Source organism: Erwinia sp. (genome assembly GCF_049696395.1).
In the GTDB taxonomy this organism is placed as follows: Bacteria; Pseudomonadota; Gammaproteobacteria; order Enterobacterales; family Enterobacteriaceae; genus Erwinia.
In genome coordinates, this window is the sequence record NZ_JBAVTT010000128.1 from 1 (window position 1) to 52991 (window position 52991).

Below are 52991 nucleotides of genomic sequence, written 5' to 3' on the forward strand. Positions count from 1 at the left end.
TACGACGGGAATCGAACCTGTGACCCCAGCATTATGAGTGCTGTGCTCTAACCAGCTGAGCTACGTAGCCATCTTTTTTTCGCGTTACCTTCATCGGCGTTGCGGGGCGCATTATGCGGAGTTGACCTGTTAGCGTCAACAATTTTTTTAGCGTTTTTTCCCTGAAACGTGTCGTTTGTCTGGCTTATAACCAGCCTGGCGAATAAAACAACAAAATATGAAGGTAATCAGCGAATTTATAAACAATGACGGGCCGCAAGCGGCCCGTTTTCTGACGCAAAGCAGTCGGTTATTTATAAGCAGACTGGTGAACGCCTACAGCGCGCCCAGACGGATCGTCCATGGTTTTGAACGCTTCGTCCCACTCAATGGCTTTTGCTGAAGAACAGGCCACAGAAGGGCCCCCAGGCACGCATTCTGCTGCGCTTGCCAGCGGGAACTGCTCTTCAAAGATTTCGCGGTACAAATAGCCTTCTTTTGAGCTCGGCGTGTTGTAAGGGAAACGGAAGTGAGCCGTCTGCAATTGCTGATCGGTTACCTGCTTCGCCGCCACTTCTTTCAGCGTATCAATCCAGCTGTAGCCAACCCCGTCAGAGAACTGCTCTTTCTGGCGCCAGGCAACGCTTTCTGGCAGATAAGAGGAGAAGCACTCACGCAGGATGTGTTTTTCCATCTTGCCATTGCTGCCACACAGTTTATCAGCCGGGTTGATGCGCATCGCCACATCGAGGAATTTTTTATCCAGGAAGGGAACGCGAGCTTCAACACCCCAGGCAGACATTGCTTTGTTGGCGCGCGCACAGTCAAACATGTGCAGCGCCAGCAATTTACGGACGTTTTCTTCGTGGAACTCTTTAGCGTTTGGCGCTTTATGGAAGTACAGGTAGCCGCCAAACACTTCATCTGCGCCTTCGCCAGACAGCACCATCTTGATGCCCATGGCTTTGATCTTACGGGACATCAGATACATTGGTGTAGAGGCACGAATGGTGGTCACGTCATAGGTTTCGATGTGATAGATAACATCGCGGATCGCATCCAGACCTTCCTGCACGGTGAAATGGATCTCGTGGTGCACGGTGCCAAGATGTTCAGCAACCGATTTTGCTGCTTTCAGATCCGGTGAACCTTCCAGACCTACGGCGAAGGAGTGCAGCTGTGGCCACCAGGCTTCGCTCTTGTCCTGATCCTCAACACGCTTAGCGGCGTATTTTTTGGTAACAGCAGAGATAATGGAAGAATCCAGACCGCCAGACAGCAGCACGCCGTAAGGGACGTCTGACATCAGGTGGCTTTTCACCGCTTCTTCCAGCGCGTCTTTCAGCTCAACAGCGTCAGTTTTGTTGTGTTCAACGGCTTCATAGCTGAACCAGTCGCGCTGCCAGTATCGGCGGATTTCACCGTCGGTGCTGGACATGTAGCTTCCAGGAGGGAACTCTTTGATCGATTTACACACCGGGACCAGCGCTTTCATTTCTGAAGCCACAAACAGGTTACCGTGCTCATCGTTACCCATATACAGCGGGATGATCCCGATATGGTCACGGCCAATCAGGTAGGAGTTTTTCACACTGTCATACAGGATGAAAGCGAACATGCCCTGCAGGTCATCAAGAAAATCAACGCCCTTTTCCTGATACAGCGCCAGAATCACTTCACAGTCAGATTCGGTCTGGAATTCGTAACGATCGCTCAGCTCTGCACGCAGCGCCTGATGGTTGTAGATTTCACCGTTCACTGCCAGAACATGGGTGTGGTCCGCGTTGTAAAGTGGCTGAGCACCGTTGTTCACGTCAACAATAGACAGACGTTCATGCGCCAGAATGGCGTGGTCGTTGGCATAGACGCCGGACCAGTCCGGGCCACGGTGACGCATCAGACGGGAAAGCTCCAGCGCTTTCTTACGCAGTTCAACCGGATCGCTTTTCAGATCCAACACACCAAAAATAGAACACATAGCTAACTCCCTTACGGCATCCCTGAACGGTGATGATGATTCGTGAATGAAGAATGGCGACATTTTTCGCCGATGTATAAGAAAATGCTCTATATCATCGATGTGAGCAAGTGTTTTAGCTTTTCTCTGAAAAATAGTCTGTTCACTGGCGTGAAATGTTGATGGATCCGCAATAAAAATCGTTATTTATTGTTGAATCGTTAATGTTTTTAGCGGGGTGGTCAAGGAGTGAGCAGGCGAGGGTAAAAAAAAGCCCGACACAGTGGCCGGGCTGATCGTCAGATAATGTCAATATCTGCCACCGAGGGATAAATCCAGCTCGGCCGGAAGGGCATCGCATCCACATCACTGAGAGTGGAAACGCCTGACAGCACCAGGATTGTCTCAAGTCCAGCCTGGAAGCCAGCCAGAATATCCGTACGCAGGTTGTCACCGACAATCACCGTTTCTTCCGAATGGGCCTGCATCTTGTTTAATGCCGCGCGGATAATCCACGGGCTTGGTTTGCCAACATAAAACGGCTGGCGACCAGAGATCTTCTCTATACCCGCGCAGAGCGCGCCACAGGCAGGCACAAAGCCGCGTGCATGAGTATCGGGATTCGTTGCAATAAACCGGGCGCCATTGGCAACATGGTAAGCCGCTTTATGCATCATGTCCCAGTTGAAGGAACGTGTTTCGCCGACGATAACGAAATCCGGATTCACGTCAGTGATGGTGAAACCGGCTTTATACAGCTCGTGGATCAGCGCACCTTCTCCAATAACGTAGGCTTTTTTCCCTTCCTGGCGGCGCAGAAAATCGGCCGTAGCCATCGCGGAAGTATAAAAGACGCTATCAGGCAGATCGATCCCGGCAGAGGCAAAGCGGTTAGCGAGATCGAGTGAGGTCTGGGAAGGGTAGTTGGTGAGTACCACCAGCGGCATCCCTTTTTCCATAATCCGTTGCAGGAACTCATTCGCACCCGGAACGGCGGTGTTGTCATGCATCAGTACGCCATCTATATCGCAGATGACATTTTTAATTGTGGCAGTTTCACTGTCCGACAGGGTCAAAGCGCTCATTAACCTTCCAGTAAATGTTGTAATAAGATGCCGTTAAGCATGGCCCGTTTTGCCAGCGCAAACGCGCCTATGGCAGAACGATGATCAATCTCTGAGCGTACCACTGGCAGATTCTTGCGGAAAGCTTTCAGAACCTGAGTATTAATACAGCCCTCGATGGCTGCCAACAGCACTTTGTCTGCTTCGGTTATTTCACCAGCGATCACCACTTTCTGCGGATTAAACAGATTGATGGCAATGGCAATCGCTTTACCCAGGTGCCGTCCAACGTAGTCAATCACTTCGACTGCCAGCGCATCGCCCCGGTTAGCCGCTTTGCAGATCTGCGGCATATGGCAATCATCCAGCGTCAGTGAGCTTGGATAGCCTTGAGTGAGTAAATGGCGAACCCGGTTTTCAATAGCGCCATTAGCAGCAATAGTTTCCAGACAGCCAAAGTTGCCACAGTGGCAACGTTCACCCAGCGCATCGACCTGAATATGCCCTATTTCACCCACGTTGCCGTTGCTGCCGAGGAAAATATGGCCATTGGCGATGATCCCGGCGCCCGTCCCACGATGGACACGCACCAGAATAGAGTCTGCGCAATCGCGTGATGCACCAAAATAGTGCTCCGCAAGCGCAAGACTGCGGATATCGTGACCGACGAAGCTGGTGACGTTGAAACGTTTTTGCAGATTTGTCACCAGCGGCCAGTGATGAACATGAATATGCGGCATGTATTTAATGATGCCGTTATTCGGGTCCACCAGGCCGGGCAGGATAACTGAGATAGCTATCAGTTCACGCACTTTGCGCTGGTGCTGCTCGCTGAAGCTGGCAATAGCATGAAAGAGGGCGTTTTCCAGCGTTTCCTGAGTGCGTTCCGGCAGCGCATAGTCTTCCTGCGCCAGAGATTTTCCGCTCAGATCAAACAGTGTCAGGGTCGCATCACTGCGGCCAAGGCGGACACCGATGGTGTGAAAACCCCGGGTTTCAGTAATGATGGAAATGGCGCGACGGCCTCCGGTAGAGGCCTGCTGATCAACTTCTTTAATCAGCCCGCGCTCAATAAGCTGGCGGGTGATTTTGGTGACGCTGGCGGGGGCTAGCTGGCTGTGTTCGGCAATCTGAATGCGCGAAATCGGCCCTTGCTGGTCGATTAGCCGGTAAACGGCCGCGCTATTAAGTTGCTTAACAAGATCGACATTTCCTATTTGAGCCTGGCCGCCAGTGGTCATTCAGTATCTACTCGCTTAAGACTTCGTCACCATTAACGATAGTCTGGATTATTTTGTAGTCACGGGTGAAAACCGTCAGGTTAGCCACTTTTCCGGCTTCAATCGATCCTAACTTTTTCTCAACACCCATAGCCCGTGCAGGGTACAACGTTGCCATTCGCAGCGTTTCGTCCAGTGAGATACCAACATGTTCAACGCTGTTCGCTACAGCTTCAATCATAGTCAGTGCGGAGCCACTGAGCGTGCCGTTCTCGTCAACGCAGAGTCCATCACGATAGTATATTGTTTTTCCTGCAAAAATGAACTGGTCAATGGTCGCACCAGCTGGCGCGGTGGCATCGGTCACCAGGATCAGTTTGTCACCTTTAATGCGTTTGGCATTACGGATGTTAGCGTAGTGAACATGTAAACCATCAGCAATGATACCGCAGTAGACATTCGGTGAATCAAACAGCGCACCGATTAGCCCAGGTTCACGGCCAGTGATGGTTGGCATGGCGTTATATAAGTGGGTGGCGAAACTGACGCCGGCACTGATACCCTCGCGTGCTTCATCATGGGTGGCATGGGAATGCCCGGCTGAAATGACGATACCGGCTTCGCGCAGCTGACGGATCACCGCGCTATCAACCTGCTCAGGCGCAAGGGTGATTTGGCCAATCACATCCGCATTGGCACAAAGAAAGTCCACCAGCGCCTGGTCGGGCTTACGGATCAATTCAGGCGGATGAGTGCCTGGTTTTTTTGGGCTCAGCCATGGGCCCTCAAGGTGCAAACCCAGCGCTTTATTGGCGTTTTGCGAAAGGTATGCGCGCATCACTTCCACCGCACGCTTCATCATTTCGTCGGTGCTGGTAATAAGTGTAGGCAGATAGCTGGTGCAGCCTGATCTTTCATTGGCCTGCTGCATGGTCGTCAGCGTTTCCACGCTCAGTGCGCTGAGATCATCATTGAACTGAACGCCACCACAGCCATTCAGCTGCAGATCGATAAAGCCGGGAGCAATTATCGCACCACCCACGTCACGCGTCGTCACGCCAGCAGGGACATCACTCAGGGCGCACACGCGCTCAATCAAGCCATCAGCAATGATAACAGCATGATTATCCAATATTTCGTGACCGGTAAAAATCCGGCCATGGGTTAAAGCGTACATAATATTCTCCCGGCTGTTTCCGTAGTGATTTACAGATTTATGACGTTTTCTGCTTCCATCTCGCGGAAATACTTAACAGTTTTCACTTTCAGTTCCATGGTGGCTGGTTCATCACAGACCACCACGGATTTGGCGTGCAGCTGCAGGCAGCTGATCGTCCACATATGATTTACATTGCCTTCTACGGCGGCCTGAAGAGCCTGCGCTTTCACATGACCAATCACCAGAATCATCACTTCTTCGGCATCTAAAAGTGTACCCACGCCCACAGTCAGCGCATATTTAGGCACCTGGTTTACATCACCATCGAAGAAACGAGAATTGGCTACGCGGGTATCATGGGTCAGGGTTTTGATACGGGTACGTGAAGCCAGCGATGAGGCTGGTTCATTGAAGGCAATATGACCGTCGTTGCCTACACCCCCCATAAACAGGTTAATTTTGCCGTAAGAACGGATCTTCTCCTCATACTGGCGACATTCTGCGTCAATATCTGGGGCATTGCCATTCAGAAGATTGATGTTTTCTGGTTGAATATCAACATGATCGAAAAAGTTGCGGTACATGAAGCTGTGATAGCTTTCCGGATGCTCCTTTGGCAGGCCAACATATTCATCCATGTTAAAGGTCACCACGTTTTTAAAGCTAACCTGGCCTGCTTTATGCATATCGATTAAATGCTTGTACGCTTCCAGTGGGGTGCCACCGGTTGGCAGACCGAGGACAAAAGGACGGTCCGCGGTAGGGTTGAAAGCATTAATGCGATTGACGATATGGCGAGCGGCCCATTTTCCAACCTGGGTCGGGGTAGCTAAAGGAATCAGTCTCATGTTTCACCTCATAGTAGCAAGCATGTTTAAGGGAGTCAGACGGTGTCCAGCGTGCAGGGCACTTAAGCGTAACGCGTCCTGTCCGGTCTCCGCGAGGAATAAATCCGTCTGGATAATTCGGATCATAAAATAAGTTTGCGGTGATAGCCAGCCTGATACGGATTTTCATCTGTTATTTGGTGATAAAAGTCACAAACAGAGCGAATTAATTTGCGAAGCGAATTAATTTCTTTTTACACTCCGTACCGTGGTTAACGTGTCATACAGAAACCAGCAAGCCGTGATAAAAATAGAAAACGGCTAGTTGCGCATAGCGGATCTCAAAGGGGGAAATGTGAATATACTCGGGTTCTTTCAAAGATTAGGGCGGTCGTTACAGCTGCCAATTGCGGTTTTGCCGGTTGCAGCATTGATGCTGCGCTTCGGCCAGCCAGATTTACTCAATATGCCGTTTATCGCTCAAGGTGGCGGCGCGATTTTTGACAACCTGGCGCTGATTTTCGCCATCGGTGTGGCCTCAACCTGGTCGAAAGACAATGCTGGTGCGGCTGCACTGGCTGGTGCGGTGGGCTACTTCATCCTGACCAAATCCATGGTCACCATCAACCCAGCAATCAATATGGGTGTACTGGCCGGTATCATTACCGGGCTGGTGGCCGGTGCTACTTATAACCGCTGGTCTGATATCAAACTGCCTGACTTCCTGAGCTTCTTTGGTGGCAAGCGCTTTGTTCCTATCGCAACTGGCTTCTTCTGTCTGATACTGGCCGCGATCTTCGGCTATATCTGGCCTCCGGTTCAGGCAGCTATTCACTCTGGTGGTGAATGGATTGTTTCGGAAGGGGCGTTCGGTGCCGGCGTCTTTGGTTTCGTTAACCGTCTGTTGATCCCGACCGGTCTGCATCAGGTGCTTAACACCATTGCCTGGTTCCAGATTGGTGAGTTCCACAATGCGGCCGGTGCGGTGTTCCACGGTGATATCAACCGCTTCTACGCTGGGGATGGCACCGCAGGCATGTTCATGTCTGGCTTCTTCCCAATCATGATGTTCGGTTTGCCTGGCGCAGCGTTAGCGATGTACCTGGCTGCACCGAAAGAGCGTCGTCCAATGGTTGGCGGTATGCTGCTTTCCGTGGCAATCACCGCGTTCCTGACCGGTGTGACTGAGCCGCTGGAATTCCTGTTCATGTTCCTGGCGCCGATGCTCTATCTGATCCATGCGCTGTTAACCGGAATCAGCCTGTACATTGCCACAGCTCTGGGCATCCACGCTGGCTTCTCCTTCTCAGCAGGTGCGATTGACTACACCTTGATGTACAACCTGCCAGCGGCCAGTAAAAACGTCTGGATGCTGTTGGTGATGGGCTTGGCGGCATTCGGCATCTACTTTGTGCTGTTCACAGCGGTGATCCGCATGTTTAACCTGAAAACACCTGGCCGTGAAGATGCGAGCGAGGAAGTGGTCGACAATGAAGCCAACAGCAACACCGAGGAAGGGCTGAACCAGCTTTCCCAGCAATATGTTGCGGCGATCGGCGGTTCCGATAACCTGCAAATTATTGATGCCTGTATTACCCGTCTGCGTCTGTCTGTGAAAGATTCAAGCCTGGTAAACGATGCTGCCTGTAAGCGCCTTGGTGCTTCCGGTATTGTGAAACTGAACAAGCAAACCGTTCAGGTGATTGTGGGTGCAAAAGCAGAATCCATCGCTGAAGTGATGAAAAAGCTGATTGCTAAAGGCCCGATTGCCGCCTGGTCTGCCTCTACAGCGCCTGCACCTCAGGCGGCTAAAGTGGCTCCTCAAGCGGTTCCAAACGCCCCTAAAGGCATCATTGCTACGCTGGTTGCGCCAGTCAGCGGTGAAGTGGTCGCGCTGGAGCAGGTTCCTGATGAAGCGTTCGCCAGCAAAGCGGTAGGTGAAGGCCTGGCTATCAAGCCAACCAGCAGCACCGTGGTTTCTCCTGCTGCGGGTACCGTGGTGAAAATCTTCAACACCAACCACGCCTTCTGTCTGGAAACAGAGAAGGGCGTAGAAGTGGTGGTGCATATGGGTCTGGACACCGTTGGGCTGGAAGGCAAAGGCTTTACCCGTCTGGTGGAAGAAGGGACTCAGGTTACGGCAGGTCAGCCGGTCCTCGAAATGGATCTGGCCTTCCTGAATGCCAATGCCCGCTCGATGATTAGCCCGGTTGTGGTCAGCAATATTGAAGATTACAGCGGCATTACGTTGCATGCCGGTCAAACCGTGGTAGCCGGTGAAAGTCGCCTGTTCGACATTAATGGCTAACTCTTCTTGAGTGACACTGAAGGGTGGGAAGTGATTCCCACCCTTTTTTTATCGTTTTACCGCAACAAACGGTTGTTTCCCTTCCCGGCTTTGTGGATCATACTCCGTTATTTCACGCACTTCTTATGCTAAGCATTACTGAGGAAATTAAGATGAGTGAGGCTGAAGCCCGCCCAACTAACTTTATTCGTCAGATCATCGACGAAGATCTGGCGACCGGTAAACATGCCAGCGTGCATACCCGCTTCCCGCCGGAGCCGAATGGTTATCTGCACATTGGCCATGCCAAGTCTATCTGTCTTAACTTTGGTATTGCGCAAGATTATCAAGGCCAGTGCAACCTGCGTTTTGATGACACCAACCCGGTCAAAGAAGACCTGGAGTTTGTTGAGTCAATCAAACAAGACGTGCAGTGGCTGGGTTTCGAGTGGACTGGCAATGTTCGCTACTCCTCTGACTATTTCGACCAACTGCATAATTACGCGGTTGAGTTGATCAACAAAGGCCTGGCCTATGTTGACGAACTGAGCCCTGAGCAGATCCGTGAATACCGCGGAACGCTGACAGCGCCAGGTAAAAATAGCCCGTACCGCGATCGCACTGTAGAAGAGAACCTGGCGCTGTTTGCAAAAATGCGCAACGGTGAATTTGCCGAGGGGACTGCCTGCCTGCGTGCGAAAATCGATATGGCTTCCAGCTTTATCGTGATGCGCGATCCGGTTCTGTACCGCATTAAGTTTGCCGAGCATCACCAGACCGGTAATAAGTGGTGCATCTATCCAATGTATGACTTCACCCACTGCATTTCCGATGCGCTGGAAGGGATCACGCATTCACTCTGTACGTTAGAGTTCCAGGATAACCGCCGCCTGTATGACTGGGTGCTGGATAACATCACTATTCCGATGCATCCGCGTCAGTACGAGTTCTCTCGCCTGAATCTTGAATACGCCATTATGTCCAAGCGTAACCTGAACCGTCTGGTGACTGAGAAGGTTGTGGAAGGCTGGGATGACCCACGTATGCTGACCGTTTCCGGTTTGCGCCGTCGTGGTTATACCGCGGGTTCAATCCGCGAGTTCTGCCGCCGTATCGGCGTGACCAAGCAGGACAATATCGTTGAGATGGCTTCACTTGAATCCTGTATCCGCGACGATCTGAACGAGAACGCTCCACGTGCGATGGCGGTGATGGATCCGGTTAAGGTGGTGATTGAAAACCTGCCAGCTAATCATGAAGAGATTATCACCATGCCTAATCATCCGAATAAACCGGAGATGGGCACGCGTGAAGTTCCGTTCAGCCGTGAAATTTATATCGATCGTGCGGACTTCCGTGAAGAAGCCAACAAGCAGTACAAGCGTCTGGTGCTGGGCAAAGAAGTTCGCCTGCGCAATGCTTATGTGATCAAAGCTGAACGTATTGCGAAGGACGAAGAGGGCAACATTACTTGCCTGTTCTGTACCTGCGATACCGAGACGTTAAGCAAAGATCCGGCTGATGGCCGTAAAGTGAAAGGCGTTATTCACTGGGTGTCTGCTGAGCATGCACTTCCAGCTGAATTCCGCCTGTATGATCGTTTGTTCAGCGTGCCAAATCCGGGTGCGGCAGAAGACTTTATGACCACGATTAACCCTGAGTCTTTGTTGATCCGTCAGGGCTTTGTCGAGCCAGGCCTGCAGAAGGCAGAAGCCAACAGCCCGTATCAGTTCGAGCGTGAAGGCTATTTCTGTGCTGACAGCCGTTATTCCAGCGCCACCAATCTGGTGTTTAACCGCACCGTTGGCCTGCGTGATACCTGGGCGAAAGTGGGCGACTAACGCGCTCTGATTACCTGACAAAAATGCAGCCTTCGGGCTGCATTTTTTTTGCGTTAATAAGATATAAGGATGTTATTAATCTGTGGTTAAAGTATTTCCATGGTGGTTTATTTTCTGGATTTATTAATGCATGATTTGTTAATTTTTACGGCGTATTAGCGATGTTATTTGTCGTTATTCAGCAAGCAGTCAATTTTTTGTGTCATTGCTCATACTTTCCTCTTTCGCTTTGAAATAGTCATTGATAATTCGCGTCGCGAAAAATATCATCATCTTTGAGTTTCCGTCTGTTATGGACTCTTATAACCAATTGATATCACGCCTGTCCTGGGCTTTACTCTTATGGAAGAGAGGTTATCTATGTCGTTTCTTACCGCCTCACAGCCGGTGCTGACGGGCACGGTTGCCTGTTGTATCGCTCTCTCTGGTGTCTTTTTTATTCCTGAAGTTACTGCTGCCGGTTTTATGGATGATGCCTCACTTACGGGCGGCGTTTATTACTGGCAACGGCATCGTGAACGAAAAGACCTCAATCCTGATAGCGATAAATACGGTCAATATCAACAGAACCTCCATCATTCAACTTTTAACAGTAATCTGGATTTCTCTTCTGGCTACGCTGCAAACTTTATTGGTGTGGATTTAGCCGTATTTGGTGCGCTGGAAATGTCAGATAAAGGCCCGGCAGCGCCAAATGAAATAGGCTTCAGTGATGCGAATACCCGCTGGGATGAAAAGTGGAGCGGGAATAAAAATGGTGCGAGCATTTATCAGGCTGCAGTGAAATTTAAACTCAATGACTACTGGCTACGGGCCGGTTATTTACAGCCTCAGGGGCAGTCGCTGCTGGCGCCTAACTGGAGTTTTTTGCCTGGCACCTATCGTGGTGCTGAGGTGGGGGCAAAGTACGACTTTGCTGAAGCCGGTGAGCTGTCACTCTCCTACATGTGGAGTGATGAATACAAGGCACCCTGGTATCGCAATACCTACAACTTCCGCAAGGCCGACGGGCAAACTGGCCTCTCCTACCTGCATTCCGCAGGCGCAAAATACGACTTCAAAAACGACCTGCTGGTGGAAGGGGCTTTTGGTCAGGCTGCCGGGTATATGGACCAGTATTTCGCCAAACTTTCTTATGCCTTCTCACTGGCGCAAAACCCGCTGACTACCAGCTGGCAATTCTACGGTGCCACCGATAAAGAGTACGGCGGGGCCGCTAACCCTAATGATGTGTATGACGGGCTGGCCTGGTTACAGGCAATAACCTTCGGCTATACCGCCGGGCCTTTCGATCTGCGTCTTGAAGGAACCTGGGTCAAGGCGGAGGGGAATCAGGGCTACTTCCTGCAACGTATGACGCCAGGCTACGCCACGTCCAATGGCCGGTTGGATATCTGGTGGGATAGCCGTTCTGACTTCAATGCTAACGGTGAGAAGGCTCTGTTCGCAGGTGTGCTTTATGAACTGAAAGAGTGGGGACTGCCTGGGCTTTCGCTAGGCACCTCTTATGTCTATGGCTGGGATGCCAAACCCAGCACCAAAGCGATCTATCAGCAGAACACCCGGCTGAGAGAATCCGCCTGGAACCTGGACTTGCTCTACAAAGTGCAGCAGGGCGCAGCGAAAGGCACGCTATTCAAACTGCATTACACCCGTTATGACAACCATTCCAACCTTGCAAGTTGGAGCGGCGGTTATGGCAACGTCTTCCAGGATGAGAAAGACCTGAAGTTCATTGTAACCGCCCCGTTTACGATTTTGTGACAGGAACATTGCGGTTTGTCTTTCCAAAAATTGAGCGAACGACCTACTTACGAACAAGGAATAAAGGATGAGAAAGTTCAAAGCCAGTTTGATTGCCGCCGCACTGATAACCGCGTTTGCCAGTGGCGGAGCCGTAGCCAACCAGCAGCTAGTGGATCAAATCAGCCAGTTCGGCGTGAAGTACAAAGTGACGGATAACCTTGCCGCCCAGCATGGTGTTGACTGCGCCGGACTGGGGGCCGATTGGGCCTCCTGTAACCGTGCAACGATTAGCCTCACCAATCCTGGCCCGGCTATCAACAGCAAGGACTGGGCTATCTATATGTCCAATGTGCATGAAACGCTGAAGGTCGAAAGCGATCAGTTTCGCATGGTGCATATCGTAGGAGATTTAACCCGGCTGGAACCGACAGACAATTTTACAGGCATCGCGGCGGGCGAAACCGTTGAGATCCCGATAATCAATGAATACTGGCAGTTGTTTATCACCGATGTGATGCCACGCTGGTATGTAACATCTGGTGATGCTACGCCAAAAGTCCTGGCCAGTACCGATACCGAGCTGTTGACCACCTTCGTTGAGCCCTTTGGCGATCAGTGGCGACGCAGCGCAGATGATAAGAACGTGCTGATGGATGCGCAGAGCCGTTTTACTAAAAACAGCGATGTTGCGTTGGTGGCCACCTCAGCCTTGCGGGGGCAGATCCTTCCCACTCCGATGAACGTTTCCGTATTCTCAGATGATGTAGATCTCTCAGGTGGGGTGAAGCTGGAGCTGGGAAGCCTGTCGACTGAAAAATCACAGGCCATCAAACAGCGTTTTGACCAGCTGGGGGTGAAAGTACAGCCTGCTGGATACCCGATCACCACTCGGGTCGGCAAGAATGCGCTCGATAAAAAGCTGTCCGTTCCGGGGGGCTACACCCTGAGTATTGGCAAGAATAAGGCTGAAGTGGTGGGGTATGATCAGAACGGGGTGTTGTACGGTTTGCAGTCGATCCTTTCACTGATTCCGGCCGATGGCAGTCTGAATATTGCCACTCTAAAAGCCAGCGATGCGCCACGTTTTGAATACCGGGCAATCTTCCTCGATGTAGCGCGTAACTTTCACAGTAAAGAGGTGGTGCTGCGGATGCTCGACCAGATGGCAGCATGGAAGCTCAATGTCTTCCATTTCCATCTGACCGATGATGAAGGCTGGCGTATTGAAATTCCAGGTCTGCCGGAGCTAACAACGATTGGTAGCAAGCGTTGCCATGATCTTGAAGAGAAGCGCTGCCTGCTGCCTCAGTTAGGTTCTGGCCCGGATAGCGACAACACTGGCAGCGGGCATTTCACTCGCCAGCAGTACATCGACATTGTGAAATATGCCGATGCCCGTGGCATTCAGGTTATCCCGGAAATCGACATGCCAGCCCACGCCCGTGCCGCGGTGATTTCGATGGAGGCGCGTTACCATCGCTTGTTCAATGAAGGTAAGGAAAAAGAGGCTTCTGAATACCGTCTGATCGATCCCACCGATTCCTCTAACACCACGTCTGTTCAGCTTTACGATCGCACCAGTTATCTCAATCCTTGCCTGAGCTCCTCGTTACGCTTTACCGATAAAGTGATCGGTGAGATCCAGGCGATGCACAAAGCCGCCGGGCAGCCGCTAAAAACCTGGCATTTTGGCGGGGATGAAGCCAAAAACATTCGCTTAGGAACGGGCTATTCGGACAAGAACACGCCGGTTGAAGGCACGGGAATACTGGACTGGAGTCAGCAAGATAAGCCGTGGGGAAAATCTCAGGTTTGCCAGAAGATGATCCAGGAAGGGAAGGTCAAAAACCTCGATCATCTGCCCAGCTATTTTGCGATGAATGTCAGTAAACAGGTTAAGGCTCACGGCATCGATAAAATGCAGGCCTGGCAGGATGGGGTGAAAGATGCTGACAATGCCGGGGTGTTTGCTACAGATAAAGTGGCGGTGAACTTCTGGGACACGCTGTTTTGGGGCGGCTTCGATTCGGCCAACGATTGGGCAAACAAGGGTTATCAAGTGATTGTTTCCAGCCCTGATTACCTTTACGTTGATTTCCCGGCAGAGGTGAACCCTCTGGAAAGAGGATATTACTGGGGAGCGCGCTACACGGATGAAAGAAAGATTTTTAACTTCGCGCCGGATAACCTGCCGCAAAATGCCGAGACCTCGTTCGACCGCGATGGCAAAACCTTTGCGGCTAAGTCAGACAAGCCGTGGCCTGGGGCTTATGGCATGTCCGCACAACTCTGGAGTGAAACGACCCGCACAGACCAGCAGGTGGAGCACAAGCTGTTCCCAAGAATTCTGTCCGTTGCGGAGCGTGCCTGGCACCGTGCTGGCTGGGAGCAGAATTATGTGGCTGGCAAAGAGTATATCGGTGGCAAAACTCGTTTTGTCGACCGTCAGGCGCAGCTAAAGGACTGGCAGCGGTTTGCTAATCTTCTGGGGCAGCGTGAGCTGGCAAAACTGGACAAAGCAGGCATAGAGTATCGTTTGCCCGTACCGGGAGGCAGTGTAAAAGAGGGCAAGCTGGTGGTGAACACCGAGCTGCCAGGCTTAACCGTTGAGTACAGCATGGATGAAGGGCTGAACTGGCAGGTCTGGCAAGCCGATCAACACCCTGCAGTTGAAGGTAAAGTCCTGCTAAGAACGCGGAGTCCTGATGGACTGCGATTCAGCCGGACAGAAGTGCTGTAACTGAATAGCAGGCAAAAAAAAACCGGTGAAGATTCACCGGTTTTTACTGTTAGTGCAGATTACTTGTCGTGCAGCGTTTCATCTTCACGGCAGTCACCAGTTGAGCAATGACCGTAAAGGTACAGGCTGTGGTTACTGAGTTTGATGCCGTGGCGCGTGGCGATGTCACGCTGACGAGCTTCGATATTTTCATCACGAAACTCGATCACCTTGCCACAATCCAGGCAAATCAGATGATCGTGGTGATGTTGCTGAGTCAGTTCAAAAACGGATTTACCGCCTTCGAAATTATGACGGGTAACGATCCCGGCATCATCAAACTGGTTCAGAACGCGGTAAACCGTCGCCAGACCAATCTCTTCGCCCATGTCAATCAGACGCTTGTACAAGTCTTCCGCACTGACGTGATGGCCCTCAGGTTCCTGAAGTACTTCCAGAATTTTAAGTCGTGGAAGCGTGACTTTCAGGCCGGCCTTCTTTAATGCGGTGTTATTGTCAGTCATGCGGATATTGTCCTGTTACTTTGCTAGTCACTATGTGGCTGAAAAGCCCTGAACATCGGTCGTCGCGAAAAGCCAAACGTCTCATTATAGAACTGATACTTCGAAATGAACACCACTGACGATGCATCTCATTCAAGGGAGGTAAGGAGAGAGTCGTTACGTCCGTGAGAGCAAGCGCTGGGCTGACATTTCGCTCTGCCTCATCATAGTCGCTATTAGGGCGAAAGGCGCTGAGAAAGCGGGTGACCGATGGCGATATTCTACAGATTTGCAGATGAAAGTTACAAAAATGTGTCTATTACTTCTATAGGAAAAATCACTGGCCTGATGTGAGATACCTCCCAATCAGGCCGCTCTCCTTAAGCTTCGAGAATTTCTTTCAGCTGGAGCTCATCATAAATCTGTTTGACCCACTTCTCGGTACGCTCACTGGTGAGCTCTGGCTGACGATCTTCGTCAATTGCCAGACCGAGGAAGTGCTTATCATCCGCCAGCCCTTTAGAAGCTTCAAAATGGTAGCCTTCGGTTGGCCAGTGGCCGACGATCACGGCGCCTTTTGGCTCGATAATGTCGCGGATGGTGCCCATCGCGTCACAGAAGTACTCAGCGTAATCTTCCTGATCGCCACAGCCGAACAGCGCAACAAGTTTGCCATTGAAATCAATTTCTTCCAACGTTGGGAAGAAATCGTCCCAGTCGCACTGCGCTTCGCCGTAGTACCAGGTAGGAATACCGAGCAGCAGAATATCAAAGGCTTCAAGGTCTTCTTTGCTGCTTTTAGCGATATCATGAACTTCAGCCACCTCGGTACCGAGTTGCTTCTGGATCACTTTTGCAATGTTTTCGGTATTGCCTGTATCGCTGCCAAAGAAAATGCCTACGATTGCCATGACTTACTAACCTCTTGAAACTTAATGATAGGGTGAAGGCTCTACTACAGATACCGGCAATAATAGCAGACAGCTTAAGGGGGATAAATGAGTAATCCGCCTGCTTTTGTCGCTTTGTGCTTCACCGGGGGAGGCTGAAAGCGTCTGTTCAGCGGTCCTGTTCGGCTAACTGCGCCATGAGCATTTCTTCAATCAGCTCGCTGCGGCTCATATTACGCTGCTCGGCAAGCTGGTTCAGAGCATCAACCGCGTCACTGTTCATTTTCAGTTCAACGCGCTTCAGCCCGCGCACTTTATCCCGCTTGAGCTGGTTGCGTTTATTGATACGCAGCTGCTCATCACGCGTCAGCGGATTGGTTTTTGGTCGTCCCGGGCGACGGTCATCTGCGAACAGATCGATCGTGGTGCGGTCCGTGTTTTCTTTTGCCATAGAATCATGATACTGAAAGGCTGGAGTTCTGATGGTTCAGGCCTGATGTCGGCTGAATTTCGTGCAGCGACAAATTTTTAGCGCGCCATCATACCCCAGCGAAAGTCATGACGACAATGATTTAGCCCTCTCAGGATAGAATTGTTTTTACAGCGCAAAAAAACGGCGGACTGCGCGCAAAACAGCATCAGGTTTTTCGGCATGTACCCAATGACCAGCCCCGTTAACCACATGAGCCCGGGCTTTAGGGAACTGAGCCAGCAGAGCATCACGGTGCTCATCGGCCAGATAGGGGGAAAGTTCGCCACGGATAAACAGCGCAGGGTGTTCCCATGCCGGAACCGGCTGCCAGCCAATAATCTGCTCATAGCACTGCCACAGTACCGGCACGTTGAAACGCCATTCGCCTTGCTGAAAGGATTTCAGCAGAAACTGAATCACGCCTTCCTCTGCTAAGGTTTCACGCATCAGCGCTGCGGCTTCACTGCGTACAGTAATGCCAGAAGCGGTTACCGCTTTCAGCGCAGCAAAAATAGTCTCGTGATGACGGGTCGGGTAAGCGACAGGCGCCATATCGATTACCACCAGCCGGTCAATCCGTTCTGGCGCCAGCGCTGTTAACGCCATCGCCACTTTTCCGCCCATCGAGTGGCCGATCACCGAGACTTTGTCGATCCCTTCTTCGTCCAGCGTTTCCAGCACATCCTTTGCCATCGCCTGATAATTCATCTCGTCACTTCGAGGCGACAACCCGTGGTTTCTCAGGTCGATCTGCAGCAGTTGGCAATCGTCTTTTAATCCTCTGGCGAGCACAGACAAATTATCAAGACTGCCAAAAAGCCCGTGGATCAATACCACAGGAACCTCAGCGCGGACGGATTGTTCAGATAGCAAGCGAGTATTCAATTTCATAACAAAGTTCTTACTGTTGAAACGAGGGGTTAGGGTATCATAGATTCACTTTTTCCTGCCGTGATGGCCAGAAACTGCCCGCCACTCTTTTTGCGGCATATTCTGACTTTTACTGGTATCAGGGGCTGAAGCTACACCCCGGCAGGATTTAACTTTATAATCCTCGTGTTAGAGCTGGTTATCCTGTGCGGCTAGTGCAGACAGCGTACAGACCGGCTCTTATCAGCAATAAATTGTACTGGATCAAGATGAAAACTATTGAAGTCGACGAAGAGCTCTACCGTTATATCGCCAGTCACACTCAGCATATTGGTGAAAGCGCCTCTGACATTTTGCGTCGTATGCTTAAATTTACGGCCGGGCAAAAAGCGCCAGCAGCTGCCGTGGTAACAGCGCCTACAGCCGTAAGCGTGGCAAAAGATTCCGCCCCTCTGAAGGTGGAATCTCGCCCTCAGGATCGCGTTCGCGCGGTGCGTGAGCTGCTGCTGTCTGACGAATATGCTGAGCAGAAAAAAGCGGTTAACCGTTTTATGCTCATTCTGTCGACTTTATATAATCAGGATCCCAAAGCATTTGCCGCCGCTACCGAGTCACTGCTCGGCCGCACGCGCGTCTACTTTGCAGGCAATCAGCAGATCCTGGTACAGAATGGCACCCATACCAAGCCGCAACATATCCCCGGCACACCGTATTGGGTGATCACCAACACCAACACAGGTCGCAAACGCAGCATGGTGGAGCACATCATGCAGTCAATGCAGTTCCCTGCGGAACTCGCTGACAAGGTTTGCGGCACCCTCTAACTGATAAAGAAGCGTCAGGGAGAATCGCCAATGGCCAATCACCCCCGTGCCGGGCAACCAGCCCAGCAGAGTGATTTGATTAACGTTGCACAATTAACGTCACAGTATTACGTCCTGCAACCCGATCTGAGCAACCCAGAACATGCGGTGAAATTCGGAACGTCTGGCCATCGCGGCAGTGCAGGGCGTCAGAGCTTTAACGAGACGCACATTCTGGCTATTGCTCAGGCGATTGCAGAAGAACGCAAAAAGAACGGCATTACCGGTCCTTGCTTCGTCGGCAAAGATACGCACGCACTCTCCGAGCCAGCGATCATTTCCGTACTGGAAGTGCTGGCCGCGAACGGTGTTGATGTGATTGTGCAGCTGGACAATGGCTATACGCCTACGCCAGCGATCTCTAATGCGATTCTGGAGCACAACAAATCTGCTGGCCCTCAGGCTGATGGCATTGTGATCACGCCTTCGCACAACCCACCGGAAGATGGCGGGATTAAATACAATCCGCCAAACGGTGGACCGGCTGACACTAACGTCACCAAAGTGGTTGAAGATCGTGCCAACGCACTGATCAAAGATGGCCTGAAAGGCGTTAAGCGCATCGCGCTGGATAAAGCCTGGGAAAGCGGCCATTTGCAGGAAAAAGACCTGATCCAGCCTTACATTGAAGGCCTGGCGCAGATCGTTAATATTCCTGCCATTCAAAAAGCTGGCCTGAAAATTGGTGTGGATCCTTTAGGGGGTTCAGGGATTGCTTACTGGCAGCGTATTGCCGAGTACTACAATCTTGATCTGACCATCGTTAACGATTCTGTCGATCAGACCTTCCGCTTTATGCACCTCGATAAAGATGGCGTGATCCGCATGGATTGCTCTTCTGAGAGTGCGATGGCGGGTCTGCTGGCGCTGCGTGATAAATTCGATCTGGCCTTCGCCAACGATCCGGATTATGACCGTCACGGTATCGTCACGCCTGCTGGCCTGATGAACCCGAACCACTACCTGGCTGTAGCGATCAACTACCTGTTCCAGAACCGTCCACAGTGGGGCAAAGATGTCGCCGTGGGCAAAACGCTGGTCTCCAGCGCGATGATCGACCGCGTAGTGAATGACATTGGCCGTAAGCTGGTGGAAGTCCCGGTTGGATTCAAATGGTTCGTAGACGGCCTGTTTGATGGCAGCTTTGGTTTCGGTGGCGAAGAGAGCGCTGGCGCTTCCTTCCTGCGCTTCGACGGTACGCCGTGGTCAACCGATAAAGACGGCATCATCATGTGCCTGCTGGCGGCTGAAATCACTGCGGTAACCGGGAAAAATCCACAGCAGCACTATGACGAGCTGGCAGAGCGTTTCGGCGCACCTAGCTACAACCGTCTGCAGGCTTCTGCCACTTCTGCGCAAAAAGCGGCGCTGTCCAAGCTGTCTCCAGAAATGGTTAGCGCGGATACGCTGGCTGGCGATCCGATCACTGCACGTCTGACTGCGGCTCCGGGTAACGGCGCCTCGATCGGCGGTCTGAAAGTGATGACGGAGAACGGCTGGTTTGCTGCCCGTCCTTCCGGCACGGAAGATGCCTACAAAATCTACTGCGAGAGCTTCCTCGGTGCCGAGCACCGTGAGCAGATTGAGAAAGAAGCGGTTGAGATTGTCAGCGAAGTGCTGAAAAACGCCTAATCTCGAAGTCATACCTGAAACAAAAGGCGCTGAGACAGCGCCTTTTTTATTGCCTGTATCGCCGCCGTTTAAGGCATAAAGCGATAACCCACGCCAGTTTCAGTGATCAGGTGGCGAGGCTGCGCCGGATCATTTTCCAGCTTCTGCCGCAGATGCCCCATATATATGCGCAAATAATGACTGTGCTCGACGGCATTTGGCCCCCAAACCTGATTCAGCAACTGCCGTTGCGTCATCACTTTGCCTGCGTGATTCAGCAGGCTGACCAGCAGACGAAACTCTATCGGCGTCAGATGTAAATCCGCGCCGCCTTTGGTCACGCGCCGCCCGGCAATATCCACGCACACTTCGCTGAAGGTGATTTCGCTGGCCTGCGCCGCAGTGCCTGAACTCTCTCTGTGCCGAAGCGCAACACGCACTCTTGCCAGCAGTTCACCGATACCAAAGGGCTTAGTGAGAAAATCATCGGCTCCGGCATCCAGTGCGGCGATCTTATCCTGCTCGTCACTCCGTGCTGACAGCACGATAACCGGAATGGCGCTCCACTGGCGTATTTCGCGGATGAACTGATTGCCGTCACCGTCAGGCAAACCCAGATCGAGGATCACTAAATCAGGTTTACGCGTTGCCGCTTCAATCAGCCCTCGTTGCAGAGTATCTGCGTCGTACACCCGCAGGGACTCGCCCTCCAGCGCAATGCGCAGAAAACGGCGTATCTCTTTTTCATCTTCAACGATCAGAACTGTTGTCACCCGTTGTCCTTCACTTTATCTGGTCACACACGTGCCTCAATTTACCAAATATAACGGGGGTTTGCTGCAATCCTTCTTTGGCTTGATGTCTGAGGGTATGAAGCCGCCACGCCGTAAGCTGAGAATAAGGATGTAATTTATTTGTTAATTAATGACGCCATATTTAACCATTATGTAACCCACTTACAGTTCAGGGGCGTTTTCCCCAGTATTTTCCTGAAAAGTGGTCGGATGAGTAGTAAAGTTACACAATAAGCGCTATTATTTTGCCCAGATTACATCAATGAATGATTCAGCTAACTGGAGGACATATGGGTCTTTATCAGCACTACTCTTTACACCGGATTGTCCTGCGTCGCATTGCGGTCGTTGTCGCAGGCACTCTGGCTTTACCGGTTATGCTCTTCCGTCAGGATCGTGCAAAGTTTTACAGCTATCTGCACCGCGTCTGGTCTAAAACCAGCACTCAGCCGGTCTGGCTGGCCCAGTCTGAAGCCGCAGGTTGCGACTTCTACTAAAATCTCCCGCTCCGGCGGGATTTTTTTTGCCTGTTGTGCAACCACTACGCGATCATTGCCTGGCTTTCAGCTACACTTAAACCTCTACAAGAATTTGGAGGTTGTACAACTATGAGCGGAAAAATCCCTGTCGGCATCAGCGCCTGTTTGCTCGGTGACAACGTCCGTTTTGACGGCGGCCATAAACGCTGTGCATTTGCCACCGAAGATCTCGCCCCGTTTATCCGTTATGAGCCTGCCTGCCCTGAAATGGCTATCGGATTGCCGACGCCGCGTCCTGCTTTGCGTCTGACTGAAAGAGAAGGTGCTGAACCCGCGCTGTGCTTCAGTAACGGTAAAGGCGAACCGGTTACCGAACAGATGCAGACCTATTCAGAGAAACGCGTTTCTACCCTGCATCATCTCTGTGGCTATATTGTTTGCGCTAAATCACCGAGCTGCGGCATGGAGCGTGTCAGGGTTTATCAGGCCGATAACAACAACAACCGGAAAGAAGGGGTAGGTATTTTTACCCGTGAGCTGATGGCACAAATGCCGTGGCTGCCGGTAGAAGAAGATGGGCGCCTGCACGATCCTGTCCTGCGTGAAAACTTTGTTGAGCGCGTTTATACCCTGCACGAATTTAACGAATTGTGGCGAAGCGGACTGACACGCGGCAAATTAATGGCTTTTCACAGCCGTTATAAACTCTCTTTGCTGGCGCACTCTCAGCCGGAATATCGGGAAATGGGGCGTTTTGTTGCGGCAATGGCCGACTGGTCATCGCTGGAAGAGTTTGCGCTTGAATATCGCCAGCGCCTGATGGATTTACTGAAGAATCAGGCCACCAGAGGCAACCACACCAACGTGCTGATGCACGTTCAGGGCTATTTCCGCCCTCAGTTGACCTCAAAACAGCGCCATGAGCTGACCTCGCTGATTGAGCACTATCGCCAGGGCTTGCAGCCTTTGCTGGCACCAATCACCTTGTTAAAACACTACATGGCGGAGTTTCCCGATGCTTATCTGGCGCAGCAGCGCTACTTTGAACCCTATCCGGAAGCGCTACGCCTGCGCTATGGACACTAGTTTTTTTCAGGGAGTTTTATGGCCACCCATTTGATCTGGCTGCGCAACGATCTGCGCATCCATGATAATTACGCTTTGCACGCCGCCTGCCGCGATGCAAAGGCAAAGGTTTTAGCCCTGTTTATTGCCACACCACAGCAGTGGAAAAGCCATTCGATGGCACCGAAACAGGCGGCTTTTATCTTCCAGAATCTGTTGGATGTTCAACACTCTCTGGCAGAGAAGGGCATCGCCCTCCATGCTTTGCAGTGTGATGATTTCACCGCCTCTGTTGAGGCATTAAGTGATTTCTGTCAGCAGCATAAAGTCGATCGTCTGTTCTATAACTATCAATACGAAGTGAATGAGCGTGAGAGAGATGCTGCAGCGGAGCGAGCGCTGTTTGACCTCGATATCATTTCTCAGGGATTCGATGACAGTTTATTACTGCCTCCCGGCAGCGTACTGACCGGTAACCGTGAGATGTATAAAGTCTTCACGCCCTTCAGCCGGGCTTTTGTAAAACGTCTGCATGAGGGATTGCCTGATTGCGTGCCTGCTCCCAAACCTCGTGAGGGTGCACCGTTAAGCAAAATCCCGGTCATCAACCCTTTCGATTATCCCTCTGAAGCGTTCGACAGCGAGCTGTTTGCGGCTGGAGAGAAAGCGGCTTTGCACCAGTTAAGGCAGTTTTGCCAGAAGCCGGTCACGGAATACGCTGATTACCGGGATATTCCTGCGGTTGACGGCACCAGCAGGCTGTCGGTGTACCTTGCCACTGGCGTGCTTTCGCCCCGACAGTGTCTGCACCGGCTTCTGGCTGAGCACCCGCGTGGTCTGGAGGACGGGAAAGTCTTTGTCTGGCTGAACGAACTGATCTGGCGAGAGTTTTACCGTCATCTGCTGGTTGCCTGGCCGAAGCTCTGCAAGCATAAGCCGTTCATCAGTTGGACCGACAAGGTGAAGTGGCAGCCGGTGGATACGAAGCTGGAAGCCTGGCAGCAGGGCAAAACAGGCTACCCGATAGTCGATGCTGCGATGCGCCAGCTGAATAAATCAGGCTGGATGCATAACCGCCTGCGAATGATCGTCGCCAGCTTCCTGGTGAAAGACCTGCTGATCGACTGGCGGGAAGGGGAACGCTACTTTATGTCACAGCTGATTGATGGCGATCTGGCAGCCAACAACGGCGGCTGGCAGTGGGCGGCTTCCAGTGGCAATGATGCCGCACCCTACTTCCGTATTTTCAACCCAACGACTCAGGGCGAGCGTTTTGATAAAGAAGGCGCGTTTATCCGCAAGTGGCTGCCGGAGTTGAAAGACGTGCCGGTTAAGCATATTCATCAGCCGCACATCTGGGCTGATAATATGGGGGTCTCGCTGGATTATCCTCAGCCTGTGGTCGATCATAAAGAAGCCCGGAAACGCACGCTCGAAGCGTTTGAAGCGGCTCGTAAATAATTTTGCTATTGTTGCCTGTATCCCACTAGCGGCGTAACCGCTGACGAAGTTAACCGGCCGGTCCGGTTAACGAGCACTTCAGGAATTGCTATGCGTAATACAGAGCTTGAACACATTGTTAACCAACTGCTGAACACCTCCGCCTTTAAAGACTACGGCCCGAATGGTTTGCAGGTCGAAGGGCGTGATGAAGTGAAGAAAATTGTCACTGGCGTCACCGCTTGTCAGGCATTACTGGATGAAGCAGTCCGCCTGAACGCTGATGCGGTGCTGGTGCATCACGGTTATTTCTGGAAGAACGAAGCTTCAGTGATTAAAGGTATGAAGCGCAATCGCCTGAAAACCCTGTTGGCTAACGACATCAATATGTACGGCTGGCACCTGCCGCTTGATGCTCACCCTGAGTTGGGAAATAACGCGCAGTTAGCCAAATTGCTGGGGATTGAGATCCGTGGGGAAGTGGAAGAGCTACTGCCCTGGGGAGAGCTGAAAGAACCGCTGACAGGCGAGCAGTTTGCCCAGCGTATCCGTCAGGTGCTGGGCCGCGACCCGTTGCATTGCGGCGATAATGCGCCTGAGCTGATCCGCCGTATTGGCTGGTGCTCTGGCGGAGGTCAGGGATTCATTGATGCCGCGGCGGCATTCGGTGTCGATGCTTTCTTCAGCGGTGAAGTTTCTGAACAGACCATTCACAGTGCGCGTGAACAAGGCTTGCACTTCTTCGCAGCCGGGCATCACGCCACCGAGCGCTGTGGTATTCAGGCTCTCGGAGAGTGGCTGGCAGAGCACCACGATCTGGACGTGACCTTTATCGATATCCCTAATCCCGCCTGATTTTTGGCAGGCGGCTACCCTGGTCGCCTGCAACACAGTTGACACACCCCCAACATTTCCGCATAACTATTTGCCTTATAAAGATTTCAGATGGCCTTAATACCGGGTCAGGAGGAGCGTTTTGCAACGAGCTCGTTGTTATCTGTTGGGTGAACGCGCAGTCGTGCTTGAACTTGAACCCCCGGTCTCGCTGACCACTCAGCAACGAATTTGGGGGTTGTCGGCACGACTGATGGCAAGACCGGAAGTGATTGAAGTGGTTCCCGGAATGAACAATATCACCGTGCTGCTGAGCAATCCGCAGCAGACGGCTCTGGATGCCATCGAGTGGCTCCAGTCCTGGTGGGAAAAAAGTGAAGAGCTGGAAATGACCACGCGGGAGGTTGAAATCCCGGTAGTTTACGGCGGCAGTGCCGGGCCAGATCTGGACGAGGTTGCCCGTCACAGCGGTCTTACTCCGCAGCAGGTGGTGGAAGCCCATGCGGCTGGAAAATACGTGGTCTATTTTATCGGCTTCCAGCCTGGCTTCCCTTATATGGCCGGGCTGGACGATCGCCTGCACACGCCACGGCGTGCCGAACCAAGAGTCGCGGTGCCTGCGGGATCGGTTGGCATTGGCGGCAGCCAGACCGGTGTATATCCGTTTTCTGCGCCTGGCGGCTGGCAATTAATTGGTCAGACGGACATTAAACTGTTCAATCCGCAAAACCAGCCACCCACTTTCTTAAGGCCGGGCGACAGCGTGCGGTTTGTGCCGCAGAAGGGAGGCCTATGCTGAAAATTATTCGGGCAGGAATGGCGACCACTTTACAGGACGCTGGACGGAACGGTTGGCGTCAGTACGGCGTTGGGCTGAGCGGCGTGCTCGACCATCCCGCGATGGAAACCGCTAATTTGCTGGTGGGCAATGCTAAAACCAGCGCCGTGCTGGAGATTACCCTTGGGCAATTTAGCGCTGAATTCACCCGCGATGGCTGGATAGCACTAACCGGCGCAGGCTGTAGCGCGGAACTGGATAATCAGCCAGTCTGGACCGGCTGGAGAACAGCGGTGAAAAAGGGACAGCGCCTGACGTTGAGTATGCCGCACCGCGGAATGCGCAGCTATCTGGCTCTGGATGGCGGGTTTGCCGTCGAGCCGATGCTGGGATCGTGCAGCACCGATGCCAAAGCGGGCTTTGGTGGCTTCAACGGCGGCCCGATCAAGGATGGCGACTCGCTGCCTCAGGCTGAACCGCAAAGGCACTTCAAAAAGCCTGCAGGTGTTCGCCAACTGCTGTTCGGTAACCGCATCCGCGTGATGATGGGGCCGGAATACCATGAGTTCAATCATGAGAGCCGCGAGGCTTTCTGGCGCACTTCCTGGAAGCTCAATCCGCAAAGTAATCGCATGGGCTACAGGTTACAGGGCAGGCCGTTGGTCCGCAGCGAAAAGCGTGAAATGCTGTCGCACGGATTGATCCCCGGTGTGATTCAGGTGCCCCCAAACGGTCAGCCGATCGTGCTGATGGCGGATGCGCAGACCACCGGCGGCTATCCGCGTATTGGCTGTGTGATCGAAGCCGATCTTTACCACCTGGCGCAGATCCGTCTGGGCGAGCCGATTCATTTTGTTTACTGCACGCTTGAAGAAGCGCTGAAAGCTAAACGCGATCAGCAGCTTGCGCTGGAGCAGATTGCCTGGGGAGTTGAACATGAAAGTGGATCTTAATGCCGATCTCGGTGAAGGCTGCGCCAACGATCGTGAGCTGTTGCAACGGGTCTCATCGGCCAATATTGCCTGCGGATTCCACGCCGGTGATGCTCAAACTATGCGTCAAAGCGTGTTATGGGCACTGGAATTCGGCGTGGCCATCGGTGCGCACCCTGGCTTCCCTGACCGGGAGAATTTTGGCCGCACACGCATGCAGCTGCCTGCCGAAACGGTCTATGCGCAGATGATTTACCAGATTGGCGCGCTGCAGGCGATTGCCCGCAGTGAAGGCGGCAAGCTGGCTCATGTTAAGCCGCACGGTATGCTTTACAACCAGGCTGCTCAGGAACCTGAATTAGCAGAAGCTATCGCCCGTGCGGTGAAAGCTGTCGATCCCACGCTGATTTTAGTCGGGTTGGCGAACAGTGAATCGATTCGGGCTGGCAAGGCGTTGGGCCTGATCACCCGTGAAGAAGTTTTTGCGGATCGTGGCTATCAGGCTGATGGATCTCTGGTTCCTCGTTCTCAGCCCGGTGCACTTATTGAAAGTGATGAACTGGCCATCACCCAGACGTTAAGCATGATCCAACAGGGCCGGGTTAAGAGCCTTACTGGTGAGTGGGTTAACGTTAAAGCTGATACGGTTTGCCTGCACGGAGACGGCGCACATGCGATGGCCTTTGCTGCCCAACTCCGACAAGCTTTCAGCGAGCAACAGATTCAAGTTACCAGCCTTTAAGGCACTCTTAACGCGTTAAACGCGCCCGATTCCCCGACACAGGTTGGGGAATTTTTTTAGCAATACCCGGGAGGAAGTATGGAAAGTGCAGTGAATTTATGGCCGCTGGCAGGGATTGTCGCCATCGTCATCGGTTTTTTACTCAGATTTAACCCCGTGCTGGTGGTGATTGTCTCCGGACTCATTACCGGTCTGGCCGCGCATATGCCGTTAGGCGATATCCTTGAAAAGCTGGGTTCAGGCTTCCTGAATACCCGCAATCTTCCGCTAATTCTGTTGTTACCGCTGGCGGTTATTGGCCTGCTGGAGCGGCATGGTCTGAAACAGCGCGCCCAAGCCTGGATTTCCCAGATAAAAACGGCTACTGCCGGACGCCTGCTGATCGTGTATCTGTTCGTCCGTGAAATTACGGCAGCGATGGGCCTGACCAGCCTGGGTGGACATCCGCAGATGGTTCGGCCGTTGCTGGCTCCGATGGCCGAAGGAGCCACCGAAAACCGCTACGGTGAACTGCCAGACTCCGTGCGCCATCGCCTGCGCGCAATGTCTGCGGCCACGGATAACGTCGGCCTGTTCTTCGGCGAGGATATCTTTGTCGCCTTTGGGGCGATCATTTTCATGCACAACTTTATGCAGGAGTCCGCTGGCATTCAGACCGAGCCCTTGCATATCGCTCTGTGGGGAATTCCGACGGCTGTCTGTGCTTTTCTGATCCACGCGGTACGCTTAAGTCGGCTGGACAGGACTATCGCCAAAGAGCTCGCGGCACTGAATCATGATGCGTTAAAAGCGAAGGGAGGCCGCTAATGTTCCAGCAACAATATCTTTTCTGGTTGGCGGGGATGATCCTGCTGGTGGTCGCAGTGATGTCCTGGCGCGACAAAGGGAACCCACGTCGCTTAACGACCGGGCTGTTTTGGGCTCTGTACGGACTGGTATTCTTTGTCGGTGACTGGGCGGTTGAGCTGCTCGGCGCACGTTCATTGCATATTGTTATAGGCGCAATGGTGGTCGTGATGGCGCTGATTGCGGGGCTGGGCGGCGTGAAGCTGGGGTCTTACCATCAACGCAGCGAAGAGCAAAAAGAAGAAAGTGCTAAGCGTTTACGCAACAAGCTGTTCCTGCCTGCGTTAGCCATTCCGGTAGTGACAGTGGTTGGCGTGCTGGCTTTCAATAATATTCCAGGCTTGCAGGAAGGGCTGTTTGGTCCGGGGAATCACTCCACGCTGGTCACGTTGTTCTCAATGATGTTGGGGTGTGTGATCGGTTGGCTGATCGCCCTGAAGTTGACGCATGAAGGCCCGGCTCAGTCGGTACAGGAAGCTCGCCGCCTGCTGGATGCCATTGGTTGGGCATTTATTCTGCCGCAGATCCTCGCCACTTTAGGCCTGCTGTTCACCAGCGCAGGCGTTGGTACGGCAATTTCCCATCTGACTGAAACCTATCTGGCCGTGGACAACCGCTTTATTGCCGTAGCCACTTATGCCATCGGTATGGCGCTGTTAACGATGGTGATGGGCAATGCGTTTGCTGCTTTCCCTATCGTTACCGCCGGGATTGGCATCCCGATCCTGGTGCTGCAACACCACGGTAATCCAGCCGTAATGGCGGCTATTGGCATGTTCTCCGGCTATTGCGGCACGCTAATGACGCCGATGGCGGCCAACTTCAATATTGTCCCGGCTGCACTGCTTGAGCTGCCTGACCGTAACGCGGTGATCAAGGCTCAGGTGCCTACCGGCGTGCTATTGTTAATAGCGAATATCTTCCTGTTGTATTTCCTGATGTTCCTGTGAGGCCGCGATGAAAACCGTTTTGATTACCGCTTTCGACCCCTTCGGAGGCGAGCAGGTTAACCCTTCCTGGGAAGCCGTTAGCCATCTGCATGAGCGCATGGTTTGCGGGGCAAAAGTGATGGCTAAGCAGCTGCCTTGTGCCTTCGGCGAGTCCCTGAAGGTGCTGTATGCGACGATTGATGAGCTGAAACCGGATCTGGTGATTGCCGTTGGGCAAGCGGGTGGCCGGACAGATATCACTGTCGAGCGTGTCGGCATCAATGTCGACGATGCCCGCATTCCTGACAATCTGGGCAACCAGCCGATTGATGAAACGATTGTGGAAGGTGGGCCGGCAGCCTACTTCTCCACGCTGCCCATCAAGGCGATTGTTGAAGGGATCCGCGAAGCGGGGATCCCAGCCTCCGTTTCGCAGACCGCAGGCACTTATGTTTGTAACCATGTGATGTACGGCCTGATGCACCATCTGGAGAAGTACAACAGCCTGGCGAAAAACAAAAACAAAATTCGTGGTGGTTTTATCCACATCCCTTATCTGCCCGAGCAGGCGGTTAAGCATCCTGGTGTGGCAAGTATGCCTGCGGCAACGGTGATTCTGGCGCTGGAAATGGCGTTAAGCATTGCGCTAACCGTAGAACAGGATATCCGCCTGGAAGGCGGAGCCACGCACTGAGACTAAACGGGTGAATCATGCCAGAAGGACCTGAAATCCGCCGTGCGGCTGATAAGCTGGAGAAAGCGATCAAAGGGAAAACGCTGACCGATGTCTGGTTTGCTTTTCCCCAGCTAAAAACTTACGAACCGGCGTTGCTCGGTGAGCGGGTGGAGGCGATTGAAACGCGCGGCAAAGCGATGCTGACGCACTTTTCCAACGGCCTGACGCTCTACAGCCATAATCAGCTGTATGGCGTCTGGCGCGTGACGAAAAGCGGTGTTGAACCAGCGACCAACCGTATTCTGCGCGTTCGTTTGGCGGCAGAAGATAAAGCGATTTTGCTCTACAGTGCTTCAGAGATTGAGTTGCTGAACGCGGATACGCTTATGGCGCATCCTTTCCTGCAGCGTGTCGGGCCTGATGTGCTGGATATGACGTTGACCTCTGAACAGGTTAGTGCGCGTCTGCTCTCTACCCGTTTCAGGCGGCGGCAGTTCAGCGCTTTATTGCTGGATCAGGCCTTTCTTGCCGGCTTGGGTAACTATCTGCGGGTAGAAATTCTCTGGCAGGCCGGGCTGGCACCGCAGCATAAGGCTCAGGATCTGTCAGAGCAGCAGCTGGATAAATTGGCTGAGGCTTTACTGGCTATCCCCCGTCTGTCGTACATGACCCGGGGCGTGAGCAAAGAGAACAAGAACCACGGCGCAGTGTTCAGCTTTAAGGTCTTTCATCGGGCAGGGCAGAAGTGTGAGCGTTGCGGCGGCGTGATTGAGAAAACGATGCTCTCTTCACGGCCATTTTACTGGTGTCCTGGCTGCCAGCTTTAGCAAGAGTAGGGGATAAGGCTTTGGCTGAGTAACGCCCAAAAAAAAGCGCCGCAATTGCGGCGCTTGCTCATTCTGACAGGCTTACTTGGTGGCAGACTTGAAGTCGCGCTTGTCGTAGCCGGTGTACAGCTGACGAGGACGGGCAATTTTGATGCCGTCGTCGTGCATTTCTTTCCAGTGCGCAATCCAGCCCACGGTACGCGCCATCGCGAAGATGACCGTAAACATGGAAGAAGGGATGCCCATCGCTTTCAGAATAATGCCAGAGTAGAAATCGACGTTTGGATACAGTTTACGCTCGATAAAGTACGGGTCGTTCAGCGCAATGTCTTCCAGCTGCATAGCAACTTCCAGCAGATCGTCCTTCATGCCCAGCTCGTTCAGCACTTCATGACAGGTTTCACGCATTACAGTGGCACGCGGATCGTGGTTTTTATACACACGGTGACCGAAGCCCATCAGGCGGAACGAATCATTTTTGTCTTTCGCACGTTTAACGAACTCAGGAATGTGATCAACCGTTTTGATCTCTTCCAGCATGCGCAGCGTGGCTTCGTTCGCGCCACCGTGAGCAGGTCCCCACAGGGAAGCGATCCCCGCGGCGATACAGGCAAACGGGTTAGCGCCAGAAGAACCAGCGGTACGCACGGTAGAGGTTGAGGCATTCTGCTCATGGTCAGCATGCAGGATCAGGATGCGATCCATGGCGCGTTCCAGAATCGGGTTCACCACGTACTCTTCGCACGGTGTGGAGAACATCATATGCAGGAAGTTACCGGCGTAAGAGAGGTCATTGCGTGGATAAACGAAAGGTTGGCCGATCGAATATTTGTAACACATGGCCGCAACGGTCGGCATCTTGGACAGCAGACGGAACGCTGCGATTTCGCGGTGACGTTCAATGTTCACGTCCATCGCGTCATGGTAGAACGCGGCCAGAGCACCGGTAACACCACACATTACTGCCATCGGATGTGAGTCACGACGGAAGCCACGGAACAGATGGTGGATCTGCTCATGGATCATGGTATGGCGGGTTACGATGGTCTTGAATTCTTCAAACTGCTCTTTGGAGGGGGCTTCGCCATTCAGCAGGATGTAGCACACTTCCAGATAGTTTGAGTGCACAGCAAGTTGATCGATAGGGAAACCACGGTGGAGCAGGATGCCTTCATCACCGTCGATATAGGTGATTTTGGATTCGCAGGACGCAGTAGAAGTGAAGCCTGGGTCAAAGGTAAAATACCCCTTAGATCCGAGTGTACGAACATCTATTTCGTCCTGGCCTAACGTGCCTTGCAACACATCAAGTTCAATAGGAGCTTCGCCTGGTAGGGTTAGCGTTGCTTTTTTATCAGCCATTTACTGTCTCCTTTGCGCCTTATCTATAGATCTTCGACACCTGAAATGCTCATTGTGTCCGCGCCTGCATGGAAAAGCGGAGTGTCGTCTCTGTGGCATCTTGATTTCGTGCAGGGTACAGAGTGACGGGGCGTGCGCAGGCCGGGTGGGCACAACTCTACTGCGTTTCGCGGTTGTTAAAGATCCGGTCTGGTCGTAACTTGTTGGTAACCGATACCTGATACTTTGTCTGTATATATCATCAATGTTACATAACTTGTGCTTAGGGGAAAGTGTATCCCCATAACTTTTATGCATCATAGAACTTTTAATCGTCCGTTTGTAACAGGAATGTTGAAGTTTTGTCAAATCAGATAATTAAATTTGTATAAATTGTGAAAAATGTGAGTGGGATCACTGTTCCACCTAAATATGCCCAAGAAGTTTGTAGGGGAATTGTAATGAGTTTGTGAACCCCCTATACTTCCGCCAGGTCTCCGGAACACCCTGCAGTAGGAGCCACCCAGCGTTGCATACGCGTCGTTTTGACACTGGATGTTGTTGTTTTAGTGCCTGGCGTAGTATCTCTGTAACGCTGTCTGACCCGCCCTCAGGACCGGAGGAAGCAAAATAAGAAAGGCTGTGTGGGCAAAACCGTGAAAAAACAAAGACCTGTCAACTTGGATCTCTCCACGATCCGGTTTCCCGTTACTGCAATAGCGTCAATTCTCCATCGAGTCTCTGGCGTCATTACGTTTGTGGCTGTTGGTATCCTGCTCTGGTTACTGGGCCTGTCACTCTCATCTCCCGAAGGCTTCCTGCAAGCTTCTGCCGTCATGGGCAGCTTCTTTGTCAAATTCATCATGTGGGGCATTTTAACCGCACTGGCGTATCACATCGTCGGTGGGATTCGTCACATGCTGATGGACTTCGGATATCTGGGTGAAACGCTGCAAATCGGGACGCGCTCTGCGCAAATCTCTTTTGGTATCACTGTCGTGCTGTCAATTCTGGCTGGAGTCCTCGTATGGTAAGCAACGCTTCTGCACTGGGTCGCAATGGCGTTCATGACTGGCTGCTGCTGCGTGCTGCTGCAATGATCATGACGTTATACGTGATCTACATCCTCGGGTTTGTGGTGATGTCAGGAACCCTGACTTACGACATCTGGCGTGGCTTCTTTGCCTCTAACTTCACCAAAGTCTTCACCCTTCTGACGCTGTTCTCCATTCTGGTGCATGGCTGGATTGGGATGTGGCAGGTACTGACGGATTACATCAAGCCGGTAGCGATTCGCTTGATGCTGCAACTGGTGGTTGTGGTTGCGCTGTTGGTCTATGCCATTTATGGAACTGTTGTTGTGTGGGGTGCGTAATGAGTTTACCAGTAAGAGAGTTTGATGCCGTTGTCATCGGCGCTGGTGGTGCAGGCATGCGTGCCGCGCTGCAGATTTCCCAATCGGGCCAGACCTGTGCTCTGTTGTCCAAAGTTTTCCCAACCCGTTCCCATACCGTGTCTGCGCAGGGGGGGATTACTGTTGCGCTGGGTAACACCCATGAAGACAACTGGGAATGGCATATGTACGACACGGTGAAAGGCTCCGATTATATCGGTGACCAGGACGCCATTGAATATATGTGTAAAACCGGCCCGGAAGCGATTCTGGAACTGGAACATATGGGCCTGCCTTTCTCCCGTCTGGACGATGGCCGCATTTATCAGCGTCCGTTTGGTGGCCAGTCGAAGAACTTCGGCGGTGAGCAAGCGGCGCGAACTGCGGCAGCGGCTGACCGTACCGGTCATGCTTTATTGCATACCCTTTACCAGCAGAACCTGAAAAACAAGACCACTATTTTCTCCGAGTGGTACGCGCTGGATCTGGTGAAAAATGCGGATGGCGCAATTGTCGGCTGTACCGCGCTGAATATTGAAGATGGCGAAGTCGTCTACTTCAAGGCTCGCGCAACCGTGCTGGCTACTGGCGGTGCAGGGCGTATTTACCAGTCCACAACCAATGCTCACATCAATACCGGTGACGGGGTTGGCATGGCTCTGCGTGCTGGCGTGCCAGTGCAGGATATGGAAATGTGGCAGTTCCACCCAACCGGCATTGCTGGCGCGGGTGTTCTGGTAACAGAAGGTTGTCGTGGTGAAGGCGGTTATCTTCTGAACAAACACGGTGAGCGCTTCATGGAACGTTACGCGCCAAACGCCAAAGACCTTGCCGGTCGTGACGTGGTAGCCCGTTCAATGATGATCGAAATCCGTGAAGGTCGTGGTTGCGAAGGTCCGTGGGGCCCGCACATCAAACTAAAGCTGGATCACCTCGGTCACGAAGTGCTGGAAGCGCGTCTGCCAGGTATTCTGGAACTGTCCCGTACCTTTGCTCACGTTGATCCGGTTAAAGAGCCGATCCCGGTTATCCCAACCTGCCACTATATGATGGGCGGTATTCCGACCCGCGTAACGGGCCAGGCGCTGACGGTGAACGAGCAGGGTGAAGATACGCTGGTTCCGGGACTGTTCGCAGTAGGTGAAATCGCCTGCGTATCGGTTCATGGTTCCAACCGCCTGGGCGGTAACTCGCTGCTGGACCTGGTGGTCTTTGGCCGTGCAGCTGGTCTGCATCTGCTGGAATCTATCAAAGAGCAGGGCGAACTGAAGGACGCGACAGAAGAAGAGATCGAAGCTTCTCTGGCACGTATGAACCGCTGGAACAACAACACCACGGGTGAAGATCCTGCCGAGCTGCGTAAAGCCCTGCAGACCTGCATGCAGAACAACTTCTCGGTATTCCGTGAAGGTGATGCGATGGCAAAAGGTCTGGAAGAGCTGAAAGTGCTGCGTGAACGCCTGAAAGGGGCCCGTCTGGATGACCGTTCAAGCGACTTCAATACTCAGCGTATTGAGTGCCTTGAGCTGGATAACCTGATGGAAACGGCCTATGCAACGGCTGTAGCGGCAAACTACCGCACCGAAAGCCGTGGCGCTCACAGTCGCTTCGACTACCCAGAACGTGACGATGCAAACTGGTTATGCCACAGCGTGTATCTGCCGCAAAGCGAAAGCATGACTCGCCGTGAGGTGAACATGCAGCCGAAACTGCGCGCGGCGTTCCCGCCGAAAGCACGTACTTACTAGTTTGCGGAGATAAGCGATGAGACTCGAATTTTCTATTTATCGTTACAACCCGGATGTTGACGATGCTCCGCATATGCAGGAGTACAGCCTGGAGTCCGAAGAAGGGCGCGACATGATGCTGCTGGACGCATTAATGCGTCTGAAGGAAAAGGACCCGACGCTGGCTTTCCGTCGCTCCTGCCGTGAGGGAGTTTGCGGGTCCGATGGCATCAATATGAACGGCAAAAACGGTCTGGCCTGTATCACACCTGTTTCCGCCCTTGGCGGCGGCAGCAAGAAAATTGTGATCCGTCCTTTACCGGGTTTACCGGTGATCCGCGATTTGGTGGTGGACATGGGGCAATTCTACACTCAGTATGAGAAGATTAAGCCTTACCTGTTGAATAATGGGGAAAATCCACCGGCGCGTGAGCATTTACAGGAGCCGGAACAGCGTGAAAAACTGGATGGTCTGTACGAATGTATCCTGTGTGCCTGCTGTTCTACCTCCTGCCCCTCTTTCTGGTGGAATCCGGACAAATTTATCGGTCCGGCAGGATTGCTGGCGGCTTATCGCTTCCTGATTGATGACCGTGATACAGAGACGGATGCTCGCCTGGACAATCTTAACGATGCTTTCAGTGTATTCCGGTGTCACAGCATCATGAACTGTGTGAGCGTATGTCCTAAAGGACTCAACCCTACGCGTGCCATCGGCCACATTAAGTCGATGCTGCTGCAGAGAGGCGCATAAGCGCACCTCATCCGGGAACCGCAAGGTTCCCGGTTGTTTTACCAGGAAACCCTGCCAAGCTTATCCTCGGGTTGGCTTTGCAAGGTTCCCTTACGGGCCCGGGCGCCAGCAGTCGCGCACAGCGCTCGTATCGATGAACTTTCAGGCTGCGTCCCGCGTTGTTTGCGGAACACAGCCGAGGGCAAGCCGCTTATGCGGCGCGGGGCTTGTAAAGGCCCCTTTAAATAATCACGGCGAACTAAAGCACAAAATGCTTAAGGGATCACAATGCAGAACAGCGCGATGAAACCCTGGCTGGACTCCTCCTGGCTGGCCGGCGCGAACCAGACCTACATAGAACAGCTCTATGAGGACTATCTAACTGATCCTGACTCTGTTGATGTTGCCTGGAAAGAGCTCTTTCAGCAGCTTCCAGGTCAAGGGGTCAGACCGGAACAATTTCACTCGAGCACACGCGAGTACTTCCGCCGTCTGGCGAAAGATGCCACGCGTTACACCTCTTCCGTAAGCGATCCAGATACCAATGCCAAACAGGTTAAGGTTCTCCAGCTGATCAACGCCTTCCGTTTCCGCGGGCATCAGCTGGCAAACCTCGATCCGTTAGGGCTGTGGCAGAAGGAATCCGTGCCTGATCTGGATCCGAAATTCCACGATCTGAGCGAAGCGGATTTCCAGGAAACCTTCAACGTGGGCTCTTTTGCTTTCGGCAAAGACACCATGAAGCTGGCTGATTTGTTCGCCTTGCTGAAGCAGACCTACTGCGGCTCGATTGGTGCTGAGTATATGCACATCACCAATACCGAAGAGAAACGCTGGATCCAACAGCGCATTGAATCGGTAGCCGGGCAGGCTTCTTTCTCTACAGAAGAGAAAAAAGGCTTCCTGAAGCAGCTGACCGCGGCCGAAGGCCTTGAGCGTTACCTCGGTGCTAAATTCCCGGGGGCTAAACGCTTCTCGCTTGAAGGCGGCGATGCGCTGGTGCCAATGCTTAACGAGATGATCCACCATTCAGGCAAAAGCGGCACGCGTGAAGTGGTCCTGGGCATGGCCCACCGTGGTCGTCTGAACGTGTTGATCAACGTGCTGGGCAAAAAGCCTCAGGACCTGTTTGATGAGTTCTCCGGCAAGCACAAAGAGCATCTCGGTACCGGTGATGTGAAGTACCATATGGGCTTCTCCTCTGACGTGGAAACCGAAGGCGGCATGGTTCACCTGGCGCTGGCGTTTAACCCGTCGCACCTTGAGATCGTTAGCCCGGTAGTGATGGGTTCCGTGCGCGCGCGTCTGGATCGTCTTGACGAGCCGGCCAGCAACAAAGTGTTGCCAATCACTATTCACGGTGATGCGGCGATCATTGGCCAGGGTGTGGTGCAGGAAACGCTGAACATGTCTCAGGCTCGCGGCTACGAAGTCGGCGGGACTGTACGCATCGTGATCAACAACCAGATTGGTTTTACCACCTCCAATCCGAAAGATGCGCGTTCGACTCAGTACTGTACCGACATCGGTAAAATGGTGCTGGCGCCAATCTTCCACGTGAATGCTGATGACCCGGAAGCGGTAGCCTTTGTCACCCGCCTGGCGTTGGATTTCCGTAACACCTTCAAGCGTGATGTGTTCATTGATTTGGTCTGTTATCGCCGTCACGGCCATAACGAAGCGGATGAGCCAAGTGCGACTCAGCCGGTGATGTACCAGAAGATCAAGAAGCATCCTACTCCGCGCAAACTCTACGCTGACCGTCTCGAAGCTGAGAAGGTTGCCAGCCTGGAAGATGCCACGGAAATGGTCAATCTGTACCGTGACGCGCTGGATGCCGGCGAGTGCGTGGTGCCTGCATGGCGTCCGATGAGCCTGCATTCCTTTACCTGGTCGCCGTACCTGAACCATGACTGGGACGAAAGCTATCAGGAAACCTTAGACCTGAAGCGCCTGCAAGAGCTGGCTAAACGCATCAGTACCGTGCCGGAAGAAATTGAAATGCAGTCGCGCGTAGCGAAGATCTATAACGATCGCGCTGAGATGGCCGCAGGCAATAAACCGTTCGACTGGGGCGCAGCCGAGAACCTGGCTTACGCCACGCTGGTAGATGAAGGCATTCCGTGCCGTCTCTCCGGTGAAGACATGGGACGTGGAACGTTCTTCCACCGCCATGCGGTGATCCATAACCAGTCAAATGGCTCAACTTACACGCCGCTGATGCATGTTCATAACGGTCAAGGCACCTTCAAAGTCTGGGACTCCGTCCTGTCTGAAGAAGCGGTGCTGGCGTTCGAATACGGTTATGCCACCGCAGAACCGCGCACGCTGACAATCTGGGAAGCGCAGTTTGGCGACTTTGCCAACGGTGCTCAGGTTGTTATTGACCAGTTCATCAGCTCTGGCGAGCAGAAATGGGGCCGCATGTGTGGTCTGGTGATGCTGCTGCCGCACGGTTACGAAGGCCAGGGTCCGGAGCACTCCTCCGCGCGTCTGGAGCGTTATCTGCAGCTTTGTGCTGAACAGAACATGCAGGTTTGCGTCCCGTCCACGCCGGCTCAGGTTTACCATATGCTGCGTCGTCAGGCGCTGCGCGGTATGCGCCGTCCGCTGGTAGTGATGTCTCCAAAATCTCTGCTGCGTCATCCGCAGGCTATTTCCTCTCTGGAAGAGCTGGCGACTGGCGGCTTCCAGCCTGCTATCGGCGAGATCGACGATCTTGATCCGAAAGGCGTGAAGCGTGTGGTGCTGTGCTCCGGTAAGGTCTATTACGATCTGCTGGACAAACGCCGCAAGAATGAGCAAACCGATGTGGCTATCGTGCGTATCGAACAGCTTTATCCGTTCCCGCATAAAGCGGTTCAGGATGTGTTACAGCAATATTCGCACGTGCATGATTTTGTGTGGTGCCAGGAAGAGCCGCTGAATCAGGGCGCCTGGTTCTGCAGCCAGCACCACTTCCGTGAAGTGGTTCCTTTTGGGGCTTCATTACGTTACGCCGGCCGCCCCGCCTCCGCCTCGCCGGCAGTTGGCTATATGTCCGTTCACCAGCAGCAGCAGCAAGATCTGGTAAATGACGCGCTGAACGTTAATTAATTCAAGGAAAAATAATGAGTAGCGTAGAGATCATCGTTCCCGACCTGCCTGAATCCGTTGCCGATGCCACCGTGGCAACCTGGCACAAAAAACCAGGCGATTCTGTCCAGCGTGATGAAGTGCTGGTAGAGATCGAAACCGACAAAGTGATTCTGGAAGTTCCGGCAACTGCTGACGGCGTGCTGGAAGCGATTCTGGAAGATGAAGGCGCAACAGTTATCTCCCGTCAGGCGCTGGGTCGTCTGAAAGAAGGCAACAGTGGCGGCAAAGCGAGTTCTGCCAAAGTTGAAGAGAAAGATTCAACCCCGGCACAGCGTCAGAGCGCTTCTCTGGAAGAAGAGAGCAACGATGCGCTCAGCCCGGCTATTCGCCGTCTGATTGCTGAACACAACCTGGACGCGGCTGCCCTTAAAGGCACCGGTGTGGGTGGGCGTTTGACTCGTGAAGATGTTGAAAAACACCTGGCGAAAAAACCTGAAGCCGCAGCGAAAGCCCCTGCAGCGGCGGCCGCTCCGGCAGCCGCGCTGCCAGGCCGTAGCGAGAAGCGTGTCCCAATGACTCGCCTGCGCAAGCGCATTGCCGAGCGTCTGTTGGAAGCGAAAAACAGCACCGCGATGTTGACCACCTTTAACGAAGTCAACATGCAGCCGATCATGAACCTGCGTAAGCAGTACGGCGAAGCGTTTGAAAAACGTCACGGCGTGCGTCTGGGCTTCATGTCCTTCTACCTGAAAGCGGTTGTTGAAGCGCTGAAACGCTTCCCGGAAGTGAATGCTTCTATCGACGGTGAAGATGTTGTTTACCACAACTACTTTGATGTCAGCATCGCTGTTTCTACCCCGCGTGGGCTGGTGACGCCAGTGCTGAAAGATATCGATGCGCTGGGTATGGCTGATATCGAGAAGAAAATCAAAGAGCTGGCAGTGAAGGGCCGTGACGGCAAACTGACCGTTGACGAGCTGACTGGCGGTAACTTCACCATCACCAACGGCGGTGTATTCGGTTCCCTGATGTCCACCCCGATCATCAACCCACCGCAGAGTGCCATCCTTGGCATGCATGCGATCAAAGATCGCCCTATGGCGGTTAATGGTCAGGTGGTGATCCTGCCAATGATGTATCTGGCCCTCTCTTACGATCACCGCCTGATCGACGGTAAAGAATCCGTCAGCTACCTGGTGGCGATCAAAGAGCTGCTGGAAGATCCATCAAGACTGCTGCTGGACGTTTAACCCTGTCGGGTGCGGCTTAATGCTGCGCCCAACCCTATGTGTGGCCGACCATGGCAAATGCCAGACTCGGCCAAGTTTTTTCCGACCTGAATGGATAGAACATCATGAACTTACACGAATATCAGGCAAAACAGTTGTTTGCACGGTATGGTTTACCGGCACCAACCGGTTATGCCTGCACCACTCCACGTGAAGCAGAAGAAGCCGCCTCCAAGATTGGCGCCGGTCCGTGGGTAGTGAAATGTCAGGTTCATGCCGGAGGCCGCGGCAAAGCGGGCGGTGTGAAGGTAGTGAAGAGCAAGGAAGAGATCCGTGCTTTCGCTGAACACTGGCTGGGCAAACGCCTGACCACCTATCAGACAGACGCGCACGGTCAGCCGGTTAACCAGATTCTGGTTGAATCCGCTACCGATATCGATCAGGAACTCTACCTGGGTGCGGTTGTTGACCGTGCAACCCGTCGCGTAGTGTTCATGGCCTCTACAGAAGGCGGCGTGGAAATTGAGAAAGTTGCGGAAGAAACCCCGCACCTGATCCACCAGATGGCGCTGGATCCTTTGACCGGTCCTCAGCCTTACCAGGGCCGCGAGCTGGCTTTCAAACTGGGTCTGACCGGTAAGCAAGTTGGCCAGTTCACCAAGATCTTTATGGGTCTGGCGACACTGTTCCTGGAGCGCGATCTGGCGCTGGTAGAGATCAACCCGCTGGTGATCACCAAGCAGGGCGATCTGGTCTGCCTGGACGGTAAACTGACCGCTGATGGCAATGCCCTGTTCCGCCAGCCGGAACTGCGTGAAATGCGCGATCCAAGCCAGGAAGATGCCCGTGAAGCTCAGGCTGCACAGTGGGAACTGAACTACGTGGCACTGGAAGGCAACATCGGTTGTATGGTTAACGGCGCAGGCCTGGCGATGGGCACCATGGACATCGTTAAGTTGAGCGGCGGCCAGCCAGCAAACTTCCTGGATGTTGGCGGCGGCGCAACCAAAGAGCGCGTGACCGAAGCTTTCAAAATCATCCTGTCTGACGACGCGGTGAAAGCGGTATTTGTCAACATCTTCGGCGGCATCGTACGCTGCGACCTGATTGCTGACGGCATCATCGGCGCGGTTGAAGAAGTCGGTGTGAACGTACCCGTAGTGGTTCGTCTGGAAGGTAACAATGCCGAGCTGGGTGCCAAAAAACTGGCAGACAGCGGTCTGAACATCATTGCAGCAACCAGCCTGAGTGACGCGGCGCAGCGCGTTGTTGCCGCAGCGGAGGGTAAATAATGTCCATTTTGATCGATAAGAACACCAAAGTAATCTGCCAGGGCTTCACCGGTGGCCAGGGGACTTTCCACTCCGAGCAGGCGCTGGCTTATGGCACGCAGCTGGTTGGCGGCGTAACGCCTGGTAAAGGCGGCACCGAGCATCTGGGTCTGCCAGTGTTCAACACTGTACGTGAAGCGGTAGAAGCGACTGGCGCAACAGCCTCAGTTATCTATGTTCCAGCGCCGTTCTGTAAAGACGGTATCCTGGAAGCTATCGAAGCGGGCATCAAACTAATCATCACCATCACTGAAGGCATCCCGACTCTGGATATGCTGACCGTAAAAGTGAAGCTGGATGAAGCTGGCGTGCGCATGATTGGCCCGAACTGCCCAGGTGTTATCACCCCTGGCGCCTGTAAAATCGGCATCATGCCGGGTCACATTCACCAGCCAGGCCGTATCGGCATCGTTTCCCGTTCCGGTACCCTGACTTATGAAGCTGTTAAGCAGACCACAGACATCGGCTACGGCCAGTCTACCTGCGTGGGTATCGGTGGTGACCCGATCCCAGGTTCAAACTTTATCGATATCCTGAAGCTGTTCCAGGAAGATCCACAGACCGAAGCTATCGTGATGATCGGTGAAATCGGCGGCAGCGCGGAAGAAGAAGCTGCAGCCTTTATCAAAGAGCACGTGACCAAGCCGGTTGTGGGTTACATCGCGGGTGTAACTGCCCCTAAAGGCAAGCGTATGGGCCACGCAGGCGCCATCATTGCTGGCGGCAAAGGCACTGCAGACGAGAAGTTTGCCGCGCTGGAAGCAGCCGGTGTGAAAACCGTTCGTAGCCTGGCAGACATCGGCGAAGCCGTTAAAGCGGTTCTGCCTGAATAACTGACGCTCTCTGAACGATACAAAGGTCATCTTCGGGTGGCCTTTTTTATGCGGCAGACAAAAAAGTGAGGTTGAGTAGAGCTTAAGGCGGGCAAAGCTGAGAAACCTGACTAAGATTAGGGAAGCTTGTCTGGTTAAATTTTACCGGAAATTATTGCTAAATTATTTCAAAATGAATTTCATTCAATACAATAAATTAACAACCACCTGTCTCTAGCACATCAATACGTCATTAAACTTTAATTCAGATCAAGTAAGTGCGATCTATATCAATTCTTAAAGCTGGATAAAAAAAAGGTTTTTCGATTAAATTGCTCTGCATCAATACTGACGTCTCAAGCAATATTAGAAAAATCTGTATTCGGTTAAATAAAATAAATCTGGCATCACAAATCTTTTACTTTCAACAGGGTATAACAGCAAAGCTCATCGTCATCTCTACTGCGTGAAGCGGCCTGTTTAATTGGCTTAAAAAAATACTGGCACTGACCTGTTTCACGGCCATCCGGCCGCTCTTACTGTGTCACCCCCCCTCGAGTGAGGAGCAAGGAGTCAAGATGTTTGATATTGTCGAACTGTCGCGCTTACAGTTTGCTTTGACGGCTATGTACCATTTCCTGTTCGTCCCCTTAACGCTGGGTATGGCGTTTTTGCTGGCGATCATGGAAACGGTCTATGTGCTCTCAGGCAAACAAATCTATAAAGATATGACCAAGTTCTGGGGCAAGTTATTTGGCATTAACTTTGCGCTGGGCGTGGCTACCGGGCTGACCATGGAGTTCCAGTTCGGAACCAACTGGTCTTATTATTCTCACTACGTTGGGGACATCTTTGGCGCACCGCTGGCCATTGAAGGCCTGATGGCGTTTTTCCTCGAGTCTACCTTCGTCGGGTTGTTCTTCTTTGGCTGGGATCGCTTAGGCAAAGTCCAGCATATGGCGGTAACCTGGCTGGTGGCGTTGGGATCAAACCTCTCCGCTTTGTGGATTCTGGTGGCGAATGGCTGGATGCAAAATCCGGTGGCCTCCGAATTCAACTTCGAGACCATGCGTATGGAAATGGTCAGCTTCTCTGAGCTGATCCTGAACCCGGTTGCGCAGGTGAAGTTCGTGCATACCGTTGCAGCTGGCTACACCTGTGGTGCGATGTTCATCCTGGGGGTGAGCTCTTACTATCTGCTGCGCGGGCGAGACATGGCATTTGCCAAACGTTCCTTTGCCATTGCAGCCAGTTTCGGTATGGCCGCCATTCTCTCCGTCATCGTGCTGGGTGATGAATCCGGTTATGAAATTGGTGACGTGCAGAAAACCAAGCTGGCGGCGATTGAAGCAGAATGGGAAACCCAGCCTGCACCAGCCGCCTTCACCCTGTTTGGTATTCCGGACCAGGAAGCGCAGGAAAATAAATACGCTATCCAGATCCCCTGGGCTTTGGGGCTGATTGCTACCCGATCTGTGGATAAACAAGTCACAGGCCTGAAAGAGTTGATGGGCCAGCATGAAGTGCGTATCCGCAACGGCATGAAAGCTTACAGCCTGCTGGAGCAATTACGCTCCGGGAACAAAGATCCCGCCTTGCGTACTGAATTTAACGATGTGAAGAAGGATCTGGGTTATGGGCTGCTGCTGAAGCGCTACACGCCGAATGTGGCTGATGCCAGCGAAGCTCAAATTCAACAGGCAACCAAAGACTCAATTCCTCGCGTAGCGCCGTTGTATTTCTCCTTCCGTATTATGGTGGGTGCCGGAATACTGATGCTGCTGATTATTGGCGGGTCGTTCTGGGCTGTTATTCGCAACCGCATAGGCAAAAGTACCTTCCTGCTTAAGTGTGCCTTGTACGGGATCCCTTTGCCGTGGATTGCCATTGAGTCGGGCTGGTTTGTAGCGGAATACGGTCGTCAGCCTTGGGCGATTGGTGAAGTCCTGCCAACTGCTGTTGCTAACTCCTCGCTGACTGTAGGCGATCTGCTGTTCTCAATGATCCTGATCTGTGGTCTGTACACGCTGTTCCTGGTCGCTGAGATGTATCTGATGTTCAAATTTGCTCGCCTCGGGCCAAGCAGCCTGAAGACCGGACGCTATCACTTTGAACAATCGAGTATTGCTGCGCGTGACGCTAAGACAGGAGTTCTGCAATGATCACTTATGAACTGTTGCGTTTCGTCTGGTGGGTGCTGATTGGCGTGTTGCTGATTGGTTTTGCCGTCGCCGACGGATTCGATATGGGCGTGGGGATGCTGACCCGCATTCTGGGCCGCACCGACACTGAACGCCGTATTATGATCAACAGCATCGCGCCCCACTGGGACGGTAACCAGGTGTGGCTGATCACCGCGGGTGGGGCGCTGTTTGCTGCCTGGCCAACGGTATATGCTGCCGCGTTTTCTGGCTTCTATGTCGCGATGATTCTGGTGCTTGCCTCACTGTTCTTCCGGCCAATCGGTTTTGACTACCGTTCCAAGCTGGAAGACAACCGCTGGCGCGGGATGTGGGACTGGGCGATCTTTATTGGCAGCTTCGTGCCGCCGCTAGTGATTGGTGTGGCTTTCGGCAACCTGCTGCAGGGCGTGCCGTTCCATATGGATGAATATCTGCGCCTCTTCTACACCGGCAATTTCTTCCAACTGCTGAACCCGTTTGCCCTGTTAGCCGGTATTGTCAGCCTGACGATGATACTGACTCAGGGCGCAACTTACCTGCAGATGCGCACCGTGGGCGAACTGCATGTTCGTTCCCGCCTGGCTGCGCAGATCTCTGCGCTGGTGATGCTGGTGTGCTTCGTTCTGGCTGGCGTTTGGGTAATGAATGGCATTGACGGTTTTGTCGTCACTACCGTGCTGGACCACAACGCAGCTTCAAATCCACTGGGTAAAGAAGTGGTCCGTGAAGCGGGTGCCTGGAGGGTGAACTTTAACAAGACACCAATCCTGTGGATCATCCCGGCATTGGGCGTGGTGCTGCCGTTGTTAACCATTCTGTGTTCACGGCTGGAGAAAGGGGCCTGGGCATTTGTGTTCTCTTCACTAACGCTGGCCTGTGTGATCCTGACCGCTGGTGTTGCCATGTTCCCGTTCATCATGCCTTCCAGCACGATGCCGAACATGAGCCTGACTATGTGGGATAGCACCTCAAGTCTGCTTACGCTGAAAATCATGACCGTTGCAGCCATTATCTTCGTGCCAATTATCCTGGCGTACACAACCTGGTGTTACTACAAAATGTTCGGTCGACTGACCAAAGAGCAGATTGAAAACAACACCCATTCTCTCTATTAATTGAGGAGCTGAACAATGTGGTATTTCGCCTGGATCCTCGGCACCTTGCTGGCCTGTGCTTTCGGCATCATTACAGCGCTGGCCATTGAGCATATAGAAGATAGCGAAGTGAAAGAGAAACTCTGATGGGGCAGGGGATAACTCGCCTCTATCAGTGGATGGACAAGAGCCCGCTAAGGGCTCTTTCTTTACTGATGGCCCTGCTGCTGGCGGGCTGTATGTTCTGGGACCCGAAACGGTTTGCGGCGAACAGCAGTTCACTGGAAATCTGGCAGGGATTATTGATGATGTGGGCGGTTTGCACCGGTGTGATTCACGGGGTGGGTTTTCGACCTCGTCGGCTCCGCTGGCAGGCAATTTTCTCACCACTTCCTGCCTGGATCGTGCTGGTTTTCGGTCTGTCCTTTTTCTTTTCCTAAGTTTACTCGGGCGGAGTTTCGCTTCGCCTGCTTTCCCTGGCCTCAAAAACCGCGGGTTTCCTCAGATTACGTCAATAAACGTCCAGGATTTGTCTGTATTTCCTCCGGCTTGTTTCTAAACAATAATTATTTTCTCAACCCTCTGGCAACCCATTCCAAAGGCGTATGCTCTTGCGTATAGTAGCAGCGTTTAAAGCATTACCGGGATGTAGAGTGAGTACAACGCTGTTTCGATGGCCGGTCCGTGTCTACTACGAAGACACAGATGCCGGTGGTGTGGTTTACCATGCCAGCTATGTCGCGTTTTATGAACGGGCACGAACTGAGATGTTGCGCCAGCACCATTTCAACCAACAGGCTTTGCTGGAACAGCAGGTCGCGTTTGTCGTGCGTCGGATTACGGTCGATTACCTTGCGGCTGCCCGCCTTGACGATCTTCTCGAGGTGCAGTGTGAAGTGGTAAGTATGACCAGAACGACCATGACTTTCGCACAACGTATTGTGAATGCAGAAGGACGGACGCTGAACGAAGCGGAAGTGCTGATCGCCTGCATCAATCCACATCTAATGAAGCCAATTGCGCTTCCCAAGTCTATTGTCGCGGAGTTCAAGCAGTGACTGACATGAACATTCTTGATTTGTTCCTGAAGGCGAGCCTTCTGGTCAAACTTATCATGTTGATTTTGATTGGTTTTTCTATCGCCTCATGGGCAATCATTATTCAACGCACGCGCATCCTGAATGCCGCCGGGCGTGATGCTGATGCATTTGAAGACAAGTTCTGGTCGGGGATCGAACTGTCTCGCCTGTATCAGGAAAGCCAGGCTCGTCGTGACGAGCTCGGGGGATCAGAGCAGATTTTCTATTCGGGCTTCAAAGAGTTTGCCCGTTTGCACCGTGCCAATAACCACGCGCCAGAAGCGGTGGTGGAAGGGGCAACGCGCGCGATGCGTATCTCCCTCAACCGTGAAATGGAAGCGCTGGAGAACCACATTCCGTTCCTGGGAACCGTGGGATCTATCAGCCCTTATATCGGTCTGTTCGGTACGGTCTGGGGCATTATGCATGCCTTCATCGCGCTGGGCGCGGTGAAGCAGGCAACGTTGCAGATGGTCGCGCCGGGTATTGCAGAAGCGCTGATCGCCACCGCGATCGGTCTGTTTGCCGCCATCCCAGCCGTTATGGCTTACAACCGCCTTAATCAGCGCGTGAATAAGCTGGAACAGAATTACGATAACTTTATGGAAGAGTTCACGGCTATTCTGCATCGTCAGGCGTTCTCTAACGAGAGCACCAAGTAAGAGCTGAGGTTAGCATGGCCAGAACTCGTGGTCGCGGCGGTCGCCGTGAGATGAAGTCCGAGATCAACATTGTTCCACTGCTCGACGTTTTGCTGGTACTGCTGCTGATTTTCATGGCAACGGCACCGATCATTACTCAGAGCGTGGAAGTGGATCTGCCGGATGCTACAGATTCAAAAACTGTGTCCAGTGACGATAATCCGCCAGTGATTGTGGAAGTGGCGGGCGTGGGGCAGTACAGCCTGGTGGTCGATCACGACCGGATGGAGCAGCTGCCGCCTGAGCAGGTAGTAGCCGAAGCCCAACGCCGTATTCAGGCGAATCCGAAGACGGTATTCCTGATCGGTGGGGCAAAAGAAGTGCCTTACGACGAGATCATTAAGGCGCTCAACTTGCTGCATCAGGCAGGCGTTAAGTCTGTCGGATTAATGACGCAGCCGATTTAATTTATTCGAACCGTTTTTGGGAATCGAGAGTGTCGAAGGTAACCGAGCAAAACGATAAGTTAAAAAGAGCGATTATCTTTTCAGTCATCCTGCATGTGCTTGTCATTGCGGTCCTGATCTGGAGCTCTTTTGACGAACACATCGACGCGAGCAGCGGCGGTGGCGGGGGTGATATCGATGCCGTCATGGTCGATCCTGGTGCGGTAGTGGATCAGTATAATCGTCAGCAGAATCAGCAAAGCGACAGCAAGCGGGCTGATAATCAGCGCAAGAAGCAGGCTCAACAGCAGGCTGAAGAGCTGCAACAGAAGCAGGCCGCTGAGCAGCAGCGTTTGAAAGAGCTGGAAAAAGAGCGTCTGCAGGCACAGCAAGAGGCTAAGCAGCAAGCGGCTGCCCAGGCAACCGAGCAGAAGCAAGCTCAGGAAGCGGCCAAGCAGGCACAGGAAGAGCAGAAGCAGGCAGAAGCCGCCGCAGCTAAAGCGAAATCCGATGCCAAAGCGCAGGCTGATGCTCAGGCTAAGTCTGCGGCTGAAGCGCAGAAAAAAGCCGAAGCAGAGGCCAAACAGGCCGCTGCCGATGCCCAGAAAAAAGCCGAAGCTGAAGCCAAAAAAGTCGCAGCCGAAGCCAAGAAACAAGCTGATTCTGAAGCCAAAGAGGCGGCTGCTGAAGCCGCCAAGGTGAAAGCAGCGGCAGACGCGAAGGCGAAAGCCACTGCCGATGCAAAAGCGAAGGCTGAAGAAGCGAAAGAAGCGAAGGCAACCCAGGCTAAAGAAGCTCAGGAAGCTAAAGAGAAAGCGGCTGAAGAGGCGAAAGCCAAAGCAGAGGCTTCTGCTAAAGCGAAAGCTGATGCCGCCGCGAAAGCGAAAGCCGCTGCCGACGCCAAGAAAAAAGCTGCGGCTGATGCCGCTAAAGATTCCAGCGATGTTGACGATTTACTGGGTGGACTCAGCTCTGGCAAGAACGCGCCGAAGCAGGGTAAAGCCGGTGGAGCTGCAGCAGGGCAGGGTAATCAGAAGAAAGCTGGTGCATCAGGCGCTGCTATTGACAGCTATATGGGCCAGGTTAAGGCCGCTATCCAAAGCAAGTTCTATGATTCAGATACGTTTAAGGGCAGAACTTGTGATGTCCACATTAAGCTTATGTCCGATGGCACATTAGTGTCAGCCACTGCTGCTGGCGGTGATGCTGCACTGTGTCAGGCTGCAATCACTGCAGCCCGCTCAGCAAGAATGCCTAAACCGCCAAGTGCGGAAGTTTATCAGGCAGTAAAAGATGCCGTTGTGGGATTCAAGCCATAAGAATTCGGTAACAACCGGCAAGTTGAACTATGGTCAACTTGCCGTACTCTATAGAGGCATTATTGGTTCGTTTGAACACTGCTAATTATCGTGAACATTGCGTTCAGGTAAGGGAGAAAAGATGAAGCAGGCATTTCGTGTAGCAATGAGTTTTTTACTGCTGTTTGTCGCCGTGGCGCATGCAGAAGTTCGCATTGAAATTACCCAGGGTGTGAACACCGCGCGTCCGATTGGCGTGGTCCCGTTCAAATGGGCCGGCCCTGGCGCCGCACCTGAAGATATCGGTGGCATCGTTGCTGCTGATTTACGTAACAGTGGTAAATTCAACCCGTTGGATCGTGCTCGTCTGCCACAGCAGCCAACCACAGCAGCTGAAGTGCAGCCTGCTGCCTGGACCGCGCTGGGGATTGATGCCGTAGTAGTCGGTCAGGTTCAGCCTGGTGCCGATGGCAGCTACCTGGTGTCTTACCAACTGGTAGATACCTCTGGTAACCCAGGCGCGATTCTGGCTCAGAACCAGTATAAAGTGACCAAACAGTGGTTACGTTATGCGGCTCATACCGCCAGTGATGAAGCCTTTGAAAAGCTGACCGGCATTAAGGGAGCATTCCGCACCCGTATTGCTTATGTCGTGCAGACCAACGGCGGTCAGTTCCCTTATGAACTGCGTGTGTCTGACTACGATGGTTACAACCAGAATACCGTTCACCGTTCACCACAGCCGCTGATGTCTCCGGCCTGGTCGAAAGATGGCAGCAAGCTGGCTTACGTCACTTTCGAGAGCGGGAAATCAGCGCTGGTGGTTCAGACTCTGTCTAACGGAGCCATCAAGCAGGTTGCTTCTTTCCCACGTCACAACGGTGCGCCTGCGTTCTCCCCTGACGGGACTAAGCTGGCCTTTGCTCTGTCGAAGACAGGCAGCCTGAATCTGTACGTGATGGATCTGGCTTCTGGCCAAATCAATCAGCTGACAGACGGCCGTTATAACAGTACAGAACCGACCTGGTTCCCGGACAGCCAGAGCCTGGCTTACACCTCCGATCAGGCAGGTCGTCCACAAATCTATAAAATCAGTGCAAGTGGCGGTTCCGCGCAGCGTCTGACCTGGGAAGGCGGACAGAATCAGGATTCGGACGTCAGTGCTGATGGTAAATCACTGGTGATGGTTAGCACCAACGGCGGTGCGCAACATATCGCCAGACAGGATCTGGAAACGGGAGCCGTGCAACAATTAACGGACACGTTCCTGGATGAAACGCCAAGCCTCGCACCAAATGGCACCATGGTAATCTACAGCTCTACTCAGGGTATGGGTTCCGTATTGCAGTTGGTATCGACTGATGGGCGTTTCAAAGCGCGTCTTCCGGCAACCGATGGACAGGTAAAATTCCCTGCCTGGTCGCCGTATCTGTGATGCATATGTAAATATGTATGGCTAACAATAATAGGATTGTAGAAATGCAACTGAACAAAGTGCTGAAAGGTTTATTGCTGGCACTGCCAGTAATCGCAGTGGCTGCTTGTAGCTCACACAAAAACAATAACAACGACCAGACCAATGGTATGGGCGATGGCGCTAACAACACTAGCGGCATGAACAGCGGCAACATGTCATCTGACGAGCAGGCTCGCCTGCAGATGCAGGAACTGCAGAAAAACAACATCGTTTACTTCGGTCTGGACAAGTTTGACATCCAGTCTGAATTCGCACAGATGCTGGACGCTCACGCTAACTTCCTGCGTAGCAACCCATCTTACAAAGTGACTGTTGAAGGTCATGCGGATGAGCGCGGAACGCCAGAGTACAACATCTCACTGGGTGAGCGTCGTGCTACTGCTGTTAAAATGTACCTGCAGGGCAAAGGTGTTTCTGCTGACCAGATCTCTATCGTTTCTTACGGTAAAGAGAAGCCAGCTGTACTGGGTCATGACGAATCAGCGTATGCTAAAAACCGTCGTGCCGTACTGGTATACTAAGAGAATCACATGATTAGTAACTTCAGACTTCACTTGTTGGGTCTGTCGTTACTGGTTGGCGTAGCGGCCCCTTGGGCCGCTAATGCCCAGGCGTCAATCAGTAACGTTGGCTCAGGCTCGGTCGAAGACCGTGTCACTACTCTTGAGCGTATCTCCAATGCTCAGGGGCAACTTCTTCAGCAACTTCAGCAACAGCTCTCCGACTCACAGCGCGATGTCGACTCTCTTCGTGGTCAGATTCAGGAAAATCAGTATCAACTGAATCAGATGACTGAGCGTCAAAAAAGCATGTACCAGCAGATTGATACCTTAAGCAATGGCGGTGGCAATGCCAACGCACAGGCTCAGGGCGCTTCTGGTGATGCGGCAGCCGCTGCCGGTGGTGCTGCAGCCGATAATGCCGCAAATGGCAACAGCGCAGCTTCAGGAGCCTCTGCGGCACCTGTGCAGAGCGGGGATGCCAACACTGATTATAATGCTGCGGTCGCGCTGGTTCTTGAAAAGAAACAGAACGAACAGGCAATCAGTGCATTTCAGGCTTTTGTGAAGAAATATCCGGATTCGACTTATCAGCCCAATGCCAATTACTGGCTGGGACAGTTGAATTACAACAAAGGCAAGAAAGACGACGCGGCGTATTATTTCGCTACTGTGGTCAAAAACTACCCGAAATCACCAAAGAGTCCTGATGCGTTGTATAAGGTTGGGGTGATCATGCAGGAGAAGGGCGACACGGCGAAAGCCAAAGCCGTTTACCAGCAGGTGTCCAAACTTTATCCAAACAGCGACGCAGCGAAAAATGCCGCCAAACGGGCAGCTGCGCTGTAAGTGAGCAGCTTTGACCAGATATTGCCGTATTTCTGGTCTTTGCGGACGAAAGGTAGTCAGTTGAACAAGTTATCTGAAAATAGTGGTTGCGCTGAATCGGTAAATCAGTAATATATGCCGCCGTTGCAGGGACATATGTGAAAACGTTCTGGCAGCGCAAAAGTGGGTCGTTAGCTCAGTTGGTAGAGCAGTTGACTTTTAATCAATTGGTCGCAGGTTCGAATCCTGCACGACCCACCACTTTTAAAGTAGTAACAAGTGTTAAGCGTGAAGGATTTGAACCTGCAGCAGGTTCGAGTTGAGCGAAGCGAACCAACGTTGCCATAAGCAACGGGCCGAGAGGCCGAGGCGTAGCCGAGTTATCCTGCACGACCCACCACTTTAAAGCAGTATGCAGTACAAAGCAGTAACCGCTCGATGCGGGTCGTTAGCTCAGTTGGTAGAGCAGTTGACTTTTAATCAATTGGTCGCAGGTTCGAATCCTGCACGACCCACCATTAAGTCTTAAAAGCGTCAGTGATTAAGCAGGCATCGAAGTGAAGTGTTACCGCGAAAGCGGGTCGTTAGCTCAGTTGGTAGAGCAGTTGACTTTTAATCAATTGGTCGCAGGTTCGAATCCTGCACGACCCACCAATGTTAAGAAGGCGCCCTAAAGGCGCCTTTTTGCTATCTGCGAATTATGAAGCGGTGCATCGTGTTACCCGGTGTCTGGTTTGCTTTATGGCTCTTTGTCTGGATGTTCCGGTGCGAGGTCAGGGAGAGAAGGTTGAACACAAAGACGCCGTGAATCCTCCCTGGAGGCTTAGCTGCGACGTCCATGTCGCAGATACTTTGCTTATCAACCTTCTCTCCCTTCCCCTCAGATTCAGTTTTGCCTGATCAAATGGGGCTACACACTTCAAAATTTACTGATTCAACCCATTCAACCCATTCAACCCGTTCAAACCAGTCAAACCATTCAAACCATCCAAATCAATCAACCTTCAACTCATTCCAGCCAATTAAACTCTCCCCACTCTTTAAAAATGAGTGCGGACATCTGGCAGGCAAAACGACATTGGCAGGTTGAGTTGGGAATTGAAGAGTGGGTGTTGAATTGTGTGTCCACGAATCCCTTCAACGACACGGAAGTTATTGGGTGGCGGCATAGAGCGCGTTAGCCGAGTGTATGCAGCAGGGATGCTGCATCCAGGCTTCCACTGTTGCTGCGACTTTGGGTGGAACTGCATTTTCCCCTACGAGCGTCTCGGATAACGCGCTCTATGCTGACGCCGAACCACCGCAGCCGGTTTTGACCTCAGCAACGCGCTCTATGCTGGCGCCGAACCACCGCAGCCGTCCTTGACGTTCAGCCTTTATCCTTAACCGGCGTCAGATTTTTCCAGATATGCATCACCGCATAGCTTCGCCAGGGGCGCCAGGCTTGTGAC

At 52.7% G+C, this 52991-nt stretch carries 47 protein-coding genes, 3 tRNA genes and 1 other RNA gene; 40 read left to right on the forward strand and 11 right to left on the reverse strand.

What is annotated here, in order from left to right; genetic code table 11:
- Positions 1-289 precede the first annotated feature (289 nt).
- The 5 genes from asnB to nagB all read right to left on the reverse strand — a co-directional run bounded on the left by asnB (position 290) and on the right by nagB (position 6227).
- Positions 290-1957, reverse strand: a complete 1668-nt coding sequence (gene asnB / locus WCC56_RS15990) for an asparagine synthase B (protein WP_424693330.1) — start codon at positions 1955-1957, stop codon at positions 290-292.
- Between the two features lie 278 nt (positions 1958-2235).
- The gene (locus WCC56_RS15995) at positions 2236-3021 is read right to left on the reverse strand and encodes an HAD-IIA family hydrolase (RefSeq protein ID WP_424693331.1); all 786 of its coding nucleotides are present in this window, start codon (positions 3019-3021) and stop codon (positions 2236-2238) included.
- Positions 3021-4241 (reverse strand): DNA-binding transcriptional regulator NagC, encoded by a 1221-nt coding sequence (nagC, locus tag WCC56_RS16000; protein ID WP_424693332.1) that lies wholly within the window; start codon positions 4239-4241, stop codon positions 3021-3023. The genes WCC56_RS15995 and nagC overlap by 1 nt, the downstream gene beginning before the upstream one ends.
- 7 nt (positions 4242-4248) lie before the next feature.
- Positions 4249-5397, reverse strand: a complete 1149-nt coding sequence (gene nagA / locus WCC56_RS16005; RefSeq protein ID WP_424693333.1) for an N-acetylglucosamine-6-phosphate deacetylase — start codon at positions 5395-5397, stop codon at positions 4249-4251.
- 29 nt (positions 5398-5426) lie between these two features.
- A complete protein-coding gene (gene nagB, locus WCC56_RS16010) occupies positions 5427-6227 on the reverse strand; it encodes a glucosamine-6-phosphate deaminase (protein WP_424693334.1) in 801 nt (266 codons plus the stop codon).
- Between the two features lie 334 nt (positions 6228-6561).
- Between nagB and nagE the strand changes: the two genes are divergently transcribed.
- From nagE to WCC56_RS16030, 4 genes are all read left to right on the forward strand, one after another.
- On the forward strand, positions 6562-8514 hold the full coding sequence (gene nagE / locus WCC56_RS16015; protein ID WP_424693335.1) for a PTS N-acetyl glucosamine transporter subunit IIABC: 1953 nt from the start codon (positions 6562-6564) through the stop codon (positions 8512-8514).
- Positions 8515-8666: 152 nt separating this feature from the next.
- Complete coding sequence (gene glnS / locus WCC56_RS16020; RefSeq protein ID WP_424693336.1) at positions 8667-10334, forward strand: glutamine--tRNA ligase; 1668 nt, start codon at positions 8667-8669, stop codon at positions 10332-10334.
- A gap of 360 nt (positions 10335-10694) precedes the next feature.
- Positions 10695-12098 (forward strand): chitoporin ChiP, encoded by a 1404-nt coding sequence (gene chiP / locus WCC56_RS16025; RefSeq protein ID WP_424693337.1) that lies wholly within the window; start codon positions 10695-10697, stop codon positions 12096-12098.
- A gap of 67 nt (positions 12099-12165) precedes the next feature.
- On the forward strand, positions 12166-14820 hold the full coding sequence (locus WCC56_RS16030) for a beta-N-acetylhexosaminidase (protein WP_424693338.1): 2655 nt from the start codon (positions 12166-12168) through the stop codon (positions 14818-14820).
- A gap of 59 nt (positions 14821-14879) precedes the next feature.
- Here the strand turns inward: WCC56_RS16030 and fur are convergent, their stop codons facing one another.
- The 4 genes from fur to ybfF form a co-directional block, all read right to left on the reverse strand.
- The gene (fur, locus tag WCC56_RS16035) at positions 14880-15323 is read right to left on the reverse strand and encodes a ferric iron uptake transcriptional regulator (protein WP_013201300.1); all 444 of its coding nucleotides are present in this window, start codon (positions 15321-15323) and stop codon (positions 14880-14882) included.
- A gap of 359 nt (positions 15324-15682) precedes the next feature.
- Entirely contained in the window at positions 15683-16213 is a 531-nt protein-coding gene (fldA, locus tag WCC56_RS16040) for a flavodoxin FldA (protein ID WP_424693339.1), read from the reverse strand.
- Positions 16214-16361: 148 nt separating this feature from the next.
- The gene (gene ybfE, locus WCC56_RS16045; protein WP_424693340.1) at positions 16362-16643 is read right to left on the reverse strand and encodes a LexA regulated protein; all 282 of its coding nucleotides are present in this window, start codon (positions 16641-16643) and stop codon (positions 16362-16364) included.
- Between the two features lie 147 nt (positions 16644-16790).
- On the reverse strand, positions 16791-17555 hold the full coding sequence (ybfF, locus tag WCC56_RS16050; protein WP_424693341.1) for an esterase: 765 nt from the start codon (positions 17553-17555) through the stop codon (positions 16791-16793).
- Positions 17556-17803: 248 nt separating this feature from the next.
- Here ybfF and seqA point away from each other — a divergent pair, with 248 nt between their 5' ends.
- Both seqA and pgm read left to right on the forward strand, forming a co-directional pair.
- Positions 17804-18358, forward strand: a complete 555-nt coding sequence (seqA, locus tag WCC56_RS16055; protein WP_424693342.1) for a replication initiation negative regulator SeqA — start codon at positions 17804-17806, stop codon at positions 18356-18358.
- Between the two features lie 30 nt (positions 18359-18388).
- Positions 18389-20029, forward strand: coding sequence for a phosphoglucomutase (alpha-D-glucose-1,6-bisphosphate-dependent) (gene pgm, locus WCC56_RS16060; protein ID WP_424693343.1), 1641 nt, complete (start codon positions 18389-18391; stop codon positions 20027-20029).
- A gap of 68 nt (positions 20030-20097) precedes the next feature.
- On the opposite strand, the gene kdpE is transcribed toward pgm, so the two are convergent.
- A complete protein-coding gene (kdpE, locus tag WCC56_RS16065) occupies positions 20098-20781 on the reverse strand; it encodes a two-component system response regulator KdpE (RefSeq protein WP_424693344.1) in 684 nt (227 codons plus the stop codon).
- 311 nt (positions 20782-21092) lie between these two features.
- On the opposite strand from kdpE, the gene WCC56_RS16070 reads away from it, so the two are divergent.
- From WCC56_RS16070 to nei, 11 genes are all read left to right on the forward strand, one after another.
- Positions 21093-21299, forward strand: coding sequence for a YbfA family protein (locus WCC56_RS16070; protein WP_424693345.1), 207 nt, complete (start codon positions 21093-21095; stop codon positions 21297-21299).
- 111 nt (positions 21300-21410) lie between these two features.
- The gene (locus tag WCC56_RS16075; protein ID WP_424693346.1) at positions 21411-22367 is read left to right on the forward strand and encodes a YbgA family protein; all 957 of its coding nucleotides are present in this window, start codon (positions 21411-21413) and stop codon (positions 22365-22367) included.
- An 18-nt stretch (positions 22368-22385) separates the two neighbouring features.
- A complete protein-coding gene (gene phrB, locus WCC56_RS16080; protein ID WP_424693347.1) occupies positions 22386-23807 on the forward strand; it encodes a deoxyribodipyrimidine photo-lyase in 1422 nt (473 codons plus the stop codon).
- Between the two features lie 90 nt (positions 23808-23897).
- Complete coding sequence (locus tag WCC56_RS16085) at positions 23898-24641, forward strand: type 2 GTP cyclohydrolase I (RefSeq protein WP_424693348.1); 744 nt, start codon at positions 23898-23900, stop codon at positions 24639-24641.
- A gap of 121 nt (positions 24642-24762) precedes the next feature.
- Positions 24763-25419 carry a 5-oxoprolinase subunit PxpB gene (gene pxpB, locus WCC56_RS16090; RefSeq protein WP_424693349.1) on the forward strand — a complete coding sequence of 219 codons (657 nt, stop codon included), beginning with the start codon at positions 24763-24765 and terminating at the stop codon, positions 25417-25419.
- Positions 25413-26351 (forward strand): 5-oxoprolinase subunit PxpC, encoded by a 939-nt coding sequence (gene pxpC, locus WCC56_RS16095; protein WP_424693350.1) that lies wholly within the window; start codon positions 25413-25415, stop codon positions 26349-26351. Before pxpB ends, pxpC begins: the two co-directional genes overlap by 7 nt.
- The gene (gene pxpA / locus WCC56_RS16100; protein ID WP_424693351.1) at positions 26335-27072 is read left to right on the forward strand and encodes a 5-oxoprolinase subunit PxpA; all 738 of its coding nucleotides are present in this window, start codon (positions 26335-26337) and stop codon (positions 27070-27072) included. The genes pxpC and pxpA overlap by 17 nt, the downstream gene beginning before the upstream one ends.
- Positions 27073-27150: 78 nt before the next feature.
- A complete protein-coding gene (locus tag WCC56_RS16105) occupies positions 27151-27879 on the forward strand; it encodes a DUF969 domain-containing protein (protein ID WP_424693352.1) in 729 nt (242 codons plus the stop codon).
- Positions 27879-28868, forward strand: a complete 990-nt coding sequence (locus WCC56_RS16110; RefSeq protein WP_424693353.1) for a DUF979 domain-containing protein — start codon at positions 27879-27881, stop codon at positions 28866-28868. Before WCC56_RS16105 ends, WCC56_RS16110 begins: the two co-directional genes overlap by 1 nt.
- 7 nt (positions 28869-28875) lie before the next feature.
- Complete coding sequence (pcp, locus tag WCC56_RS16115; RefSeq protein ID WP_424693354.1) at positions 28876-29541, forward strand: pyroglutamyl-peptidase I; 666 nt, start codon at positions 28876-28878, stop codon at positions 29539-29541.
- 17 nt (positions 29542-29558) lie between these two features.
- On the forward strand, positions 29559-30350 hold the full coding sequence (gene nei, locus WCC56_RS16120; RefSeq protein WP_424693355.1) for an endonuclease VIII: 792 nt from the start codon (positions 29559-29561) through the stop codon (positions 30348-30350).
- Positions 30351-30431: 81 nt separating this feature from the next.
- On the opposite strand, the gene WCC56_RS16125 is transcribed toward nei, so the two are convergent.
- Positions 30432-31712 (reverse strand): citrate synthase, encoded by a 1281-nt coding sequence (locus tag WCC56_RS16125; RefSeq protein ID WP_424693356.1) that lies wholly within the window; start codon positions 31710-31712, stop codon positions 30432-30434.
- Between the two features lie 623 nt (positions 31713-32335).
- Between WCC56_RS16125 and sdhC the strand changes: the two genes are divergently transcribed.
- The 23 genes from sdhC (at position 32336) to WCC56_RS16240 (ending at position 52194) form a co-directional block, all read left to right on the forward strand.
- The gene (gene sdhC / locus WCC56_RS16130; RefSeq protein WP_013201320.1) at positions 32336-32725 is read left to right on the forward strand and encodes a succinate dehydrogenase cytochrome b556 subunit; all 390 of its coding nucleotides are present in this window, start codon (positions 32336-32338) and stop codon (positions 32723-32725) included.
- Positions 32719-33066, forward strand: coding sequence for a succinate dehydrogenase membrane anchor subunit (gene sdhD / locus WCC56_RS16135; protein WP_053146075.1), 348 nt, complete (start codon positions 32719-32721; stop codon positions 33064-33066). Before sdhC ends, sdhD begins: the two co-directional genes overlap by 7 nt.
- Positions 33066-34832, forward strand: a complete 1767-nt coding sequence (gene sdhA / locus WCC56_RS16140) for a succinate dehydrogenase flavoprotein subunit (RefSeq protein WP_424693357.1) — start codon at positions 33066-33068, stop codon at positions 34830-34832. Before sdhD ends, sdhA begins: the two co-directional genes overlap by 1 nt.
- Before the next feature lie 16 nt (positions 34833-34848).
- The gene (locus tag WCC56_RS16145; RefSeq protein WP_424693358.1) at positions 34849-35565 is read left to right on the forward strand and encodes a succinate dehydrogenase iron-sulfur subunit; all 717 of its coding nucleotides are present in this window, start codon (positions 34849-34851) and stop codon (positions 35563-35565) included.
- Between the two features lie 267 nt (positions 35566-35832).
- Entirely contained in the window at positions 35833-38640 is a 2808-nt protein-coding gene (sucA, locus tag WCC56_RS16150; protein WP_424693359.1) for a 2-oxoglutarate dehydrogenase E1 component, read from the forward strand.
- Between the two features lie 14 nt (positions 38641-38654).
- Positions 38655-39872 (forward strand): 2-oxoglutarate dehydrogenase complex dihydrolipoyllysine-residue succinyltransferase, encoded by a 1218-nt coding sequence (gene odhB, locus WCC56_RS16155; RefSeq protein WP_424693360.1) that lies wholly within the window; start codon positions 38655-38657, stop codon positions 39870-39872.
- A gap of 104 nt (positions 39873-39976) precedes the next feature.
- Complete coding sequence (gene sucC, locus WCC56_RS16160) at positions 39977-41143, forward strand: ADP-forming succinate--CoA ligase subunit beta (protein ID WP_424693361.1); 1167 nt, start codon at positions 39977-39979, stop codon at positions 41141-41143.
- Entirely contained in the window at positions 41143-42015 is an 873-nt protein-coding gene (sucD, locus tag WCC56_RS16165; RefSeq protein ID WP_424693362.1) for a succinate--CoA ligase subunit alpha, read from the forward strand. Before sucC ends, sucD begins: the two co-directional genes overlap by 1 nt.
- A 557-nt stretch (positions 42016-42572) precedes the next feature.
- The gene (gene cydA / locus WCC56_RS16170; RefSeq protein WP_424693363.1) at positions 42573-44156 is read left to right on the forward strand and encodes a cytochrome ubiquinol oxidase subunit I; all 1584 of its coding nucleotides are present in this window, start codon (positions 42573-42575) and stop codon (positions 44154-44156) included.
- On the forward strand, positions 44153-45292 hold the full coding sequence (cydB, locus tag WCC56_RS16175) for a cytochrome d ubiquinol oxidase subunit II (protein WP_424693364.1): 1140 nt from the start codon (positions 44153-44155) through the stop codon (positions 45290-45292). Before cydA ends, cydB begins: the two co-directional genes overlap by 4 nt.
- A gap of 15 nt (positions 45293-45307) precedes the next feature.
- The gene (gene cydX, locus WCC56_RS16180; protein WP_424693365.1) at positions 45308-45418 is read left to right on the forward strand and encodes a cytochrome bd-I oxidase subunit CydX; all 111 of its coding nucleotides are present in this window, start codon (positions 45308-45310) and stop codon (positions 45416-45418) included.
- Positions 45418-45711, forward strand: a complete 294-nt coding sequence (gene ybgE, locus WCC56_RS16185; protein ID WP_424693366.1) for a cyd operon protein YbgE — start codon at positions 45418-45420, stop codon at positions 45709-45711. The genes cydX and ybgE overlap by 1 nt, the downstream gene beginning before the upstream one ends.
- Positions 45712-45924: 213 nt before the next feature.
- Positions 45925-46329: a tol-pal system-associated acyl-CoA thioesterase gene (gene ybgC / locus WCC56_RS16190; RefSeq protein WP_013201331.1), complete on the forward strand. Its 405-nt coding sequence runs from the start codon at positions 45925-45927 to the stop codon at positions 46327-46329.
- Positions 46330-46334: 5 nt separating this feature from the next.
- Positions 46335-47012, forward strand: a complete 678-nt coding sequence (gene tolQ, locus WCC56_RS16195; protein WP_424693367.1) for a Tol-Pal system protein TolQ — start codon at positions 46335-46337, stop codon at positions 47010-47012.
- 14 nt (positions 47013-47026) lie between these two features.
- On the forward strand, positions 47027-47458 hold the full coding sequence (tolR, locus tag WCC56_RS16200) for a colicin uptake protein TolR (RefSeq protein WP_424693368.1): 432 nt from the start codon (positions 47027-47029) through the stop codon (positions 47456-47458).
- Positions 47459-47487: 29 nt separating this feature from the next.
- The gene (gene tolA, locus WCC56_RS16205; RefSeq protein ID WP_424693369.1) at positions 47488-48756 is read left to right on the forward strand and encodes a cell envelope integrity protein TolA; all 1269 of its coding nucleotides are present in this window, start codon (positions 47488-47490) and stop codon (positions 48754-48756) included.
- A gap of 121 nt (positions 48757-48877) precedes the next feature.
- Positions 48878-50170, forward strand: coding sequence for a Tol-Pal system beta propeller repeat protein TolB (gene tolB / locus WCC56_RS16210; protein ID WP_424693370.1), 1293 nt, complete (start codon positions 48878-48880; stop codon positions 50168-50170).
- A 44-nt stretch (positions 50171-50214) separates the two neighbouring features.
- Positions 50215-50733, forward strand: a complete 519-nt coding sequence (gene pal / locus WCC56_RS16215; RefSeq protein WP_424693371.1) for a peptidoglycan-associated lipoprotein Pal — start codon at positions 50215-50217, stop codon at positions 50731-50733.
- Positions 50734-50742: 9 nt separating this feature from the next.
- Positions 50743-51561: a cell division protein CpoB gene (cpoB, locus tag WCC56_RS16220; protein WP_424693372.1), complete on the forward strand. Its 819-nt coding sequence runs from the start codon at positions 50743-50745 to the stop codon at positions 51559-51561.
- Positions 51562-51725: 164 nt separating this feature from the next.
- Positions 51726-51801, forward strand: a tRNA-Lys gene (locus tag WCC56_RS16225).
- Positions 51802-51814: 13 nt separating this feature from the next.
- A non-coding RNA gene (locus tag WCC56_RS16230) (RtT sRNA) lies at positions 51815-51940 on the forward strand.
- Between the two features lie 42 nt (positions 51941-51982).
- Positions 51983-52058: transfer RNA gene (locus WCC56_RS16235), tRNA-Lys, on the forward strand.
- A gap of 60 nt (positions 52059-52118) precedes the next feature.
- Positions 52119-52194: transfer RNA gene (locus WCC56_RS16240), tRNA-Lys, on the forward strand.
- Positions 52195-52991 lie beyond the last annotated feature (797 nt).

Excerpts from the sequence above, each read along its gene's own strand:
- pgm (WP_424693343.1), top strand. The coding sequence starts at position 18,389 with ATGGCCAATCACCCCCGTGCCGGGCAACCAGCCCAGCAGAGTGATTTG.
- asnB (WP_424693330.1), bottom strand. The coding sequence starts at position 1,957 with ATGTGTTCTATTTTTGGTGTGTTGGATCTGAAAAGCGATCCGGTTGAA.
- glnS (WP_424693336.1), top strand. The coding sequence starts at position 8,667 with ATGAGTGAGGCTGAAGCCCGCCCAACTAACTTTATTCGTCAGATCATC.
- WCC56_RS16070 (WP_424693345.1), top strand. The coding sequence starts at position 21,093 with ATGGGTCTTTATCAGCACTACTCTTTACACCGGATTGTCCTGCGTCGC.
- phrB (WP_424693347.1), top strand. The coding sequence starts at position 22,386 with ATGGCCACCCATTTGATCTGGCTGCGCAACGATCTGCGCATCCATGAT.
- ybfE (WP_424693340.1), bottom strand. The coding sequence starts at position 16,643 with ATGGCAAAAGAAAACACGGACCGCACCACGATCGATCTGTTCGCAGAT.
- fldA (WP_424693339.1), bottom strand. The coding sequence starts at position 16,213 with ATGGCAATCGTAGGCATTTTCTTTGGCAGCGATACAGGCAATACCGAA.
- cydB (WP_424693364.1), top strand. The coding sequence starts at position 44,153 with ATGATCACTTATGAACTGTTGCGTTTCGTCTGGTGGGTGCTGATTGGC.
- tolB (WP_424693370.1), top strand. The coding sequence starts at position 48,878 with ATGAAGCAGGCATTTCGTGTAGCAATGAGTTTTTTACTGCTGTTTGTC.
- ybgE (WP_424693366.1), top strand. The coding sequence starts at position 45,418 with ATGGGGCAGGGGATAACTCGCCTCTATCAGTGGATGGACAAGAGCCCG.
- WCC56_RS16145 (WP_424693358.1), top strand. The coding sequence starts at position 34,849 with ATGAGACTCGAATTTTCTATTTATCGTTACAACCCGGATGTTGACGAT.
- seqA (WP_424693342.1), top strand. The coding sequence starts at position 17,804 with ATGAAAACTATTGAAGTCGACGAAGAGCTCTACCGTTATATCGCCAGT.
- pxpA (WP_424693351.1), top strand. The coding sequence starts at position 26,335 with ATGAAAGTGGATCTTAATGCCGATCTCGGTGAAGGCTGCGCCAACGAT.
- tolR (WP_424693368.1), top strand. The coding sequence starts at position 47,027 with ATGGCCAGAACTCGTGGTCGCGGCGGTCGCCGTGAGATGAAGTCCGAG.
- nagB (WP_424693334.1), bottom strand. The coding sequence starts at position 6,227 with ATGAGACTGATTCCTTTAGCTACCCCGACCCAGGTTGGAAAATGGGCC.
- WCC56_RS16110 (WP_424693353.1), top strand. The coding sequence starts at position 27,879 with ATGTTCCAGCAACAATATCTTTTCTGGTTGGCGGGGATGATCCTGCTG.
- chiP (WP_424693337.1), top strand. The coding sequence starts at position 10,695 with ATGTCGTTTCTTACCGCCTCACAGCCGGTGCTGACGGGCACGGTTGCC.
- pxpC (WP_424693350.1), top strand. The coding sequence starts at position 25,413 with ATGCTGAAAATTATTCGGGCAGGAATGGCGACCACTTTACAGGACGCT.
- cydA (WP_424693363.1), top strand. The coding sequence starts at position 42,573 with ATGTTTGATATTGTCGAACTGTCGCGCTTACAGTTTGCTTTGACGGCT.
- sucD (WP_424693362.1), top strand. The coding sequence starts at position 41,143 with ATGTCCATTTTGATCGATAAGAACACCAAAGTAATCTGCCAGGGCTTC.
- ybfF (WP_424693341.1), bottom strand. The coding sequence starts at position 17,555 with ATGAAATTGAATACTCGCTTGCTATCTGAACAATCCGTCCGCGCTGAG.
- pcp (WP_424693354.1), top strand. The coding sequence starts at position 28,876 with ATGAAAACCGTTTTGATTACCGCTTTCGACCCCTTCGGAGGCGAGCAG.
- nagA (WP_424693333.1), bottom strand. The coding sequence starts at position 5,397 with ATGTACGCTTTAACCCATGGCCGGATTTTTACCGGTCACGAAATATTG.
- WCC56_RS16075 (WP_424693346.1), top strand. The coding sequence starts at position 21,411 with ATGAGCGGAAAAATCCCTGTCGGCATCAGCGCCTGTTTGCTCGGTGAC.
- sdhD (WP_053146075.1), top strand. The coding sequence starts at position 32,719 with ATGGTAAGCAACGCTTCTGCACTGGGTCGCAATGGCGTTCATGACTGG.
- odhB (WP_424693360.1), top strand. The coding sequence starts at position 38,655 with ATGAGTAGCGTAGAGATCATCGTTCCCGACCTGCCTGAATCCGTTGCC.
- WCC56_RS16030 (WP_424693338.1), top strand. The coding sequence starts at position 12,166 with ATGAGAAAGTTCAAAGCCAGTTTGATTGCCGCCGCACTGATAACCGCG.
- nei (WP_424693355.1), top strand. The coding sequence starts at position 29,559 with ATGCCAGAAGGACCTGAAATCCGCCGTGCGGCTGATAAGCTGGAGAAA.
- fur (WP_013201300.1), bottom strand. The coding sequence starts at position 15,323 with ATGACTGACAATAACACCGCATTAAAGAAGGCCGGCCTGAAAGTCACG.
- WCC56_RS16125 (WP_424693356.1), bottom strand. The coding sequence starts at position 31,712 with ATGGCTGATAAAAAAGCAACGCTAACCCTACCAGGCGAAGCTCCTATT.
- sdhA (WP_424693357.1), top strand. The coding sequence starts at position 33,066 with ATGAGTTTACCAGTAAGAGAGTTTGATGCCGTTGTCATCGGCGCTGGT.
- nagC (WP_424693332.1), bottom strand. The coding sequence starts at position 4,241 with ATGACCACTGGCGGCCAGGCTCAAATAGGAAATGTCGATCTTGTTAAG.
- sucC (WP_424693361.1), top strand. The coding sequence starts at position 39,977 with ATGAACTTACACGAATATCAGGCAAAACAGTTGTTTGCACGGTATGGT.
- WCC56_RS15995 (WP_424693331.1), bottom strand. The coding sequence starts at position 3,021 with ATGAGCGCTTTGACCCTGTCGGACAGTGAAACTGCCACAATTAAAAAT.
- tolQ (WP_424693367.1), top strand. The coding sequence starts at position 46,335 with ATGAACATTCTTGATTTGTTCCTGAAGGCGAGCCTTCTGGTCAAACTT.
- WCC56_RS16085 (WP_424693348.1), top strand. The coding sequence starts at position 23,898 with ATGCGTAATACAGAGCTTGAACACATTGTTAACCAACTGCTGAACACC.
- cydX (WP_424693365.1), top strand. The coding sequence starts at position 45,308 with ATGTGGTATTTCGCCTGGATCCTCGGCACCTTGCTGGCCTGTGCTTTC.
- pal (WP_424693371.1), top strand. The coding sequence starts at position 50,215 with ATGCAACTGAACAAAGTGCTGAAAGGTTTATTGCTGGCACTGCCAGTA.
- sucA (WP_424693359.1), top strand. The coding sequence starts at position 35,833 with ATGCAGAACAGCGCGATGAAACCCTGGCTGGACTCCTCCTGGCTGGCC.
- WCC56_RS16105 (WP_424693352.1), top strand. The coding sequence starts at position 27,151 with ATGGAAAGTGCAGTGAATTTATGGCCGCTGGCAGGGATTGTCGCCATC.
- cpoB (WP_424693372.1), top strand. The coding sequence starts at position 50,743 with ATGATTAGTAACTTCAGACTTCACTTGTTGGGTCTGTCGTTACTGGTT.